The 41,365-nt window shown below is 74.1% G+C and carries 38 protein-coding genes and 2 pseudogenes; 22 read left to right on the forward strand and 18 right to left on the reverse strand.

The window, feature by feature from the left end; translation table 11 throughout:
* Positions 1-780: 780 nt before the first annotated feature.
* The 8 genes and pseudogenes from AB0I11_RS28590 to ccsA form a co-directional block, all read right to left on the reverse strand.
* A pseudogene (locus tag AB0I11_RS28590) lies at positions 781-1,074 on the reverse strand (IS701 family transposase); the annotation flags it as partial.
* A gap of 97 nt (positions 1,075-1,171) precedes the next feature.
* The gene (locus AB0I11_RS28595) at positions 1,172-1,504 is read right to left on the reverse strand and encodes a hypothetical protein (protein WP_357327366.1); all 333 of its coding nucleotides are present in this window, start codon (positions 1,502-1,504) and stop codon (positions 1,172-1,174) included.
* Positions 1,501-1,788, reverse strand: coding sequence for an STAS domain-containing protein (locus tag AB0I11_RS28600; protein WP_357327369.1), 288 nt, complete (start codon positions 1,786-1,788; stop codon positions 1,501-1,503). The genes AB0I11_RS28595 and AB0I11_RS28600 overlap by 4 nt, the downstream gene beginning before the upstream one ends.
* Before the next feature lie 507 nt (positions 1,789-2,295).
* A complete protein-coding gene (locus AB0I11_RS28605; RefSeq protein ID WP_357327372.1) occupies positions 2,296-3,174 on the reverse strand; it encodes a cytochrome c-type biogenesis protein CcmH in 879 nt (292 codons plus the stop codon).
* Positions 3,171-3,725: a TlpA disulfide reductase family protein gene (locus AB0I11_RS28610; protein ID WP_357327375.1), complete on the reverse strand. Its 555-nt coding sequence runs from the start codon at positions 3,723-3,725 to the stop codon at positions 3,171-3,173. Before AB0I11_RS28610 ends, AB0I11_RS28605 begins: the two co-directional genes overlap by 4 nt.
* Positions 3,722-5,641, reverse strand: a complete 1,920-nt coding sequence (locus tag AB0I11_RS28615) for a cytochrome c-type biogenesis CcmF C-terminal domain-containing protein (protein WP_357327378.1) — start codon at positions 5,639-5,641, stop codon at positions 3,722-3,724. The genes AB0I11_RS28610 and AB0I11_RS28615 overlap by 4 nt, the downstream gene beginning before the upstream one ends.
* Entirely contained in the window at positions 5,631-6,035 is a 405-nt protein-coding gene (locus tag AB0I11_RS28620; protein ID WP_357327381.1) for a cytochrome c maturation protein CcmE, read from the reverse strand. Before AB0I11_RS28620 ends, AB0I11_RS28615 begins: the two co-directional genes overlap by 11 nt.
* Positions 6,032-6,799: a cytochrome c biogenesis protein CcsA gene (ccsA, locus tag AB0I11_RS28625; RefSeq protein ID WP_357327384.1), complete on the reverse strand. Its 768-nt coding sequence runs from the start codon at positions 6,797-6,799 to the stop codon at positions 6,032-6,034. Before ccsA ends, AB0I11_RS28620 begins: the two co-directional genes overlap by 4 nt.
* A gap of 121 nt (positions 6,800-6,920) precedes the next feature.
* Here ccsA and AB0I11_RS28630 point away from each other — a divergent pair, with 121 nt between their 5' ends.
* The 11 genes and pseudogenes from AB0I11_RS28630 to AB0I11_RS28680 all read left to right on the forward strand — a co-directional run.
* The gene (locus tag AB0I11_RS28630; protein WP_357327387.1) at positions 6,921-7,937 is read left to right on the forward strand and encodes a c-type cytochrome; all 1,017 of its coding nucleotides are present in this window, start codon (positions 6,921-6,923) and stop codon (positions 7,935-7,937) included.
* A 17-nt stretch (positions 7,938-7,954) separates the two neighbouring features.
* Complete coding sequence (gene ctaD, locus AB0I11_RS28635) at positions 7,955-9,883, forward strand: cytochrome c oxidase subunit I (RefSeq protein ID WP_357327390.1); 1,929 nt, start codon at positions 7,955-7,957, stop codon at positions 9,881-9,883.
* A 58-nt stretch (positions 9,884-9,941) separates the two neighbouring features.
* Positions 9,942-10,559, forward strand: a complete 618-nt coding sequence (locus AB0I11_RS28640; protein WP_357327393.1) for a heme-copper oxidase subunit III — start codon at positions 9,942-9,944, stop codon at positions 10,557-10,559.
* On the forward strand, positions 10,559-10,957 hold the full coding sequence (locus AB0I11_RS28645; RefSeq protein ID WP_357327396.1) for a hypothetical protein: 399 nt from the start codon (positions 10,559-10,561) through the stop codon (positions 10,955-10,957). Before AB0I11_RS28640 ends, AB0I11_RS28645 begins: the two co-directional genes overlap by 1 nt.
* Complete coding sequence (locus AB0I11_RS28650; protein ID WP_357327399.1) at positions 10,945-11,829, forward strand: cytochrome c oxidase assembly protein; 885 nt, start codon at positions 10,945-10,947, stop codon at positions 11,827-11,829. The genes AB0I11_RS28645 and AB0I11_RS28650 overlap by 13 nt, the downstream gene beginning before the upstream one ends.
* A complete protein-coding gene (locus AB0I11_RS28655) occupies positions 11,826-12,215 on the forward strand; it encodes a c-type cytochrome (protein ID WP_357327402.1) in 390 nt (129 codons plus the stop codon). The genes AB0I11_RS28650 and AB0I11_RS28655 overlap by 4 nt, the downstream gene beginning before the upstream one ends.
* A 3-nt stretch (positions 12,216-12,218) precedes the next feature.
* Positions 12,219-13,049 (forward strand): c-type cytochrome, encoded by an 831-nt coding sequence (locus tag AB0I11_RS28660; RefSeq protein WP_357327404.1) that lies wholly within the window; start codon positions 12,219-12,221, stop codon positions 13,047-13,049.
* On the forward strand, positions 13,046-13,912 hold the full coding sequence (locus AB0I11_RS28665; RefSeq protein WP_357327407.1) for a Rieske (2Fe-2S) protein: 867 nt from the start codon (positions 13,046-13,048) through the stop codon (positions 13,910-13,912). The genes AB0I11_RS28660 and AB0I11_RS28665 overlap by 4 nt, the downstream gene beginning before the upstream one ends.
* Entirely contained in the window at positions 13,909-15,636 is a 1,728-nt protein-coding gene (locus tag AB0I11_RS28670) for a cytochrome bc complex cytochrome b subunit (RefSeq protein WP_357327410.1), read from the forward strand. The genes AB0I11_RS28665 and AB0I11_RS28670 overlap by 4 nt, the downstream gene beginning before the upstream one ends.
* Entirely contained in the window at positions 15,633-16,124 is a 492-nt protein-coding gene (locus tag AB0I11_RS28675) for a YetF domain-containing protein (protein ID WP_357327413.1), read from the forward strand. The genes AB0I11_RS28670 and AB0I11_RS28675 overlap by 4 nt, the downstream gene beginning before the upstream one ends.
* A 275-nt stretch (positions 16,125-16,399) precedes the next feature.
* A pseudogene (locus AB0I11_RS28680) lies at positions 16,400-16,492 on the forward strand (DUF296 domain-containing protein); the annotation flags it as partial.
* Positions 16,493-16,577: 85 nt separating this feature from the next.
* On the opposite strand, the gene AB0I11_RS28685 reads toward AB0I11_RS28680, so the two are convergent.
* Positions 16,578-17,027, reverse strand: coding sequence for a hypothetical protein (locus tag AB0I11_RS28685; protein WP_357327416.1), 450 nt, complete (start codon positions 17,025-17,027; stop codon positions 16,578-16,580).
* Between the two features lie 170 nt (positions 17,028-17,197).
* Entirely contained in the window at positions 17,198-18,505 is a 1,308-nt protein-coding gene (locus tag AB0I11_RS28690; protein WP_357327419.1) for a DUF1343 domain-containing protein, read from the reverse strand.
* A 450-nt stretch (positions 18,506-18,955) separates the two neighbouring features.
* Here AB0I11_RS28690 and rph point away from each other — a divergent pair, with 450 nt between their 5' ends.
* Positions 18,956-21,553, forward strand: a complete 2,598-nt coding sequence (gene rph / locus AB0I11_RS28695) for a rifamycin-inactivating phosphotransferase (protein WP_357327422.1) — start codon at positions 18,956-18,958, stop codon at positions 21,551-21,553.
* Between the two features lie 140 nt (positions 21,554-21,693).
* On the opposite strand, the gene AB0I11_RS28700 is transcribed toward rph, so the two are convergent.
* Positions 21,694-22,725 (reverse strand): nitronate monooxygenase, encoded by a 1,032-nt coding sequence (locus AB0I11_RS28700; protein ID WP_357327425.1) that lies wholly within the window; start codon positions 22,723-22,725, stop codon positions 21,694-21,696.
* A 291-nt stretch (positions 22,726-23,016) separates the two neighbouring features.
* Here AB0I11_RS28700 and AB0I11_RS28705 point away from each other — a divergent pair, with 291 nt between their 5' ends.
* The 6 genes from AB0I11_RS28705 (at position 23,017) to AB0I11_RS28730 (ending at position 27,632) form a co-directional block, all read left to right on the forward strand.
* The gene (locus AB0I11_RS28705; RefSeq protein WP_357327427.1) at positions 23,017-23,622 is read left to right on the forward strand and encodes a GNAT family N-acetyltransferase; all 606 of its coding nucleotides are present in this window, start codon (positions 23,017-23,019) and stop codon (positions 23,620-23,622) included.
* Positions 23,623-23,783: 161 nt separating this feature from the next.
* Positions 23,784-24,986 carry a D-arabinono-1,4-lactone oxidase gene (locus AB0I11_RS28710; RefSeq protein WP_357327430.1) on the forward strand — a complete coding sequence of 401 codons (1,203 nt, stop codon included), beginning with the start codon at positions 23,784-23,786 and terminating at the stop codon, positions 24,984-24,986.
* Positions 24,983-25,360, forward strand: coding sequence for a sensory rhodopsin transducer (locus AB0I11_RS28715; protein WP_357327433.1), 378 nt, complete (start codon positions 24,983-24,985; stop codon positions 25,358-25,360). Before AB0I11_RS28710 ends, AB0I11_RS28715 begins: the two co-directional genes overlap by 4 nt.
* Before the next feature lie 35 nt (positions 25,361-25,395).
* On the forward strand, positions 25,396-26,505 hold the full coding sequence (locus AB0I11_RS28720; protein WP_357327436.1) for an FUSC family protein: 1,110 nt from the start codon (positions 25,396-25,398) through the stop codon (positions 26,503-26,505).
* 63 nt (positions 26,506-26,568) lie between these two features.
* On the forward strand, positions 26,569-27,195 hold the full coding sequence (locus AB0I11_RS28725; RefSeq protein WP_357327439.1) for an SGNH/GDSL hydrolase family protein: 627 nt from the start codon (positions 26,569-26,571) through the stop codon (positions 27,193-27,195).
* A 56-nt stretch (positions 27,196-27,251) separates the two neighbouring features.
* Positions 27,252-27,632, forward strand: coding sequence for a VOC family protein (locus tag AB0I11_RS28730; protein WP_357327442.1), 381 nt, complete (start codon positions 27,252-27,254; stop codon positions 27,630-27,632).
* An 82-nt stretch (positions 27,633-27,714) separates the two neighbouring features.
* Here AB0I11_RS28730 and AB0I11_RS28735 read toward each other — a convergent pair whose 3' ends face one another.
* Complete coding sequence (locus AB0I11_RS28735) at positions 27,715-30,708, reverse strand: glycosyl hydrolase (protein WP_357327445.1); 2,994 nt, start codon at positions 30,706-30,708, stop codon at positions 27,715-27,717.
* Between the two features lie 306 nt (positions 30,709-31,014).
* Between AB0I11_RS28735 and AB0I11_RS28740 the strand changes: the two genes are divergently transcribed.
* Together AB0I11_RS28740 and AB0I11_RS28745 are read left to right on the forward strand one after the other, a co-directional pair.
* The gene (locus AB0I11_RS28740) at positions 31,015-32,799 is read left to right on the forward strand and encodes an N-acetylglutaminylglutamine amidotransferase (protein WP_357327448.1); all 1,785 of its coding nucleotides are present in this window, start codon (positions 31,015-31,017) and stop codon (positions 32,797-32,799) included.
* Positions 32,800-32,843: 44 nt separating this feature from the next.
* Positions 32,844-33,116 carry a hypothetical protein gene (locus AB0I11_RS28745; protein ID WP_357327451.1) on the forward strand — a complete coding sequence of 91 codons (273 nt, stop codon included), beginning with the start codon at positions 32,844-32,846 and terminating at the stop codon, positions 33,114-33,116.
* A 104-nt stretch (positions 33,117-33,220) separates the two neighbouring features.
* Here AB0I11_RS28745 and AB0I11_RS28750 read toward each other — a convergent pair whose 3' ends face one another.
* The gene (locus AB0I11_RS28750) at positions 33,221-34,357 is read right to left on the reverse strand and encodes a glutamate--cysteine ligase (protein ID WP_357327455.1); all 1,137 of its coding nucleotides are present in this window, start codon (positions 34,355-34,357) and stop codon (positions 33,221-33,223) included.
* A 104-nt stretch (positions 34,358-34,461) separates the two neighbouring features.
* Positions 34,462-34,785 (reverse strand): hypothetical protein, encoded by a 324-nt coding sequence (locus AB0I11_RS28755; RefSeq protein WP_357327458.1) that lies wholly within the window; start codon positions 34,783-34,785, stop codon positions 34,462-34,464.
* A gap of 109 nt (positions 34,786-34,894) precedes the next feature.
* Between AB0I11_RS28755 and AB0I11_RS28760 the strand changes: the two genes are divergently transcribed.
* Together AB0I11_RS28760 and AB0I11_RS28765 are read left to right on the forward strand one after the other, a co-directional pair.
* Positions 34,895-35,515, forward strand: a complete 621-nt coding sequence (locus AB0I11_RS28760) for an L-threonylcarbamoyladenylate synthase (protein WP_357327461.1) — start codon at positions 34,895-34,897, stop codon at positions 35,513-35,515.
* A 77-nt stretch (positions 35,516-35,592) separates the two neighbouring features.
* The gene (locus AB0I11_RS28765; protein ID WP_357327464.1) at positions 35,593-37,167 is read left to right on the forward strand and encodes a Na+/H+ antiporter; all 1,575 of its coding nucleotides are present in this window, start codon (positions 35,593-35,595) and stop codon (positions 37,165-37,167) included.
* A gap of 26 nt (positions 37,168-37,193) precedes the next feature.
* On the opposite strand, the gene AB0I11_RS28770 is transcribed toward AB0I11_RS28765, so the two are convergent.
* From AB0I11_RS28770 to AB0I11_RS28785, 4 genes are all read right to left on the reverse strand, one after another.
* On the reverse strand, positions 37,194-37,964 hold the full coding sequence (locus tag AB0I11_RS28770; RefSeq protein WP_357327475.1) for an alpha/beta fold hydrolase: 771 nt from the start codon (positions 37,962-37,964) through the stop codon (positions 37,194-37,196).
* A 176-nt stretch (positions 37,965-38,140) separates the two neighbouring features.
* Positions 38,141-38,905 (reverse strand): DUF427 domain-containing protein, encoded by a 765-nt coding sequence (locus AB0I11_RS28775; protein ID WP_357327466.1) that lies wholly within the window; start codon positions 38,903-38,905, stop codon positions 38,141-38,143.
* 86 nt (positions 38,906-38,991) lie between these two features.
* Positions 38,992-39,990 (reverse strand): helix-turn-helix transcriptional regulator, encoded by a 999-nt coding sequence (locus AB0I11_RS28780; protein WP_357327469.1) that lies wholly within the window; start codon positions 39,988-39,990, stop codon positions 38,992-38,994.
* Positions 39,991-40,207: 217 nt separating this feature from the next.
* On the reverse strand, positions 40,208-41,365 hold a 1,158-nt coding region (locus AB0I11_RS28785), incomplete at its 5' end, for an IS110 family transposase (RefSeq protein WP_357327472.1).

The raw sequence follows: 41,365 nt of genomic DNA on the forward strand, positions 1-41,365 counted from the left end.
CCAAGCGACTACCCCCTTCACGCCAGCCAACGAGCCGTCCAACACACGGGTTGATCGGACCACCGATCAACCCGCCTTTAACACCAGCTACCTAGCGCTGGTTGCCCTGCGGCCCAGGACTGTTGTGTAGCCATCGGTACAGCCCTGCCCGCAACGGACACGGCCCGGGCTCGAGGGCAGGACTGCTTCCGTGGACGCGGAATGAGACGACAAGCTAGCTAGCTAGGCTCGGATCAGAGCGCTCGCCGGGCCACCCACGGGCCGCGAGGTGGTGTCACCCAGGGCCAAATCAGGCGGCGCGAGAGCGCGTCGAATAGGCGTAGAGGCGCACTTGCAGCCGATCTTGCGCGATTCCCAAGCTGCGAGTTCCTGGGCCCAGCCGTCAGCCGGACGGGAGGCCGGTGCTTGCCAGCGTCAGCGATGATCGCTGCGTGGTCGAGAAGGAGTTCAGGACTCGCGGTGGTGTTGCCTACGTGGATCCACAAGTTGGGACGTGGGGACGCCCACAGCTTCATCGGAGGGCAACATGGCCCTTTGCCCGGCTCCGCGTCGGAGCGCAGGACATCGTGATCTCCTCAGTCTTCGGAGAGTTCCGAGTTAGGCGGACGAGCCTGGTCTCGATCTCGCGCGTCCGTCTCGTCCCCGTGCTGGCCGATGGCTTCAAGTTTGTGGCGCACGGCCACGACGAAGCAGTGATCTTTTGGGCTATTGGCGTCCGCAAAGTGTCGGACGAGTTGCGGCGCCACAGATGGACGTTGGAAGACGCCTAGTACTCCAACGTCACTTCGCCTGTCTGCGCTGGTAGTGGGCTCGTCGGGCTCGGGCTTGGGATGTTCGTCGCCAGGTCGACCAGTGCAGGGCGCGCGCTGGTGGTAGCGGTGTGGCGAGGACGAAGGCGTTGAGGAGTCGGCGGATTTCGGCGATGGTCAGCGCGATGATGTCCGGATCGGGGTTGGGCTGCTGAGCGGCGAGGACGGCCAGGGCGAGCATGAACAGGGTGATGAAGCGGTGCCAGCCGGTCCAGCTGCGGACGTGGTAGTGGTCCAGGCCGACCTGGCCTTTCCCTGTCTGGAACAACAGTGCTCACGAATACCGGACGGTGCCGAGGGCTCTGACCTGCGGTGATTTGGCCGAACGGTGCGGCGTGACCTCCCAGAGAACACCGAAGTGCCTAAGGCTCCCTGCTCGCGGTCCGGCTAGTGCCGCCTGTCGCCCGGTTGGCCTTTCTCGCCGCGCCCTCCTGCGGAAGTACGCGCCCGGCAGCGACGACGGTGAGGACCACCACGGGGACAGCGAGGCAGACCTGCGCCACCGATCGCGCTACCCACGCGTCCGGCTCGACGCCGATCAGACCCAGGCCGATGGTCCCCAGGTGCGCGGCGGCCACGCCGAGCGCAATCGTCAGCCACACGGAAGCGGCCTTCGGACCGGGCAGGACGAGCCGTCCTACGAGGCCGATCGTGGTGCCGATCGCAACGGCGCCGAGCAGACTGCTGCCACTCACCGGCGTCGCCCTCTTCTATCCGTGGTCGGGCTGGCGGGCGCATTGCCGCGCGCAGGTCCTACCGCGAGCCCCGGGTTGTCGTGCGAGGGCTGCGCGGCCGGCGCGGGTGACGCGACGGTCTCTGCGGGCCGGCCCAGGTCGGCGGTGTCGCGGATCCGCCGGATCCGCAGCTGCGGCGCCCGCACGGTGAGTACTCGGCCGCGACGAGTCAAGCGGCGTTGGACTTCCAGGAGCAGGCCGATCGCTGCCGCGTCCACATGCCGGCACTCGGACAAGTCGATCACCCTTCCGTTGGCTTCGGGGACATCACCCCATCCCTGGCCGCGCTGGCCCCGGACAGCAGGCGCAGGTCGAGTTCCTCGATGATCTCGATCTCGACCAGGGGCACCCGACGCTCCGGCCGGAGCGGAGGGCGTGTTCACGAATCTCTCCTACGCGCTTCTCGTGTTGGTTGCGGCATCCCTGGTCACTCTGGGTGCGGATCGTGGAGGTCGTTCCGCAGGCTCATGACAGTTGCGTGACAAAGGTGAACTGGTTCTCGCGCTACTGCTCGCCGTGCTGGAGGGCGGCCCCCGCCGGGCGGTGGACCTCGGTCTACGGCGTGGCGACCTTGGCCCGCGGCTCTGGCTTCCCGGCGATGTTCCTCACTGGCATCGTGGTCGGCGACGCCCGCGCGCCGTGCCGGCGAGCAGGTCCGGCTGGGTCGGTGCTGCGCGCCGGTGGCCACCCTGGCCACCGGTCTGCTCCTCGGCTACCTCGTGGCCCGGTCCCGGCACCGCGTCTGACGCCGGTCAGCCCCCGATCAGCCGGCGGATCTCCGCGGCGGCGGGATGCGCCGGTGCGACCGCGAGGAACCGGCGCAGCGTCGTCGGGGCGTCCGCGGGGCTCGTGCCGCGCTGGGCGAGCCCCAGGACGAGCAGGCCGTCGGGCGACTCGGGCGCGTGGTCGAGGACCTCCCGGGCCTGCCGCCCGGCTCCGGCCGCGTCCCCCGAGCGCAGCAGGGCGAAGGCGAGACGCAGCCGGATGGCGTCGTCCGGACGATCCCGCAGGACCTCCTGGTACATCTGCGCGGCGGCGGCGTAGCGCTGCTGGCCTTCCAGGTCCCGGGCCAGCCCCAGCGCGACCGCCGTCGGATCGGTGCGGGGGGCCGCGGCCGGTGGGGTCAGCCGGTCCGCGGCCACGGCCACCGCCGCCACCAGGCAGACCAGGGCAGCGGCCGTCAGGCGCCAGACGGGCCGCGGTGACCAGCGTCGGGCCGGCGGGCCCGGCTCGTCGCCGTCGGCAGGACGCCGGGCCCGCAGCGTACGTGCCGCGGCGATGCCCGCCCCGAGCAGCGCCAGCGCGGGTACCGCCCACAGCAGCAGGCCCGGTCCCCGCACCGGCGGCTGCGCCAGCACCTCCTCGCCGTAACGCGCGACGAACCAGCGGCGGATCTCGTCCGGACTGCGCCCCTGCGCCGCCTGGTCGGCGATCACCTGCCGCATCGAGGCGGCGATCGGCGAGCGGGAGTCGGCCACCGATTCGCCCTGGCAGGCGGGGCAGACGAGGTCGGCGGCGATCGCGGCCACCGGGTCCGTCCGGCCGTCCGGCCCGGTCGAGCGGAGCAGTCCCGCGCCCGCCGCGGCGAGCAGCGCGGCCAGCGCGAGCGTGACACCCAGGCGCCGGATCACGGCGCGGCCAGCAGGGGCGACAGTCGGTCGTCGAGCCACTGCCGGGTGACCACGCCGGGCTGGTGCGCGACGATCCGACCGTCCCGGTCCACCAGGTAGGTCTCGGGCACGCCGCGTACGCCCCACTCGATCGCCCGGGCACCGTCCGGGTCGGGCAGCACGGTCAGCGCGTCGCCGGCCCGCGCCTCCTGCAGCAGGGCGCGGACCGCGTCGGGCCCGTCGCGGAGGTTGAGTCCGACCACCCGTAGCCCGTTCGGTGACCACCGTCGTGCGGTCTCGGCCAGCAGCGGCAGTTCGTCGCGGCAGGGGCCGCACCAGGAGGCGAAGACGTTGACCAGCACCACCTGCCCGTGCAGCGCCGCCAGGTCGAATCGGGCGCCGTCGAGGGTGGTGCCGGTCAGCGCGGGCGCGGCAACCACCGGCGGGGGCCGGTTGTCGACCGGGCCGGTGCGGTACCCGGTGACGACGCCGCCGAGGCCGAGGGTCAGGAGCAGGATCGCCGCCGGAACCGGCCGGATCCGCCGCCACCACGCCCGGGCCGGCCGGCTCATCTCGATGCCCCCGCCGTGGCCGGGACGGACCGTCCGGCGGGTTGCGGTCGCCGCCGTGGCCGGACCGTGCCGGAGAGCGCGAGCAGTCCGGCGGCCACGGCGATCGCGCCGCCGGCCCAGACGAGACCGACGAGCGGGTTCACCGCCAGGCGTACGGTCGCGCTGCTCCCGTCGGCGGCCACCGCGAGCAGGGTGAGGTAGACGTCGCGGCGGGGACCGGCGTCGATCGCCGGTACGGTGACGGCCATGTCCCGCGCCGGGTCGTAGCGCAGCGCCGGGGCGGCGGCGCGGCGGTGGCCGTCAGCGGAGACGGCCAGGCGGGCCCGGACGGTCATCCGGCCGGCGGGTGTGGCGCGCTGCACCGACTCCAGCCGCGCGGACACGTCGCCCACCCGGATCGTCTCGCCCACCCGCAGGGTCCGCTCGTCGACCTGCTCGTACGTCGCGGACGCCGCGACACCCACCGCGAGCACGGCGAGGCCGGCGTGCCCGAGCGTGGCCGCCCGGCGCCGGCTTCGCCGGATGCCGCCGTCGCGCGGACCGCCGAGGGCGGTGAGCAGGCCGGTGAGCACGAAGGCAGCCGCCCCGAACGCGGTGAGTGCCGCGGCGCCGGGTCGGCTGAGCAGGCCGACAGCGGCCACGGTGGCCGCCGCCGCCGCGGCGGGCAGGGCGAGCCGGCGGAGCGCGCCGGCCCGTTCCCGGGCCCGCAGCGCGGGCGGCAGCCCGGCCAGCACCAGCACCACCACGGCCAGCGGGACCGCGGTGCGGTGGTAGTAGCCGGCTCCGACGCTGGCCCGGCCGCCGGTGATCGGCTCGGCGAGCAGCGGCAGCACCGTGCCGATCAGCACCACGGCGGTGAGACCGACCAGGAGCACGGCGTTGACCAGCAGGGCGGCGGGTCGGGACCAGAGCGCGGTGCCCGCCCGGGCGGGCGCGGGTTCGCGGCGGCCGGTGAGGACCGTGGCGGCCAGCACGGCGAGCAGCACGAAACCGAGCAGCAGGGGCCCCAGCGGCGACTCGGTGAAGGCGTGCACGCTGGCCACGGAGCCGGAGCGGGTCAGGAACGTGCCGAGCAGCACCAGCAGGAATCCCGCGCAGGCCAGGACACTGTTCCACCGTTCCCGGCCACGGCCACCACCCAGGCTGGTGTGCAGGAAGGCGGTGGTGGTCAGCCACGGCAGCAGGGAGGCGTTCTCGACCGGGTCCCACGCCCAGTAGCCGCCCCAGCCGAGGACCGCGTACGACCACCAGGCGCCCAGGACGATGCCGGCGGTGAGCGCGGTCCAGGCCACCAGCGCCCACGGCCGGGCCAGCCGCAGCCAGTTCCGGCCGGCGGGCCCGGCCAGCGGAGCGGCCAGCGCCAGCGCGAACGGCACGACCAAGCCGAGGTATCCGGCGTACAGCAGGGGCGGATGCACCGCCATGGCCACGTGCTCCTGCAGCAGCGGATTCGGACCCGGCCCGTCCGGCGGGGCCGGGTCCACGACCCGGAACGGGTTGGCGGCGAAGGTGGAGAGCGCGAAGAAGCACGTGGTGACCACGCTGACCACGACCATCGCGTGGGCGCGCAGCCGGTCCGACCGACCCCGCGCGAGCAGCGCGCCGTACCCGCCGAGGACGAGGAGCCAGAGCAGCAACGACCCGTCCATGGCCGACCACATGCTGGTCATCGCGTAGGGGAGGGGCACGTGCCGGCCCCCGTTCTCGGCGACGAACCGCACGCCGAAGTCGTGGACCAGCAACGCCGCCTCCAGCGTCGCACCCGCCGCGAGCGCGGCGAGCAGCGCGCCGACCGAGGCCAGGCGCGCCGGCCGGGCCGGCGCCCCGAGCAGGGCGACCCGGAGCCAGAGCAGCGCGGCCAGCGGCGCGATGAGCAGGCCGGCGACCAGACCGGCGGTGCCGAGGTCACCGAGCACCGGGTGACTCCGGGGCGGGGGAGGGCCGGTACTCGTTGCCGTGCCGTACCACCAGGTGGTCGGCGTCGAACACCCCGTCGGTGCCGAGCCGGCCCTCGACGACGGCGTCCTGGCCCTCGCGGAACGTCTCCGGTGGCACCCCGTGCTGCCGCACCGGCACCTCCTGACCGGACCCGCCGAGCCGGAACACCACGAGGTCGCCGTCCTGGTGCACGGTGCCAGGCACGACCTCGCCGCCCAGGCGGACCCGCTCGCCGATGGCCGCCGGGTCGCCGAGCACCTCTGCCGGCGTCCGGTAGTAGGTGAGGGTGTCCCGCAGGGCGCCGGTGACGAGCAGGGCGCCGCCCGCGAGCAGGACCGCGACCAGGGCCAGTCGCCCGGGACGTCGGATCACCGGACCAGGTCCGGCCGGCGGGCTGGTGGCCACGGGCGGGCGGCGTGGCGGGCGTCGAACTGCCGCTGCAGCCGCAGCACCCGGTGGGCCAGCACCCAGGTCGCGGCGACGGTCGCCGCCGCGACGGCCAGGAGCAGCGCCAGCGCCATCCGGGGGTCGATCGGTGGCCGTTCCGGCGCCAGCATGGTGGCCTGCTGGTGCAGCGAGCGCCACCAGAGCACGGAGAAGTGCACCACGGGGACCAGCAGGAAGCCGGCGACGCCGAGTACGGCCACGGGCCGGGTCACCCGCGGGTCGCCGTGCGGCGGCAGGCCGGCCCGCTCGGCGAGCGACCGGCGCAGGGCCAGCGCGGCGGCGTACGCCAGGAACAGCAGCGCGGTCGCGACCAGCCGTGGGTCCCAGGCCCACCAGGTGCCCCAGACGAGGTGTCCCCACAGCGAGCCGGTGGCGAGCGTGAGCGCCGTGAGTACGACGCCGATCTCGGTCGCGGCCAGGGCGACCCGGTCCCACCGGGCGTCGTTGCGCAGCAGATGGGCGCCGCTGGCCACCAGGACGACGGCGAACGCCAGGTAGGCCACCCAGGCGGCCGGCACGTGCAGGTACATGAGCCGCTGTGCCGGGCCCTGCCCGGCGTCGGTCGGGGCCAGCAAACCACCGGCGAGGCCGGCTCCGGCAGCGAGGCCGGCGGCGGTCCACGCGGTCGTACGCCGTGCCGCGGCACCGTGTGGGGAATCCGCGGTCAGTTCCACGGTGGAGCTTCGCATGATCGTCCCGTTCCGCGCCGTTGCTCGCCTGCTGCCTACGAGACCCCAACGTATCGGCTGCTTCTCGCCTATTTACTCCAAAAAGCATATTTCGTCCTACGCCTGATTAGAGTCGGCTCCGGTGGACACCCGAGCTGAATCCAGGACATCGACCCGGCGCCTCGCCCGGGCGGCGGTGCTGGGTGTCCTGCCCGCCCTGGCCGGCTGCGCCGGCGGGGCGCCGTCGGCCCTCGATCCCGCCGGCACCGGCGCCGGACGGGTCGCCGACCTGTGGTGGGTACTGTTCTGGATCTCCATGGCGGTGTTCGCCGAGGTCATGCTGGTGCTGGCCTGGGCGCTGGTGTTCCGCCGCCGGCGGGACGCCCGGGTCCGGCACGGCCAGCCGCTGCGCTTCGTCACGATCGCCGGCGCCGGCATTCCGCTGGTCGTCCTGGTGACCGTCTACGCGCTCGGCCTGCGCGACCTCGCGGCGCTGGGCGACGGACCGGGACCACGGGCGACCACCATCGAGGTGACCGGCCACAAGTGGTGGTGGGAGGTGCGGGTGGCGGGCGTCGCCGGCGCGACCGCCAACGAACTGCACATCCCGGTGGGGGAGAAGGTCCGGATCCGGCTGCGGACCGCCGACGTGCTGCACAGCTTCTGGGTGCCGCAACTGATGCCGAAGACCGACCTCATCGCCGGCGAGGTCCGGGAGACCTGGCTGCGGGCCGAGCGGGCCGGCACCTACCGGGGCCAGTGTGCCGAGTACTGCGGCACCCAGCACGCGCACATGGCCCTGCTCGTGGTGGCCGAGGCCCGCAGCGACTTCGACGCCTGGCGGGCACGCCTCGGTGCGCCCGCCGCCCAGCCACAGACCGACGCGCAGCGGCGCGGTCAGCAGACGTTCGCGCAGGGCACCTGCGCCGGCTGCCACGCGATCCGGGGCACGGAAGCCGCCGGGCGCGTCGGTCCGGACCTGTCCGACGTCGGCTCCCGCTGGAGCATCGGCGCCGGCGCGGTGCCGAACGACGGCGGCCACCTGGGCGGCTGGATCGCGAACTCCCAGACGGTCAAGCCCGGCAACTACATGCCGCCGCAGCCGGTCGCCGCGGAGCGGCTACCGGACCTCATCGCGTACCTGCAGTCGCTGAAGTGAGCGGAGGGGAGGCAGGCATGTCCACGACCGCGGCACCGGCCCCGGGCGCGAGCCGCGAGGAGCTGGCCCGGCTGCAGGAGCACTGGAGCGAGCGCCCCTCGCTGCGATCCTGGTTCACCACCGTGGATCACAAGAGGATCGGCCGCCGCTATCTGGTGACGGCCGGACTGTTCTTCGCGCTCGCCGGACTGAGTGCGCTGGCGATGCGCACCCAGCTGGCCCGGCCGGAGTCGGGGCTGCTGTCCCCTCAGGAGTACAACCAGCTCTTCACCATGCACGGCACGGCGATGATCTTCCTGTTCGCCACCCCGATGCTGTTCGGCTTCGGCAACTTCCTGGTGCCGCTGCTGATCGGATCGCGGGACATGGCGTTTCCCAAACTGAACGCGCTCGGCTACTGGGTGTTCCTCTTCTCCGGGCTGTTCATGTGGGCGAGCCTGCCCTTCGGCGCCGCGCCCAACGGCGGCTGGTTCGCCTACGTGCCGCTGACCGATGAGCAGAACACCCCCGGCCTGCACATGGACGTCTACAGCCTGGGACTGCTCTTCCTCGGCATCGCCACCACCGCCGGGTCGATCAACTTCATCGTCACGGCGCTGAAGTTGCGCGCACCGGGAATGTCGCTGAACCGGGTGCCGCTGTTCGTCTGGGCGATCGTCGCCACCGCCTTCATGGTGATCTTCGCACTGCCGGCGCTCAACCTCGACAACGCGATGCTCTTCCTGGACCGCCGCTTCGGCACCCACTTCTTCGACCCCGGCGCCGGCGGAAACGTGCTGCTCTGGCAACACCTGTTCTGGATCTTCGGGCATCCGGACGTCTACATCATCGTGATGCCGGCGCTGGGCATCGTCTCCGCCGTGCTGCCGGCCTTCACCCGGCGGGGAGTGGTGGGCTACCCGCTGATCGTGCTGGCCATCGTGTCCATCGCGATCATCTCGTTCGGGGTCTGGGTGCACCACATGTTCGCCACCGGGCTGCCGCAGCTCTCGTACAGCTTCTTCAGCGCGGCCAGCACGATCATCACGATTCCGTCCGGCATCCAGATCTTCGCCTGGCTCGCCACCATGGTGCTCGGCCGCCTGGTCCTCCGGGTGCCGCTGCTGTTCGTCATCGGCTTCATCGTGACCTTCGTGCTCGGCGGCCTCACCGGCACCATGTTCGCGCTGACCGCGTTCGACCAGCAGGTCACCGACTCCTACTTCGTCGTCGCCCACTTCCACTACGTGCTCATCGGCGGATCGGTCTTCCCGATGCTGGCCGGCATCTACTACTGGCTACCGAAGATCACCGGGCGGATGTACCACGAAGGGCTCGGCCGGTGGGCGTTCTGGCTGGTGTTCGCCGGTATGCACCTCACGTTCTTTCCCATGCACCTCTACGGCCTGTTCGGCATGCCCCGCCGGGTCTACACCTACCGCAGCGAGGACGGCTGGGACGGCTGGAACCTGGTCGCCACCATCGGCTCGTACGTGCTGGCGCTCGGGTTCCTGCTGGTCCTGGCCGGCGTGGTGCACACCATCCGGCGCGGCCGCCCGGCACCGCCGGACCCATGGGGTGGCGACAGCCTGGAATGGTCCACCGACTCGCCGCCGAAACCGTACAACTTCCCGGTCCTGCCGCGCGTACACAGCCTGCACCCGACCTGGGACGAACCCAGCCGGGAGTCGATGGGCGCAGGCGCGGAACCGGACCGGATCCTCGCCGACGGCCGACGGACGCTGTTGACCAGCGAGCTCGACGGGCGGCGCGAACGTGTCGTGGAGATGCCCGAGGCCTCGTTCCAACCGCTGGTGTTGGCCCTGGCGATGCTGGTCTTCTTCACCGCCATGCTGCTCGCCTGGTACCCGGTGGCCGCCCTGGCCGCCGTGGCGGTGGCCGTCACCCTGGCGGTCTGGCTGTGGCCGCCGCGCCGACCCGACCGGGAAGTCGGGGTGAGCCCGTGAACGCGAGGAGCGCGCCGGGTTCGCGAGCCCCGCGGTCGCGGACCGAGGGAGGCCGGGCATGACCGGAAGCACGTCGGCCACCGGCACCGAGGCCCTCACCACCGAGCTGCCGGTCGGCCGATCCACCGGCTGGTGGGGCATGGTGATGTTCGTCGTCACCGAGGGAACCCTCTTCGCCTGCCTGCTCGGCAGCTACTTCTACCTGCGCTTCCAGTACGGAGCCCAGTGGCCGCCGCCGGGGATCGAGGAGCCGAAACTGCTGCGCCCGCTGGTGATGACCGCCGTGCTGCTGCCCAGCAGCCTGCCGGTGATCTGGGCCGAGCACGGCATCCGCAAGGGCGAGCGGTGGCGGCTACGCTCCGGCCTGGCCGCCACCATCGTGCTCGGGGTGACGTTCCTGGCCCTGCAGGCCAGCGAGTACGCCGAGAAGCTTCGCGAGTTCACCATGACCACCGACGTCTACGGCTCGCTGTTCTACCTGATCACCGGCTTCCACGGCCTGCACGTGCTGGTCGGGCTGACCATGCTCGCCTGGCTGCTCGCCGCGTCCCTGCGCGGCGGCAGCTTCGGCGCCCACCGGCACGACCGGGTCCGCAACGCCGCCATCTACTGGCACTTCGTGGACGCGGTCTGGGCCGCCATCCTGTTCACCATCTACCTCTCGCCGAGGCTGTGATGAGCGCCCATCCCGGCCCGCGCGCCCGCCTCGCCGGCGGGCTGCTGTTCTGGTACGCCGTGCTCGGGGGCGCGTTCGCCTGGGCGGTGCACCTGCTGGCCGGTTGGGGCGTGGACGAGCTGACCTGCGCCGCGGGGTCCGAGCAGGTCGGGCCCCTGCCGCTGCGTGCCGTCGTCGCCGCCGCGGTGGTGCTGCCCGCCCTGGCGACCGTGGGCGCGCTGCTCGCCGCCGCCCTGCTGTGGCGGCGCACCGCCCCCTCGCCAGGAGAGGGCGAGGACCGTTCGGTGGGCCGCAGCCGGATGCTCGCCGTCGTGGGCATCTGGTCCAACCTGCTGTTCCTGACCATCATCGTGCTGGGCGGTGTCGCCCTGCTGGTGCTGCCGCCATGTCAGCGGTGACCGCCGCCGTCGGGGACACCGGCGAGGTGACCGGCGGGCTGCTCGCCATGCTGCTGACCGCCGCCCTGGCGCTGCTCGCCGCCGCGTACGGCCGGGGCGTGCACGAGCTGTGGGCGCGGCGCGGCATCGGCGACGTCCTGCCCGGCTGGCGGGTGGCCGCCTTCGGGGTCGGACTGTTCACCGTCCTGGGCGCCCAGAGCGGCCCGGTCACCGCGCTGGCCGAACGGGGCCTCGCCGGGCACATGACCCAGCACATGCTGCTGCTCGTCGCCGGTCCGCTGTTGGCCGCCGGCGCCGCCGGCCTGCCATTCACCCTGGCCTGTCCGGCGACCGCCCGCCGACGCATCGCCCGCCTGCGCGTCGCCGCGGGCGTCCGGTGGCTGCGCCGCCCCGTGGCGGTCGCGCTCGTCGCCGGCGGCGGCCAGACGGTGGTGCTCTGGTTCTGGCACCTGCCCGTGCCGTTCCTCGCCGCCGAGCGGCATCCGGCCCTGCACGTGCTGGAGCACGCCTGCTTCGTCGGGTCGGCCTGGCTGCTCTGGGCGCCGCTGCTCGGCACCGCCCGGCACCGGCTGCCCGCGCCCACCGGGATGCTGCTGCTGATCGCCACCATGCTGCCGGCGTCCGCGCTGGGCGCCGTGCTCACCTTCGCGCCCCGGCCGGTGTATCCGCCCGAGGTTCTCGGTGCCGACCCGCTGGCCGACCAGCAGCTCGCCGGGCTGCTGATGTGGGCCCCGATGGACGTGGCGGCGCTGGTCGTCACGCTCGCACTGTTCCTGCGCTGGCTGCTGGCGCAGCAGCGGCGGCGCCCGGAGCGGGTGACCTCGCCCGAGGGGGACGGCCGGCTGACCACTACCGAGGGAATGGTGACGTGAAACGCAGCGTCCGCACGCCGCTGACCATGCTTCTCGCGCTGCCACCGCTGCTGGCCGCGCCCGGCTGCGCGAGCACCGATCCGCCCCCACCACCCGAGGTGCGCGCCGGCCAGCCGGACCGTGGCGCGGCGCTGATCGCCCAGTACGGCTGCGGCTCCTGCCACACCATCCCCGGCATCAACCGGGCGGACGGACTGGTGGGGCCCCCGCTGACCCGCTTCGGGTCCCGCTCCTACATCGCCGGCAAGCTGGTGAACAACGCGGACAACCTGCAGCACTGGATCGCCGACCCGCAGGCGGTCGAACCGGGCACCGCCATGCCGGACCTGGGCGTCAGCCCGCTGGACGCCCAGGACATCGCCGCCTACCTGTACACGCTGGACTGAGCGATGGCCGTCTGGACGTACCGGTGGTGGCACCCGGCCCGGGCCGCGGCGGCCGGGGCGGTGATCGCGCTGGCCGCCGGGCCGGCGGCCCTCGCCGCGCCCGCCGCAGTCGCGCCCGCGCCGGCGAACGCCGCGCCCGCGCCGGCGCCTGGAAACGCCGCGCCCTCGCCGGCGCCCGGAAGCGCCGCGCCGGCCCCTGCCGCGGGCGAGGAACTGTATCGGCAGAACTGCGCCAGTTGCCACGGCGACCAGGGCCAGGGTGCGCAACGGGGACCGTCCCTGATCGGGGTGGGCGCGGCGGCGGTCGACTTCCAGGTCGGCACCGGACGGATGCCGATCGCGCGGGAGATGCAGCAGCCGCGCCGTGGCGAGCCGGTGTTCTCGGCGGACGAGATCGCCGCCCTGGTCGGGCACGTGACCAGCTTCGGCGGTGGAGGCCCGCAGATCCCCCGGGTGGGTGGGGGCAGCCTCACCAGCGGCCGCGAGCTGTTCGCCGCCAACTGCGCCCCGTGCCACGGCGCCACCGGCGCGGGCGCGCCGCTGACCAACGGCTGGATCGCCCCGCCGCTGTACGAGGCCACCCCGGTGCAGGTGGCCGAGGCGATCCGGGTGGGCCCCGGGCTGATGCCGGTCTTCCCCAGCCAGGTCCTCACCGACCAGCAGGTGGACGACCTGGCCGCCTACGTGCAGCGGCTGCGCAGCGAGCGCCTGGACCGCGGCGGGAATCCGCTCGGGCGGCTCGGCCCGCTGGCCGAGGGCCTCGCCGCCTGGGTGGCCACGCTCGGCCTGCTCGTTGCCGCGGCCCGCTGGTTGGGCCGGAGGGCCGGCGAGTGAGCCGGCGGCCACGGGTGGCACCGGCCCCACCCGGTGTCAACCGGCGCATCATCCTGTCCTTCCTGGTCAGCGCCGCCGGCGCGACCGGCTTCGCGGTCACCTACGGCCTGGGCGGGCAGACCCAGTGGGAGGGAGTGTGCCTCGCGGTGGCCTTCGCCGGGCTGGCCATCGGCCTGGCGATCTGGGGCCGGCGGCTGGTGCCGGTCGGTGGCTACGTCGAGGAGCACGAGGGCTTCGCGCCGCCCCCGGACGAGCAGGCCCGCACGGCGGCAGCGCTGACCGCGCCGGACAGCCCGATCCGTCGCCGGGGTCTGCTCGCCACGCTCGGCCTGGCACTGACCGCGCTCGGTGTCGCGGCCCTGTTCCCGCTCCGGTCGCTGCTGCCCTGGGACCGTGCCCGGCCGGTGCGGGCGCGCACGGACACCCCGTGGGGTCCCGGGGTGCGGCTGGTCACCGCGGACGGCCGGCCGCTGCGCCCCGCCGACGTGCCGGCCGGCACGGTCGTCGGCGTGTTCCCCGAGGGCGCGACCGACGCCGGCGACGGTCCCGCCTTCGCGGTACGGCTGTGGCCGGAGCGGTTCACCCGGTCGCCGTCCGCCGGGCACCTGGACGGTCTGGTCGTCTACTCCGTGCTCTGCACTCACGCCGGCTGCCCGGTACGGCTCTATCTGAAGGGCACCGGCCGGCTGCTCTGCCCGTGCCACCAGTCCTCCTTCGACCTGTTTGCCGACGCCCGACCCGTTGCCGGTCCGGCCGCCCGGCCGCTGCCCGGCCTGCCTGTCGAGGTCGACGCGGACGGGCACCTGCGGGCCACCGGCGACTTCACCGCGCCGCCGGGAGCGGGATTCTGGAGCCGGCCATGATCATGGATCGGTTCGCCCGCGCCCTCGACGACCGGCTGCGGCTGTCCCCGGTGGCCCGCAAGGCGCTGGCGAAGGTCTTCCCGGACCACTGGTCGTTCATGCTCGGCGAGATCGCCCTCTACTCCTTCGTCGCGCTCATCCTCACCGGCGTCTACCTGACCCTGTTCTTCGACCCCAGCTCCGCCGACCGGGTCTACCACGGCTCCTACGAGCCGCTGGACGGCAGCACCACCTCCGCCGCGTACGCCTCGACGGTGCGGCTGAGCTGGGACGTCCGGGCCGGGCTGCTGATCCGGCAGACCCACCACTGGGCAGCGCTGATCTTCGTGGCCGCCATCCTGGTGCACCTGATCCGCATCTTCTTCACCGGCGCGTTCCGCAAGCCTCGGGAACTGAACTGGCTGGTCGGCGTCACCATGCTGACGTTGGCCCTGGCCAACGGCTTCACCGGCTACTCCATGCCCGACGATCTGCTCTCCGGTCTCGGCCTGCGGATCATCGTCTCGGTGGTCGAGTCGATACCGCTGGTCGGCTCGTGGTTGGTCGCTCTCGGCCTGGGGGGCGAGTTCCCGTCCGACGAGATGATCCCGCGGATGTTCGTCACCCACGTGCTGCTGGTGCCCGCGGTGCTGGTCGCCCTCGTCTCGGTGCACCTGGCGATGATCGTGCGGCAGAAGCACAGCCAGTTCCCGGCTCCGGGGCGCACCGAACACAACGTCGTCGGCTCCCGGCTCTATCCCAGTTACACCCTGCGCTCGCTGGCACTGTTCCTCTGGATCCTGGCGGTGCTGTTCGGCCTCGGCGGGCTCGTGCAAATCAACCCGGTCTGGCTCTACGGGCCGTTCGCGCCCGCCCAGTCCACGTCGCCCGCGCAACCCGACTGGTACGTCGCCTGGGGCGACGGCGCCCTGCGGCTGTTCCCACCCTGGGAGATCCACATCGGTGGGCATCTGGTGCCGGCCCCGTTCTTCCCCGGCGTGGTGCTCGGCGGCGTCACCTTCCTCGCCCTGTACGCCTGGCCGTTCCTGGAGCGGTGGTGCACTGGAGACCGCAGCCCGCACCAGCTGCTCGACCGGCCCCGCGACCACCCGGTCCGGATGGGCGTGGGCGTGACGGCCCTGACCTTCTTCGGGGTGCTGGTCGTGGCGGCCGGCGACGACATCCTCGCCCGGCTGCTCCGGGTACCGGTGTACGACCTGCTCAACCTGCTGCGCGTGCTGGTGCTCGTGCTGCCGTTGCTGGCCGGTGCGCTGGCCTTTCTGCTGGCCCGGGCGCTGCGTCGCGGCGACGCGGCGCGTCTCGGCGAGCTGACCCGGGCGGACCTGCGGGCCGCCCGCCGGCCGGCGGGCGGCGCCGACGCGCGGGCGGAGCAGGACGAGCCGGAGGTGCCGGCCCCCGACCGCGCCGGGGAACGGATCGAGCTGTGGTCCGAGGGTGACGTGTGGCGCTGGCGTTACCGGGACGAGGCCGCCAGCGTCGCCATCCTGAGCAACCGGGTGGTGCCGACCGAGCAGGAGGCGGTCGAGTCGGCCCGGCTCGCCTACCCCGGCGTCGACCACGTGACCGTGCCGGGTCCACCGCCGCCCGCACCACCCGGCCGGGTGCGCACCACGCTGCGCCGCTGGGGTAACGCCGCCCTCGGCGCGTCGCTGCTGCTGGCGGCCCTCCGCCAGCGCAGGAGCCGGCGCCGGGGCGGCGGTCGGGACGGGTCTGCGCCGCGATGAACGCCGTCACGGCCCTCATCGGTCACCCGGGCTGGCTGGTCTGGGTCGCACTGAAGGCGTTCCTGCTCTACGCGACCGCCGTGCTCGCCATGCGCGTCGGCGGCCGGCGGACCCTGGCCGAGCTGTCCGCGTACGACTTCGTGGCCGCCGTCGCGGTGGGCGCGATCGTCGGACGCCTGCCCAGTGCCCCGGACGCGAGCTACCTGTCCGGCGCGGTGACGCTGGTCGCCATCGTGGCGGCCCACGCGCTGATCACCTGGGTACGCCTGCGGCCCGCGGGCCGGCGGATGATCGAGAAAGGGCCGGTGGTGGTCGTGGCGCAGGGACAGGTGCTCAACGGCAACCTGCGGCGCGCCGGGCTGACGCGCGCCGATCTCGACGCCCTGCTGCGGGAGCACGGAGTGGGTGAGGTCGACGGCGTGCACCTGGCGGTCCTGGAGGGCCGCGGACGGCTGTCGGTACTGCCCCGGGAGGCGGAGCACCGGTGAGGACGGCGCGTGGAAATTGGCCCGCCGCCAGGGTGGCCGGGTAGCCGCCGCCCCACCGCATCCACGCGGTCACCGCACTCGCCCTCGCCGCCGCCGACTCGCGGCAGCGTCACGCCGCCCTGACCGTCTCTGCTGTCGCCACCTGCTGGGCGGCGCTGGGCGCGACCGCCGCCCATGGCAAGGGAGCGCCATGGGGACCGAGGAACTGCACCAACCGACCGGCCGGGTGCTGGTCGTCGTGTGCGACAAGGGCGAGGAACCGGTTCGAGCCGGCCCTGCACGTGCCCGCCGTGCTCGGCCGCTCCGACGGCAGCACGCTGGGCGGGCACCTGCTCTCGGCCCGGGTGTGGCCGACGCTCGAGGTGATCGTCACCGAGGTCGCCCCGAGCTGGCCAAGCGGGTCGACCCGCAGACCGGACTGGCGCTCATCTCCGGCCCCGGCCACTAACCCGGTCAGGCGACCGCGGCCCGCACCAGCTCGGCGACCCGCTTCTCCACCTCCGGGCTCCACTGCCGCAGCGCGTACGCCACCGGCCACAGGTCGCCGTCGTCGAGGTTGGCCGCGTCCTGGAAGCCCAGCGTCGAGTACCGGTAGTTGAACTTGCCCGAGTTCTGGAAGAAGAGGACGATCTTGCCGGCCGCGTTCGCGTACGCGGGCATCCCGTACCAGGTCTTCGGCGACAGCTGCGGGGCGTTGGCGGTCACCGTGACGTGCACCCGCTCGGCGAGCACCCGGTCCTCCGGCGCCATCTTCGCGATCCCGTCCAGCAGCGCCTGCAGCTCGTCGGCCTTCTTGTCGCCCTTCTTGCCCTCGGCGCGCAGCTCGGCGGCGCGCTCCTTCATCGCGGCCCGCTCCTCGGGGCTGAAGCCGTCGGACCCGTTCGTGGACTTCGCTGCGGACATGCTCGGTCTGCCTTTCGCCGTTGACGGTTCGGCGCTCCCGCCGATCACCTGGGGAAAGGCTAGGCGGCCGGCAACGCCGGCGGCTTCTCGATTCCTGATCACATCGCGGGACCGGCCGTTCGGGGAGCCGGCTCAACCGGCCGGGCGTCACGGCTGCCGACCGGCGGCGCTCAGTAGAGCAGGTAGGGCTTGCGCTGCGCGGTGAACGCGGCCAGCTCGTCGGCCCAGGCGCCGACCACGTCGTCCACGTCGGCCCCGGCGTCGATCTGGGTGCGCAGCCGCGGCGACCCGGTGAGCTTGTCGATCCAGTACGGGCGAACCGGGTCCCAGGAGTCGCTGCGCCAGGCGAACGCCGGATATCTGCGCGCCTCCACGAGCATCGCCACCGCGGTGCGGATCGGGTCGTAGGCCGCCCGGTCGACCACCTTGACCTCGACGCCGGCACAGAGCTTGTTCAACAGCTGCGGCTTCTGCCCGGCCGAGGTCGGCGAGAAGTACGCCTCGCGGAACTCGACGCCGGGCAGGTCGCGGGCGTTGAGGCGGTCGCCCCAGTGGTGGTCGAAGTCGGTGGCCAGCCCGCCGATCAGCTCGAACGGGCGGCAGGTGCCCCGGCCCTCGGTGATCGACGCGACGCCCTCGAAGAGGCCGGTGCCGGGGTAGACCAGGGCGGTGTCCGGGGTGGGCATGTTCGGGCTGGGCATCACCCACGGCACGTCGGTGTCGGCGGCGAGGCGGTCCCGCTTCCAGTGCTCGCAGCCCACCACCTGCAGGTCGACCGGTCGCCCGGCGTCGGCCGGCAGGAACGTGCCGTTGAAGAAGCGGGCCAGCTCCCCGACGGTCATGCCGTGCTGCTGCACGATCTCCTTGAGGCCCACCCCGGAGGTGTACGGGGCGGTCATCATCGGCCCGTACGCCCGGCCGCCGATCGGGTTCGGGCGGTCCAGCACCACGTACCGGAGGCCGACCCGGGCCGCGGCGACCATCGAGGTGTACATGGTCCAGATGTAGGTGTAGAAGCGGACGCCGACGTCCTGGATGTCGAAGACGACGGTGTCCACGCCCGCCTCGGTGAACATGCTTTCCCAGCGGGCCTGGGAGGCGCCGTACGCGTCGTAGACCGGGATGCCGGTGCGCGCGTCGACGCCGGTGCCCTCGCTGCCGCCGGCCTGGGCCGAGCCGCGGAAGCCGTGCTCCGGGCCGAACGCCGCGGCCAGCCGGACCTGGCCCGAGCCGTGCATCAGGTCGACGAGGTGGCGGTAGGCCCCGTCGACGCCGGTCGGGTTCGACACGACGCCGACCCGCTGGCCGGCGAGCACCGCGAAGTCGGAGGCCACCAGCCGGTCCAGACCGGTCCGGACCCGGCGCACACCCGGGCTGGCCGCCGCGGGCGTCAGGGCCGCGCCGACCCCGAACGCGCCCGCGCCGGCGCCGAGCGCTCCGGTGCCCACCGCGCCGGCGAGGAAGTTCCTACGCTGCATGGGGTTGCCTCCTACCAGGTCAGGCCGTGGCCGTCGGGACGTGGCTGAAACTTAGCTACATATCAATGAGGCGTCAAGAAGCTTAGCTACAGCGCGGCCGGCGGCGGCCGAACGGGTCCGGGTCAGCGCGGGATCACCGTCGGAACAGGGGGCGCGGTCGACCGTGGTCCACCCGACGGAGGCGCGGCGACGGGCGCCGGCGGGCATCCGGGCGCTGGCCGGCAAGGCGGCCGCGAGCAGGACCGGAAACGACAACGACAGGGAGATCGCGCTCCCTGCCCACTTGAACATATATCGCACCGGTGGGCTTGCCGCAAGACCCCGGTCCTGCCGCAGAATCGTCGGTCTGGCCGCGGCGCGGACGAAAAGATGGGGTTCGACGGGACCGCTCTACCCCGGTGATCCCGCGGTCGCCGCGCCGCGCGGTACGCCCTACCCGGAGGAATCGCAGTGATCGAGCAGTACGTGTTGGACTTCCCCGAGATCGGCGCGGAGCACGTCGCCGTCGTGGGCGGCAAGGGCGCGAACCTGGGGGCGCTGTCGCGGATCGACGGCGTCGCGGTGCCGCCCGGCTTCTGCGTGACCACCGCGGCCTTCCGCCGGATGATGACCGAGGTGCTGGGGATCGACGACCGGCTCCGGGCGCTGTCCCGGCTGGAATCCGGCGACCGGGAGGGGATCGGCACGCTCAGCGCGGAGATCCGCCGCAGCATCGAGGAGACGCCCGTCCCGGGCGCGGTCGCGGCCTCGATCACCGGGGCCGTGGCCCGGCTCGGCGAGCGGGCCGGCTACGCCGTCCGCTCCAGCGCCACAGCGGAGGACCTGCCCGCGGCCTCCTTCGCCGGCCAGCACGACACCTACCTGAACGTCGTCGGGCCGCCGGCGATCCTGGCGCACGTCAGCCGGTGCTGGGCCGCCCTGTTCACCGAGCGGGCGGTGGCCTACCGCCAGCGCAACGGCATCGACCACCGGACCGTCGCGATGGCGGTGGTCATCCAGGAGATGCTCGCCCCCCAGGTGTCCGGGGTGCTGTTCACGGCCGACCCCACCACCTCCAACCGGCGGCTGGCCACCGTCGAGGCGGCCCCCGGCCTTGGCGAGGCGCTGGTCTCCGGGCGGGTCAACCCGGATGCCTACCGGGTGCGCGACGGGATGATCGTGGACCGGACGATCGCCGCCAAGCGGCTCGCCAGCCGGGCCCGGCCCGGCGGTGGGACGGCGGAGCACGCCATCGACCCGGCGCGGCAGGACCAGCCGGCGCTGACGGATGCGCAGGTCCTGCGCCTGGTGGAGCTGGGTCGGCGGATCGAGGCGCACTTCGGCCAGCCGCAGGACCTCGAATGGTGCCTGGTCGACGGCGACGTCCACGTCGTCCAGAGCCGGCCCATCACGACACTGTTCCCGGTCCCCGAGCGCGCCGACCGGGAGAACCACGTCTACCTCTCCGTCGGCCATCAGCAGATGATGACCGACGCCATGAAGCCGTTGGGGCTGTCCATGTGGCAGCTGACCGCGCTCGCCCCGATGCACGCCGCCGGCGGGCGGTTGTTCGTCGACGCCACCCCGCACCTGAGCACACCGTCGCGGCGGGAGAGCCTGCTCGCGCTGGTCGACAGGTCCGAGCCGTTGACCAGGGACGCGCTGGAGACCGTCCTCGGCCGCGGCGACTTCCTCCCGCCGCTGCCGGACCAGGCGCCGGCCGGGCCGCCGGTCGGCGGCCCGCCCGCGACCATCGAGACCGATCCGGCCATCGTCACCGAGCTGATCGCCCGCGGCGAGGCGGCCGTCGCCACCCTGGCACGCGACCTGCGGGCCACCGCCGGACCGGCCCGGTTCGACTTCCTCCTGGCGGCCTTCGAGCAACACAAGCGGGACCTGCGCGATCCCCTGAGCATGCAGGCGATCGGGGCGGGAATGGAGGCCACCTGGTGGCTCAACGACCAGCTGTGGGAGTGGCTGGGTGAGAAGAACGCCGCCGACACGCTCACGCTCTCCGCGCCCCACAACATCACCTCGGAGATGGGGCTCGCGCTGCTCGACGTTGCCGACGTCGTCCGTCCGTATCCCGAGGTGGTGGCCTTCCTGCGGGACGTCGAGGACGACGACTTCCTCGACGAGCTGGCCAAGCTTCCCGGCGGGCAGGAGGCGCGGGACGCCATCCGGGCCTACCTCGACCGGTACGGCATGCGGTGCGCCGGCGAGATCGACATCACCCGGCCGCGCTGGAGCGAACGCCCGAGCACGCTGCTGCCGGCGATCCTGGACAACGTCCGCAACTTCGCGCCCGGCGCCAGCCGGCGACGCTTCGCGCAGGGGCGCGAGGCGGCCGCGGAGAAGGAACGGGAGATCCTGGCCCGGCTGCGCGCCCTGCCCGACGGGGAGGCCAAGGCCGAGGAGACCAGGCGGATGATCGACCGGGTGCGGACCTTCGTCGGCTACCGGGAGTACCCCAAGTACGCCATCGTCAGCCGCTACTTCCTCTACAAGCAGGCCCTGCTGGAGGAGGCCGAGCAGCTCGTGCGCGCCGGTGTGCTCCGCGACCGGGAGGACTGCTTCTACCTCACCTTCCAGGAGCTCCACGAGGCCGTGCGGACGCACCGGGTCGACGATCAACTCATCCGGCGGCGCAAGGACGAGTTCCGGTCGTACCAGTCGCTCACCCCGCCCCGGGTGCTCACCTCCGACGGTGAGGGCCTCGACGGGGCGTACCGGCGCGACGACGTGCCGCCGGGTGCGCTGGTCGGCATCCCGGTCTCCGCCGGCACCGTCGAGGGGCGGGCCCGGGTTGTGCGGGGCATGGCCGACGCCGACCTGGAACCCGGGGACATCCTGGTGACCGCCTACACCGACCCGAGCTGGTCACCGCTGTTCGTCGCGGTCGCGGGGCTGGTGACGGAGGTGGGCGGGCTCATGACGCACGGCGCGGTCATCGCCCGGGAGTACGGCCTGCCGGCCGTCGTCGCGGTCCCGCACGCCACCGCCCGGATCCGGGACGGGCAGCGGATCCGGGTGCACGGCACCGACGGTTGGGTCGAGCTGCTGTCCTGACGGATCCTCCCGTCGGCCCGCGGGTGTCCCGGTGCTGCGCGGCACCCGGGCCGGCGGAGCCACAGCTCACCGGTGCGGGACCTCGACCGTGCGGTCGCGGCACCCGGGCGTGCGGAATCCCCAGCCGGTCCGGCCGCCGGTCAGCGGCTCCGGGTCAGCTCCGCGATGATCTCGGCTGCCGGGGCCGCCCGGGCGGACCGCCAGCCGGTGCCGGCCCAGAGGTGCAGGCGGTCGGCGTCGCCGGCCCGGGCGGCCGCCGCGCGCAGCGGCCGGGTCAGGTGGTGCACCGCCGGGTAGCCCAGCGGGGCGTCCGCCTCGTACCGCTCGATGAAGCCGTTGCGCAGGGCGCGGGCCGGCCGCCCGGTGAAGGCCCGGGTGACCACCGTCCGGTCCCGGCCGGGGTCGGCCAGCGCGTCGCGGTGGGTGCGGGTGGTGCCGCTCTCGGCGGCGCGTAGCAGCAGCGTGCCGACCAGGACGCCGGTCGCGCCGGCGGCGAGCGCGGCCCGCACGTCCGCCGCGCCGCCGACCCCGCCGGCGCCCAGCACGGGCAGCCCGGTCCGGGCCGCGACCAGGCCGACCAGCTCGGGCAGCGGGCGCAGCGGGGGCGGCTCCGCCGGGGTGAAGGTGCCGAGGTGACCGCCGGCCAGCCCGCTCTGCGCGACCAGCCCGTCCACGCCCAGCTCCGCGGCGGCGGCGGCCTCCGCCGGGTCGGTGACCGTGACCAGCACCCGGCTGCCGGCCCGGCGCAGCTGCCTCAGGACGGCCGGGGAGGGCAGGCCGAAGGTGAAGCTGACCACCGGCACCGGGTCGCGGACCAGCAGCTCCACCTTCGCGGCCCAGTGGTCGTCGTCCTCGGTGCGGGACGCGGCCGCGAGGTCCAGCCCGTAGGGCGCGCCCTCGGCGGCGATCCGGGCCGCGTACCGGCGGAACCGCGCCTCGGCGACCGGCACCGGCGTGGGCACGAAGACGTTCACGCCGAACGGGTGGCCGGTGGCCCGGGCCGCCGCGATCTCCGCCGCGACCGCCTCCGGCGCCCGGTAGCCGGCGGCCAGGAACCCGAACGCGCCGGCGGAGCCGACCGCGGCGACCAGCCCGGTGGTCGTCGGTCCGCCGGCCATCGGCGCCGCCACCACCGGCAGTTCCACCCCGAGCAGGTCGCGTGTCCCGTCCACCGCACCAGTCTGCCCGCCCGCCGTCCGCCGCGCCCCACCGACCGGTCCGGCCGGCCTGCCGGCCTGCCGGACCGTCGCGCCGACCGCCGACCGCCGATTGTCGGCGCCGGCCGCGCCGCGCGATCGACGGTGCGGATGGGGCCGGCCGGCACCGCGGCCGGCGGGGTCGCGCCGGGGCGAGCACGCGCCAGCAGTGGGGGGTGAGCAGCGAGGTCCGCGGCAGAGCCGATGGCGCGTCCGCTGCCCGGGCGGGCCTGGCGATCATCGTCGGCCGGAACTAGGTTGCCGGGCATGGCGTCCAGCTACCGGGTCCGCTCCCTCGACGAATCCACCTGGCCGGCCTTCGCCGCTCTGGTCGAGCGGAACAACGGGGTGTTCGGCGGCTGCTGGTGCATGGGATTCCACCCGGAGGGCGTCGGCAAGGGGACCACGGCGGAGCTGAACCGCGACCGCAAGCTGGCCCGGGTGCGGGCCGGCACCACGCACGCGGCCCTGGTCTTCGACGGCGACACCTGCCTGGGCTGGTGCCAGTTCGGCAGCCCGGCGGAGCTGCCGCGGATCAAGAGCCGCGCCGCCTACGAGAAGGGCCTGACCACCCCGCCCGACTGGCGGATCGCCTGCTGTTACGTCGGCAAGGGGCATCGACGTCAAGGGGTGGCCGGTGCCGCGCTCGCCGGCGCGCTGGACCTGATCGCCGAGCTGGGCGGGGGGACCGTGGAGGGATATCCCGAGGAAGCCGGGTCGGTGCCGGCCGGGTTCCTCTTCCACGGGGCGTTGTCGACCTACGAGCGGCTCGGCTTCACCCGGGACCGCAAGGTCGGCAAGCACCGTTGGGTGGTGACCCGCAGCGTGCCGGCGCGGACCGGCGGCCCGGGCGGTGGCACCGGCCCGGCGTGACCCGGCCGGCCCGGGCCTCCCGGGCCGCGGCCACTCTCCCGCACCGCACCGCACCCGCACCGCACACCCCACCAGAACGGCACCGGCCGGGACCCGGCGGTTACCCGCCGCGGCGGCGGGTAACCGGGCCGGACGGCGGCGCCGGAAGAGGGGGTGCGCGGGTGGCACGCTCGTTCGTGAACTGGTCCGGCAGTCTCTCCTTCACGCCCGCCGAGTACGCCGAGCCCGCCGACGAGGACGCGGTGCGGGCACTGGTGCGCCGGGCCCGGGAGAGCGGGATGACGATCCGGCCGGTCGGCTCGGGCCACTCGTCCAGCCCGCTGGTACGCACCGACGGCATCCTGGTCAGCCTCGACCGGCTCACCGGCGTGGTCTGCGAGGACGGGCGCGCCACCGCCTGGGCCGGCACCAAGCTCAAGGCGTTGGGCGAAGGGCTCTACGACGCCGGCCTGGCCATGGACAACCTCGGCGACGTCGACTACCAGTCGATCGCCGGGGCGACCGCCACCGGCACCCACGGCACCGGGATCGGCTTCGGCAGCCTGAGCACCCAGGTCACCGCCGTACGCCTGGTCACCGGGACCGGGGAGGTGGTGGAGATCGCCGCGGACCGCAACCCGGAGCTGTTGCCGGCCGCCCGGCTCTCCCTCGGCGCCCTCGGCGTGGTCACCCGGATGACCCTCGACGTGCAACCCCGCTACGACCTGCACCGGCGGTCGTGGTGCGCGGACCTCGACTGGACCCTCGACCACCTGGCCGAACTCCAGCACACCAACCGCAACATGGACTTCTACTGGTATCCGCGCAGCGACCAGACCCAGATCCGGGTGCTGAACCGGGTCGACGCCGTCGCGGACCGGCGGAACTGGCCGGCCGGCCGGGCGCCGGACGGCCGGCCCCGGGAGAACCGGGTGGGGCCGACCCACCGCACCATTCCCCGGCGGCGGGAACTGCGCTTCGAGGAGATCGAGTACATGCTGCCGTCGGAGGCGTTCCCGGCCTGCTTCGCCGAGGTCCGCCGCCGGGTGCGGGAGCGGCACCGCCGGATCGTCGGCTGGCGGGTGCTGGTGCGCACCATCGCCCCGGACGACATCTGGCTCAGCAACGCCTACGGCCGGTCCACCACCACCATCGCCTGCCTGCAGAACACCTCGCTGCCCTACGAGGAGTACTTCCGGGACATGGAGGCGGTCTTCCGGCAGTACGGGGGTCGGCCGCACTGGGGCAAGAAGCACTGGCTCACCGGCCGCGAGCTGCGCCCGCTCTATCCCCGCTGGGACGACTTCCAGGCCGTCCGGCGGCGCCTCGACCCGGACGGGGTGTTCCTCACCCCGGACCTGGCGCGGCTGCTGGAGGAGCGGTGAGCCAGGACCTCGGCGCGCACGTCTGGGTGCTGCCCGGCGGGCACGTGCCCTTCCCGGCGCACGGCCCGGAGCCCGCGTTCACCGGCTTCGACCAGCTCTGCGTGCTCAACGCCACCGACCGGGACGCCGAGCTGCGCCTCGACGTCTACTACGAGGACGACGAGCCGGTGGGCCCGTACCGGCTGCGGGTCGGCGCGCGGCGGGTCCGGCACGTGCGGATCAACGACCTCGTGGACCCCGAGGCGGTACGGCTGGACCGGCCGTACGGCTGCGTGCTGCGCTCCCCGGTGCCGGTGGTGGTGCAGTTCCTGCGCCAGGACACCCGGCTGCCGGGGATGGTGGCGTTGACCGGCGGCATGGCCTACCCGACCTGAGGTTCGACCGCGCGCGGGCGCGGGTACCCGCGCCCATGCGGGCAGGCACCGTGGGCGAGCGGGTACGCGGGGCCGGGCGGGACACCTACCGGCGGCTGCGGACGTACCTCATCGTGGCCGTTCAGGCTGGGTTGGCCGCCGCCCTGGCCTGGGTGGTCGCCGCCCACCTCTTCGGCAACCCCGAGCCGACGTTCGCGCCGGCCGCGGCGGTCGGTGTCATCGCCGCCTCGCTCGGCAGCCGGGCCCGGCGCACCGCCGAGCTCGTCGTCGGGGTGGTCCTCGGCATCACCGTGGGCGACCTGTTGATCGTCGCGGTCGGCACCGGGCCCTGGCAAACCGGCGTGATCGTCTTCCTGGCGGTCGCGGCCGCGGTGCTGGTCCGGGGCCCGGGCGCGCTGGTGACCCAGGCCGGCGGTACGGCCGTGCTGGTCGCCACGCTCACCCCCTCCGCGCCGGACCTGGAGCTGCCCCGGACGGTGAACGCGCTGGTCGGCGGGGTGGTCGGCCTGCTCGTGGTGCTCGTCCTGGCCCCGCTCAACCCGCTGCGCACGGTCCGCCGGGTGGCGGGCCCGGCCCTGGACCTGTTCGCCGGGGAGATGGGTGCCGCCGCGCGGGCCCTGGCGCGCGGCGACGCCCGGGCCGCCGAGGAGGTGCTGGACCGGATGCGCGCCGCTCAGCCGGAGTTGAACCGGCTCGGTGAGGCGCTCAGCGCCGCCGAGGAGGTGGTCCGGTTCTCCCCGGTCCGCTGGCGGCGCCGGCGCCGGCTGGCCGGATACCGGCGCGGCGTGGACCACATGAACCGGGCGTTCCGCAACTGCCGGGCGCTGGTCCGCCGGATCGGCACCACCCTGCGCGACGGGGAACGGGTGCCGGCCGACCTGCCGGCCGCGGTGGCGCAGTTCGGCGAGGCGGTCCGGTTGCTGCAGGAGGCGTTCCTCGACGCCCGCGAGCCGCTGGCGGCCCGGGACCGGGTGCTCGGCGCGGTTCGCGAGGCGGGTGCGGCGTGCCGGCAGGACCTGGGCTTCTCCGGCACCATCGTCGTGTCGCAGTTGCGTACCGCCGCCAACGACCTGCTCCGGGCCACCGGCGTGCCGCGTGCGGAGGCCCGGCGGCTGGTCCGGCGGGCCGCGACCGTGGGGGCGTGAACCGCCGCCCCGGCGGGTGCGGCATGATCACGTCAGCGGCGTCGAGGGGGAGGGGACGGGCCGATGACGGTGGCGGTGCCGCAGGGCGGCCGGGTGCTCTTCATCGGGGACAGCATCACCGACGCGGGGCGGGACCGGTCCTGTGGCGACGATCTCGGCACCGGGTACGCCATGATGGCCGCCGCCTGGTTCACCGCCCGCCACCCCGGGCACCGGGTCAGCTTCCGCAACCGGGGGGTCAGCGGCGACCGGGTCCGCGACCTGCGGGCCCGCTGGGAGACCGACTGCCTGGCCCTGGCCCCGCAGGTGGTGTCGGTGCTGATCGGCGTCAACGACACCTGGCGGCGGTACACCCACGACGACCCGACCAGCGCCGCCGACTTCGCCCGGGACTACCGGCACATCCTCGAGGCGACCCGGCGGACCGGCGCCCGGCTGGTCCTCGTCGAGCCGTTCCTGGTCCCGCGCGACGACGCGCAGCGCGGCTGGCGGGCGGACCTCGACCCGAAGGTCGAGGTGGTGCGCCGGCTCGCCGCCGAGTTCGACGCGACGCTGGTCGCCGTCGACGCGCTGTTCCAGGCGGCCGACGTGGACGATCGGGTGTGGACCCGCGACGGGGTGCACCCCACCCCGTTCGGCCATGCGCTGATCGCCCAGGCCTGGCTGGGCGCGGTCACCCCGACCGCCTGAGCTGCTCGTCCGGCCCGCCTCCGGCGGGATCCCCCGGCCGCGGCTAGGCTCGGCGGATGCACCGGTCCCGGCTGTACGCGCTGATCGTCGACGCGCCGCACGACGCCGCCGCCCCGGCCGCCGACTTCTGGTCCGCGGCGTTCGGCGCGCCCACCGAGGTCGACCCGGCCGAACCCCAGTTCACCGGCCTGCGTGACGTGGTGCCGGGGCTGGTCGTCGCGGTGCAGGCGGTGGATGACGCCCCCCGCTACCACCTGGACATCGAGACCGACGACGTCGCCGCCGAGGTGGCCCGGCTGCGCCGGCTCGGCGCCACCCCGGTCTCCCGCTGGCTGGACTGTCACGTGCTGCGGGCCCCGGGCGGGCACCTGCTCTGCGTCATCCCGGTGGCCAGCGACCCGGAGCTGTTCGCGGCCACCGCGCGTCGCTGGGACTGACCGCCGGCGGCCACCGCGCGTCGCTGGGACTGACCGCCGGCGGGCGCCCCGGCCGCGGTGACCGCGGCCGGGGACGCCCCGGTCAGCCGGTGTACGGCAGGATCAGCGTCGAGCGGTTGCCGACCCCGAGGCTGGTCCCGGTCGTGCCGATCGCGTTCCAGACCTCGACCCGGACCGTGCCGTTGACCAGGTTGCCGAGGGTGCCGGTGGCCGAGCGCAGGCCCTGGCTCTCGGTGTAGTGCTCCCAGCCGACGAGCGGGTCGGTGGCGAAGTAGCGGTACGTCTCCACCCGGTCGGTGGTGCCGTCCCCGGTCAGGTCGTAGGAGACCCGTAGCTGGGTGCCGTTGCCCACCGTCGTGCCGGCGTCCAGGAACAGGTCGAAGCGGCTGGCCCCGCCGGTGTACCGGCCGGTCAGCCCGGTGTCGGTGAACACCTGGGGGTTGCTGGGCGTGCCGTCGTGGTTGCCGTTGGCCGCGGCCACCGACACCGTTCCGGCGGCCCCGGCGGCGGCGCCGAGCGCCCCGCCGGAGAGCAGGTAGCGGGTCGGTGCCAGGGGCGTCGAAGGGCTCGGGCTCGGGCCGGTCGGCGACGGGCTGGGGCTGCTGGGCGACGGGCTCGGGCCGGTCGGGGTGGGCGACGGCGAGCTGGTGGGCGTGCTCGACGGGGTGGTGGGGACGACCTTCCCGCCGGTGGCGTTGCCGCCGCTCCAGGTCAGCGCCCCGGAGGTGGCGGTCCGGCCGGCCGGCACGGCGAGCCGGGTGCCGTCGGAGAAGGTCACCGTCAGCGGCTGGGCGGTGATGTTGGACGCCACGTACGTGCGGGCGCCGCTCTTGCGGAACACCTTCGCCAGCGGGTGGTCGGCGGTCACCGAGGTGTCCACGGTGCCCAGCGCGGCCAGGTTGCGGATCCAGTGGAAGGTGTGCGCCCGGCTTTCGCCCTCCTCGCTGGTGAAACCGCCGCTGGCCCGGAGGTTCTGCAACGCCCGGTCGCCGTCGCCGAGGGCCAGGAACTCCCAGAGGATGTCCTGCCACACCGTCGGTGGGCCGCCCTTGTTGGTGACCAGCTCGGCGTAGTTGGTCAGCACGTAGGCGGGGTCGTCGCCCAGGTAGAGGTGACCGCCGGTGACCGGCAGCAGGTTGATGCCCTGGATCATCTCGGGGGCGGCGGAGAACCAGGTGGCGTACGCGGCCCCGTCGCCCCAGACCATGCCGACGGCGCGGTGGCCGAAGGCGGCCGGGAAGTTCTGGTCCCGCACGTCGAACCAGTACTCGGCGATCGCCGCGGACTGGGTGGTCCAGAGGTGGATGCCGGCGTCGCGGACGGCCCGGTTCCCGGTCGCCTGGCCCCACTGGATCAGGGCGTTGGCGAAGTTCATCCCCTCCGAGGAGGACTCCTGGTTGTTGCCGGCGCCGAACGGGGCCAGCCCGGAGGCCCAGTCGTGGCCGGCGTAGATGTCGAAGTCGCGCAGGTAGGGGAAGCGGCTGTCGGTGCGGTCGTAGTTGTTCGCGTCGCGGATCAGCAGGTCGACCATGCCGCCGTAGCGGGTGGCGTCGGCCCAGGTCGGGTCGAACTTGGCGACCGTCGCGGCGGCGGCGACGAAGTAGCCGTAGTGGAAGTGGTGGTCGTTGAGGTCGGTGTCGGAGGAGTACGAGGCGGGATAGCCGATCAGCGTGCCCCAGTTGCGGTCGTAGTAGAAGAGCTGGCCGCTCTCGCCGGTTCCGGCGGTGAGCCAGTTGGTCAGCCGGGCCTTCATGGCGTTGATGGCGGCGTCGCGCACCCCGGTGCGGCCGAGCTGGTCGGCGATCTCGGCGATCCGGGCGGCCCGGCCCAGTCCCTTGCCCGCCCAGTAGGTGTCGGTGCCGCCGACGCCCTCCGGGTTGGCCAGTTCGGCGTCGAGGTACCCGGTGACGGTGGCCAGGTCGGCGCCGCTGGCGTCGCCGACGGCCGGCACCTCCGGCAGCACCCCGGTGTAGCGCATGCTGGTGGTGAACGACGAGACACCGGTGAGCACCCGCATCGCGCCGCGCGGCGAGACGTACGTGGGGGTGATCGGGGTGGCGCCGGTCAGGTTGCGCCACTGGTGCGGATAGAGCGCCGTCACGGTCCGGGTCTCGGTGCCCTCGCGCGGGGTGGTGGTGAAGGCGTACGTGGTACGCACGGTGCCGGCGGCGGGGTCGTACGCGTAGCTCATCCGGGTGCCGGTGACGTGCGCGTGGGCGTAGCGGCCGTACTCGGCGGCCAGCGCGGCCCGGTCCGCCCCGCCGGGCAGCACCGCGACGGAGAAGTAACCCTTGCCGCCCAGGGTCGAGCTGATCACCGCCCCGGCGACGGTCCAGGTCGCGCCGCTCGGGGCGTAGCCGACGTAGTCGTGGCCGTTGACGGTGAAGCCGATCGTGGCGCCGCTGTTCGACCAGACGGTCGGGGCGGCCGCGGCGGTGAGCTGCGCGGCGCCGCCGCTGATCCGGTAGTAGCTGAACGGCAGGCCGTGGCCGATGGTGGCCCGCATGCCGCGGGTGCCGTCGCTCCAGTCGGCGGTGACCGTCCAGTCCGTCCAGTCGGCGGCCTTCACGACCGGGGCGGCGAGCCCGGCGACGCCGACCCGCAGGTCCTCCCGGTACGGGTAGTGGTACTCGCCGACTCCGGTCGCGGTGCCGCTGACCGCCGCCGTGGTGGTGTACGACAGCCCCAGCCCGTTGGTCTCCGCCCGGTACGCCAGCGGGTGGGCGTGCAGGTTCTCGCTGGTGGCGCAGTTGTTGCGCTTCCACAGCAGCGATGTCCACCAGTCGTTGGTGGGGATCGCGCCCGCGGGCGCGTCGGGGGTCACGAAGAGCCGGGGGTTGGTGCTGAGGGCGCCGCAGCCGGTGGGCAGGGCGGCGCCGGCCGGCAGCGTCTCGGTGTAGCTGCCCGCGCCGACGGTGCCGGCCGCGGCGGTGCCGCCGCGGGCCAGGACGGCGCCGAGCAGGCCGGCGGCCAGCACCGACGCGGTGGCCAGGGCCAGGGCGCGGCGGGTGCGGGGGATGCGACGTGGCGGGTGCGCCGGGGCGCCGGGGGAGCGGCCCCGGAGGGGGAGTGTCATGGGAGTCCCCTTACGTGGAGGAATCGGGGTGGCGGCCGTGAGAGCGCTCTCTTGCACAGCGACGTTAGATTCGGGTTTCGTCATCGTCAATGGTTTGTTGCCCCGGCGGCCCCTCCGCCGCCGCCCGGGGGGCCACCCCCGGTGGCCCGTCCCGCACCGACCCCACCCCCGCTGAGCAGCGGCTTCGAGCGTTTTCACCGGCAGTCACCGGGTAGTCCCGGGCGCCGGCGTGCCGACCGGCGGGTCGCCAGACAGGGGTGGTGGTGTGATGGTCCGCGCTCGTCGCACGTCCCGGCCCGGCTGACCGTGTGCGGGATCAGCGGGGAAGCCCGGTTCGACGGCGCCGAGCCGGACGCGGACGCCGTCACCCGGATGAGCGCGGCCCTGCGCCCGCGCGGCCCCGACGGCGAGGGCCTGCACCGCGCGGGCTGGGTGACGCTGGGTCACCGGCGGCTGACCGTCATCGACCTGTCCGACGCGGCGGCGCAGCCGATGACCCGCGAGGACCTCGGGCTGAGCCTGGTCTTCAACGGCTGCGTCTACAACTACCCGCAGCTGCGGGCCGAACTGGCCGCCGCCGGGCACCGGTTCCGCTCCACCGGCGACACCGAGGTCATCCTGGTCGCGTACGCCCAGTGGGGGGAGCGGTTCGTCGAGCACCTGGTCGGGATGTTCGCCATCGCCCTCGTGGACCACCGCCGGGGGCAGCTCGTGCTGGCCCGCGACCGGCTCGGCATCAAACCCCTCTACCTGGCGGAGCGACCCGGCCGGCTGCGCTTCGCCTCCACCCTGCCGGCGCTGCTGCGGGCCGGTGACGTGGACACCGACATCGACCCGGTGGCGCTGCACCACTACCTGTCCTGGCACTCGATCGTGCCCGCGCCCCGCACGATCCTGCGCGGGATCCGCAAGCTGCCGCCGGCCACCCTGCGCGTGGTGGACGCCGACGGGCGCAGCCGGGAGCGGGTCTACTGGCGTCCCGACTACGTCCGGGACCCGGCCCGGACCGACCTGGACGCGGGCGACTGGCAGGAGGCGATCGGCGACGCGTTGCGCACCGCCGTCCGGCGGCGTCTCGTCGCCGACGTACCCGTCGGGGTGCTCCTCTCCGGCGGCCTGGACTCCAGCATGATCGTGGCGCTGCTCGCCGAGGCCGGGCAGCACCACCTGCAGACCTTCAGCATCGGCTTCAGCGGCCGCGACGGCGAGGCCGGCGACGAGTTCCACTACTCCGACCTGGTGGCCGCCACCTTCGACACCGACCACCACCGCATCCAGCTCGGCGACGAGGACCTGATCCCGGCGGTGCGCCGGGCCGTGGCGGCGATGACCGAGCCGATGGGCAGCCACGACGTCGTCGCCTTCCATCTGCTCTCCGAGCAGGTGGCCCGGCACGTCAAGGTCGCCCAGTCCGGGCAGGGCGCGGACGAGGTCTTCGCCGGCTACGGCTACCACCAGCCGCTGGCCGACGTGCCCCGCCACGAGGTGGCCGAGGCGTTCGCCGGCGCCTTCTTCGACCGGGAGCACGCCGAGATGGCCGAGGTCGTCGACCCGGCGTACGGCTGCCCGCGGGACGCCAGCCAGGAGTTGGTCGAGGCGCACCTGGCGGCGCCCGGCGCCGACACCGCGCTCGACGCCGTGCTGCGCCTGGACACCCACCTCATGCTCCCCGACGACCCGGTCAAGCGGGTCGACAGCATGAGCATGGCCTGGGGGCTGGAGGTGCGTACCCCCTTCCTCGACCAGGACCTGGTCGCGCTCGCGGCGGCCTGCCCGCCCGGGCACAAGACCGCCGAGGGCGGCAAGGGCGTGCTCAAGCGGGTGGCCCGCACGGTGCTGCCCGCCGAGGTGGTCGACCGGCCCAAGGGCTACTTCCCGGTGCCCGCCCTGCGCAACGTCGACGGGCCGGTGCGGGACCTGGTCACCGAGGCACTGGCCGCGCCGGCCGCGCGGGACCGGGGCCTGTTCCGCCGGGCGTACGTCGAGGCGCTGCTGGCCGACCCGGACCGGGCGCAGGCCGCCGCCGGGAGCAACAAGCTCTGGCAGTTGGGACTGCTGGAGCTGTGGTTGCAAACCCACCGGATCGGCTGACCGGCCGGTGGCGTGGCGGGCCCGCGCCGGGGTAAGGGCACCCGGTGAAGTTCGTCATCGACAGCCCGGCCGACGGCCGGTACGCGTTCGCCGTCCTGACCGACGACGGCCAACTCCTCGCCCAGGGCCGGCAGTTCGGCGACAAGTCCGCCGTGCTCGGGGTGGTCGCGGACATGATGCGTGAGCTGGGCGGGGCCGCCGTGGAGGACCTGACCGAGGCGACCCACCCGCCGCACGCGCCCGCCTCGGCCGAGGTGCCCCGGCGCGACGAGCCGGACATGGCCGACCTCGGCCGCTCCGGCATCCCGCCGGTCTGACCGGCGCAGCGGACGGACGGTGCCGGCAGCCGGTCCAGCGCGGCCCGCCCGGGTCAGCCGCGGACGGTGTCGGCGGCCACCCGGTCCAGCGCGGTCCGCCCGGGTCAGCCCCGGATGGTGTCCGCGGCCAGCCGGTCCAGCACCGCCCGCACGTCGCCGCCGCTGGCGGCCATGGTCCGCCGCTGGCGGGTCGCCCCGGTGCCCTCGCGGCGCAGCCGGTCGAGCTGGCCGCGCACGATCTCCAGGTCACCGTGCCGGACCAGCGCCGGGGTCACCGCCGCGTACAGCTCCTCGACCAGCTCCCAGGCGGGCCGGGTGCCCCCGCGGGTCAGGTCGATCAGCTCACCGTCCACCCCGTCGTGCGCGGCCCGCCAGTGCGCGGCGGCCAGCAGGCAGTTGCGGATCCGGGGGGCCGGTCGGCCGGCGTGGACCTCGTCGACGAGGGTGGCGACCAGGGCCCGGATCATCGCCGCCACCAGCACCGTGTCGTCCACGGTGGGGCAGACGTCGCCCACCCGCACCTCCACCGTCGGGTACGCGGTCGACGGACGGGCGTACCAGTAGACCATCGCGGCGTCGAGCATGACGCCCGCGGCGATCAGGTCCGCGACGGTGCGGTCGTAGTCGGCGGCGTCGGCGAAGTAGGGGCTCGGCCCGACGCTCGGCCACCGGTCGAACTGCATGGAGCGCCAGCTCGCGTGCCCGGTGTCGTGCCCGTCGTGCAGCGGGGAGTTGGTGCTGAGCGCCTGCACCACCGGCAGCCAGGGCCGTAGCCGGTTGCAGACCTGGACGGCCAGCTCGCGGTCGGGCACGCCGACGTGCACGTGGCAGCCGCAGACCGCCGGGTCGTGCGCCACCGGACCGTACCGGCGCGACATGGCCCGGTACCGGTCCTTGTCCGGCACGGTGCGGTGCGGCTCGCAGACCGGGGTGGCGGCGACCGCGACCAGCCGCGCCCCGGCCGCGTCGGCCGCCCCGGCCGCCGCGCGGCGCAACGCCAGCAGCTCCGCGCGCAGCCGCGCCAGGTCGGTGCAGACCGGCGTGACCATCTCCACCATGCTGTGCCGGAACTCCTGCCGGCTCTGCCGCCGGCTGTGCCCGGAGAGCGCGGCGAGCACCCGGTCGGCGACCGGAAGGCTCTCCCCGGTCACCGGGTCGAGCAGCAGGAACTCCTCCTCGACGCCCACGGTGAGGACCGCGGGGACGGATGTGACGGAAGGTCGGGATCCCCGCACGGCCATACCTCGACGGTACGGCCGGCACCTGCCAGCCGTGGGCCGTTTCCCCTGGCCGCGCCGGGTCGACGGCGGCGGACCACCGGCGTGGTCCGCCGCTCGGATCCGGCTCAGGCGGCGGTGGCGGTGGCGAGCTGCTGCTCCGACGCGGGCGCCGGCGCCGGCACGGTGGACCACCCGGTGAGCGGGTCGTCGCGGCGCGCGCCGGCGGTCGTCGCCGGGCCGGCGGCCCGGGGTGTCCGGGCGGCCCGCAGCCCTTCCTGGGCGCTGTTCCACGCGGCGCAGGGCCAGCTCGCCCCGACGCAGCTCGGGCTGACGCAGATCCGCTCCTCGTCGGGCTGGTGGGCGTCGGCCACCGCGGCGGCCAGGCTCCACAGCAGCGGGTCGGTCACCTCGGCCGGCCGGTCGGCGCGGTCTGTGCTGGCTTCGGACATCAGTGGTCCCCCCTCTTCGAGCGGCCCCCACCTTTTCCGGTCCGCGGGCGCGGCAAACCTGATCGCGGCGACTTTTTGCCGATCAGCCGGTCGGGCATAGGCTGACGACGTGGCGAGGTACTACGACCTGCACCCGGACAACCCGCAGCCCCGGGTGCTCCGGCAGGTCGTCGACCTGTTGCGCGACGACGGCCTGATCGCCTACCCGACGGACTCCTGCTACGCGTTCGGCTGCCGGCTCGGCAACCGGGCGGGCGTGGAGCGGATCCGCGACCTGCGCAAGCTCGACGACCGGCACCCGTTCACCCTGGTCTGCGCGGACTTCGCCCAGCTCGGCCAGTTCGTCAAGGTCAACAACTCGGTCTTCCGGCTGGTCAAGGCCTGCATCCCGGGCAGCTACACGTTCATCCTGCCGGCCACGGCCGAGGTGCCCCGCCGGTTGCAGGACCCGCGCCGGCGCGTCGTCGGGGTGCGGGTGCCCAAGCACACCGTCACCCAGGCGTTGCTCGCCGAGCTGGGCGAGCCGCTGCTCTCCAGCACCCTGCTGCTCCCCGGCGAGGAGGAGCCGATGACCCAGGGCTGGGAGATCAAGGAACGGCTCGACCACCAGCTCGACGCCGTGCTCGACGCCGGCGACTGCGGCCTGGAGCCGACCACGGTGGTCGACCTCTCCGGTCCCGAGCCGGAGATCCTGCGTCGCGGCGCCGGGGACACCAGCCGGTTCGAGTAGCGATTCGCGCGTTCCGCCTCGCCGGCCCGACCCGGTGCGGCACCGTGAAGCCGGGCGGCGGGCGACGGGGGTACGCGGTGGAAGCACTCGTGCTGATCACGGTGCTGGGCGCGACCGTGCTCGTCGGCACCACCCTCGGCGGCCGGTACAGCGTGGCCCCGCCCGTGCTGCTGATCGCCATGGGCGCCCTGCTCGGCCTGCTGCCGCCGTTCGACAACGTCACGCTCCCGCCCGAGCTGGTGCTGGTCCTGTTCCTCCCGGCCATCCTCTACCGGGAGAGCCTGGTCGTGAGCCTGCGCGAGATCCGGGCCAACCTCGCGGTCATCGCCATGCTCGCGGTCGCCCTGGTGATCATCACGACGGTCGCCGTCGCGTACGTCGCGCAGGCGCTCGGCGTCGCCTCCGCGCCGGCCTGGGTACTGGGCGCGGTCCTCGCGCCGACCGACGCCGCCGCCGTCGCCGGCCTGGCCAAGCGGATGCCCCGCGGCATCCTCACCACGCTGCGCGCGGAGAGCCTGATCAACGACGGTACGGCGCTGGTGCTCTTCTCGGTGACCGTCGGGGTGATCATCGGCGGGGCCGCCCCGGGGGCGCTGGCCCTGGGCGGGCAGTTCGTCGGCAAGGCGGCCGCCGGCATCGCGGCCGGGCTGCTCGTCGGCGGGGTGGTCGTGCAGATCCGCCGGCACGTCGACGACCCGCTGCGCGAGGGCGGGCTGAGCATCCTCACCCCGTTCGTCGCCTTCCTGCTGGCCGACGCGGTGCACGCCAGCGGCGTCCTCGCGGTGGTCGTCGCCGGCCTGCTGCTCTCCTACGCCGGGCCCCGGGTGATCCGGGCCCGCTCCCGGGTGACCGCCTACGCCTTCTGGGACCTCTCCACCTTCATGATCAACGGCAGTCTCTTCGTGCTGCTCGGCATGCAGGTGCCCCGCTCGTTGCGCAGCATCACCAGCCACTCGCCGACCGAGTCGCTCGGCATCGCGGTGCTGATCGTCCTGGTCGTGGTGGCGGTCCGGATGGCCTGGGTGCACCTGTCGGTCGCCGCGTTGCAGAGCATCGACCGGCGGGAGTCCCGGCAGGGCCGCCGCTTCAGCGGTCGGGTCCGTACGGCCACCGGCTGGGCCGGCTTCCGCGGCGCGGTCTCCCTGGCCGCCGCGTTCGCCGTCCCGGCGACCACGCACGACGGCGGGCCGGTGGACGAGCGGGACCTGATCATCTTCATCACGGTCGTGGTGATCGTCCTGATCATGCTGGTGCAGGGCACCACCCTGCCGGCGGTGGTCCGCTGGGCCCGGCTGATGGGGGACCGGGAACGCGACGACGAGGTGCGGCTGGCCCGGATCCGGGCCACCGAGGCCGCCCTGGAGGCGCTGCCGCAGGTCGCCGTCGACGTCGGCGCCTCGGCGGACGCGGTCGACCGGCTCCGCGCCGACTACCAGGACCACCTGGCGGACGTCCGCGCCACCCGCGGCGAGCAGGACGAGCAGGAGCGGGAGACCGCCCGGCAGCTGCGGCTGGCGGCGCTGGACCGCAAGCGGCGGGAGGTCACCCGGCTACGGGACAGCAACCAGATCGACGACGCGGTGCTCCGGCAGCTCCAGGCGGCCATCGACATCGAGGAGATCCGGCTGCTCGGCCCGGAGGTCGAGGACTGAGCGGTGCCGCACCGACCGGGTCGCGGTCAGTTCGACCGGTCGTCGAGGAAGTCGAGGACGACGGCGGCGAACAGCGGCGAGCTGAAGATGCTGTAGTGGGTCAGCCCGGGCAGGATCGCCAGCGCGTGCCCGCCCTTCGGCCGGCCCTCACCCATCCAGCCGCCGTCGCGCAGACCACCGTCCAGCAGCTTGAACACCTCGACGTAATGGCTCGGCGGCGCCATGTCCGCGTCACCGGCGACGATCATCGTGGGCACCTGGAGGCCGCGTACCTCGTCGGTGAGGTCGAAGTCCTTCGCCATCAGCTCGCCGATCTTGTCGAGCAGCCGGGGGAAGTCCTCCGGGCGGGGCGCCACCCGCTGGTAGAGCTGGTACATCGGGGTGTCCTTCATGAACTCCGCGGCGGCCCCGGTCACCTGGCCCTGCTGCGCCCGCATCTCCGCATAGATCGCGTCGGAGCGGATGTGCGTCGAGGCGGCGACCAGCCGCCCGATCCTGCCGGGGTGCCGCAGGGCCGTGCGCAGGGCGACGCCCCCGCCGAGCGAGTAACCGACCAGGTCCGGCCGGTCCAGGCCGAGGTGGTCGATGAGCGCCGCGATGTCGTCGGCCATGAACTCCAGGTCGAGCGGCCGGTCGATGTCCGCGGTCCGGCCGTGCCCCTGCAGGTCGACGGCGATCACCTGGTGACGGGCGGCGAGCGCCGGCAGCACCGGGCCGAACATCTCGCCGGAGCCGAGCCCGCCGTGCAGCAGGATCAACGGTCGCCCGGCGCCGTGCGCCTCGACGTAGAGGTTGATGCCGTTGACCTCGGCGTACTGGCCGGTGCCGGCGACGCCGGCGGTCCAATCGGTGGCGGTCACGCTGGTCCTCCGTCCTCGGATCCGCGACCTCGTCGGCCGGGCGGCCGCGGCCACGGGCGTGCGCCTCACCATAGGCGCGCCCGGGCCGGTGTGGGGGGCGCGCCGCGCCCGGGTCAGGAGAAGTGCGTCCGGGGCCGGTCCAGCTGCTCCCCGTCGACGATCAGGTCGACCTTCTCGTTGTAGAACGCGACCAGCCCGGCGATCGGCAGCAGCGCCGCCGTCGGGAACCCGTACGACCAGGCCAGGTCCGGGTGGACGGTGGCGCCGAGCCGGACCGACCACCAGTCGCTGGTGCGGCCCTTGTACGGGCAGGAGGTCCGGGTCTGCGACGCGACGAGGAGCCCGGCGCGCAGGTCGGTGCGGTTGAGGTAGTAGCGGGTGGGCAGCCCGGTCTCGAAGACCAGCACCGGTGAGGTCGACTCGGCCAGCACCGTCCCGTCCAGTTCCACCCGCACGTGCCGGGTCGAGCGCAGCGCGTCCACCCGCGCGTACGGGCTGCGCGGATGGACGAAGACCTCCTCGTCCTCCTCGAACCAGGCGTCCGCCGCGGCCCAGTCGAACCGGACGGTGTCCGCCAGGTCCGGTGCGGCGTCCGGCCCGTACCAGCGGGCGCAGCCCGCCCGGGTGGTGTCGGCGGCGCGTAACCCGTGCAGCCGGGCCGTGCCGCGCCGGGTGCCCTCCGTACGTCCCTCGTTCACCAGCAGGTCGCGGCGCACATCGGCGGCCGGCACGTAGTACTGCGGGTAGAACGGCCACTCCCAGACGTACCGGGCCCGCGTGGTGTCCAGCAGCGGCTCGCCGCCGACGAACGCGCGGACCCGGCGGGGCACCGGCTCGACGTGGTCGACCGGCACGATCGCCTTCGGGTGGTCGGGCACCGGTACCTCCCTCGTGGTGACCCGGCGGGACCGGGCACCGGTTCAACGATCCGCCCGCGCGCCGGTCGCCGGTCCCGGCCGGCGGGTCAGGCCTGCTCCCGCAGCCACCCCCGCTCGGCCGCGAGCAGCGCGATCTGGAACCGGGTCCGCGCGCCGAGCAGGGCGCCCGCGTCGCTGACGTGCTTCTGCACGGTACGGCGACTCACCTTGAGCGCGCGGGCGATCGTCTCGTCCTTCATCCCGGTCGCCATCATGTGCAGGATCTCCCGGGTCCGCCGGTCCGGCCCCGCGCCCCTCGGGGCGGGACCGTCGCGCCGGCTCACCAGTGACACCGGCTCGGCGCGCTCCCACACGCTCTCGAAGAGCGCCACCAGCGCCGCCACCAGCGCGGGCGAGTGCACCACCAGCGAGCCCGCCGCGGGCCGGTCGGCGCGGATCGGCAGCAGCGCCGCCGAGCCGTCGAACACCACCAGCTTCACCGGCAGCCGCGACGCCAGCCGCAGTTGCCCGCCCTGGCCGGTGCCGCGCAGCGCGGTCCGCAGGGACACCGCGTCGGTGAAGCCCTCGGTCTCGTACACCGATCGCATCCGCACCCCGGACGCCACGGCCAACTCGCCGGTGGCCGCCCGCGGCCCGGTCACGTACGGCGGCTTGGCCAGGTGCAGCACCTCGACCGAGGTCCCCTTGAGCAGTTGGCCGTAGCGGGCCGGCACCTGCTCGACGCGGTCCAGCACCTCCACCACGTGTGCGGTGCGCGGCCCGGACACCGCCTCGTACACCTCGTACAGCCGCTCCACGAGCCCTTCGACGCGGGCCAGTTCGGCCCGCCGCCGGGCCAGCAGGGCGCCGAGCGACGACCGGGGCGGGCCGGCGGCCCAGCGCGATGCCGGGCCGTCGACCTGCAACGCCAGCGCGGAGTCCGCGAGCTGCCGCAGCGCCCGCTCCGCCTCCTCCGGCGGCACCTCGACCGCCGCCGCCACCTCGGCGACGTCGGCCGACGGCACCGCCACCAGGTGCTCCAACACCCGCCCGGCGAGGGGATCGAGGCCGGTCACCGCCCACGGGCTGTCTGCGCTTGCGTCCATACCTTCCGACACTCCTGCGGTCTGGGCAGGTCTGCTCCGGCGTACCCCAGCTGGCTGCTGGTCGGGCCGGCGCGGCGGCCGCGTGGTCGACGGGACTGCGCTGGCCCAGGCCGCGGTGCGGCCGATGCAAGTTCTACCAGCCGTAGATCATCCGAAGATTTCGGTGCGGGTTCGTGGACGGTTCGCCCGCCGGTCAGACACCCCAGGAGCTGAGATGTCAAGCGGCGATGGGGGTGGTGGCTCGGTGTGACCAGGCGGTGGCCTGGTTGTAGCGGGTGTGGGTCTTGAGGCAGCCGTGGAGGATGCCGACGAGGCGGTTGCCGATCTGGCGTAGGGCAGCGTTGTGGCTGACGTCGCGGGCGCGGAGTTCGTCGTAATAGGCGCGCGTGGCGGTGTCGTGCAGGATCGCGGCGCCGGCTTGGACGTGCAGGGCGTCGACGAGCCGGTTGTTGTGGATGAATCGGGCGTGGACCGTCTTGGTCTTGCCGGACTGACGGGTGATGGGGGCGGTGCCGGCGTAGTTCTTGCGGGAGCGGGCGTCGGTGTAGCGGCCAGCAGCGTCACCGAACTCTGCGAGCACCCGGGCGCCGACGATCGCGCCGATGCCGGGCTGGCTGAGGTAGATCTCAGCGTCCGGGTGCTGGCCAAAATGGGCCTCGACCTGGCCTTCCATGGTTCGGATCTCGGCGTTGAGGGTGGTCAGGACCGCCACGGTGGCGCGGACGGTCGCCGCGTACGCGCCGGTGACGATCTCGGGCTGGCCCAGGTGCGCGGTGCGCAGTGCCTGCTGGATCGCGGTTGCTTTGGCCGCGATGTCACGTCGGCGGGCTCGCTTGAGCGCGGCGCTGATCTGCGTCACGGTCAGCTTCGCGGCGGCCGCCGGTGTCGGGGCCTTGGCCAGCAGTTCCAGGGTGTCCGAGCCGGTGAGCGTCAGCGGCTGGTAGGCGTGCAGCGCGGCGGGGAAGTACTCGCGTAGCGCGGCCCGTAGCCGCAGGGTGTGCCGGGTGCGTTCCCAGATCAGCGTCTGGTGCGTCCGGGCGACGACCTTGACCGCCTCGGCGATGTCGGAGTCGGCCGCGACCTGCCGCAGCTGGTGGCGGCGGGTGCGGACCATGTCGGCCAGGGCGTGCGCGTCGGCCTTGTCGCTCTTGGCGCCCGAGACCGACATCAGCTCCCGATGCCGGGCGGCTTGCTTCGGGTTGACCCCATAAACCTGGTAGCCGGCCGCGATCAGTGCCCGGACCCATGGCCCGCGGTCGGTCTCGATACACACCAGCACCTGCGCCGGCGTGGCGTCGTCGGGCAGGAGCCCGGCGACCAGTTCATGGAAGCGGGCCATGCCGTCCACGCCCTCCGGCAGCCGGGCGGTACGCAG

The organism is Micromonospora sp. NPDC050495, from assembly GCF_040655175.1.
GTDB lineage: Bacteria > Actinomycetota > Actinomycetes > Mycobacteriales > Micromonosporaceae > Micromonospora.

Bases quoted from the DNA above. Each gene is read 5' to 3' on its own strand.
- AB0I11_RS28610 (WP_357327375.1), bottom strand. From the start codon at position 3,725: ATGAGCCGGCCGGCCCGGGCGTGGTGGCGGCGGATCCGGCCGGTTCCG.
- ccsA (WP_357327384.1), bottom strand. From the start codon at position 6,799: ATGCGAAGCTCCACCGTGGAACTGACCGCGGATTCCCCACACGGTGCC.
- ctaD (WP_357327390.1), top strand. From the start codon at position 7,955: ATGTCCACGACCGCGGCACCGGCCCCGGGCGCGAGCCGCGAGGAGCTG.
- AB0I11_RS28640 (WP_357327393.1), top strand. From the start codon at position 9,942: ATGACCGGAAGCACGTCGGCCACCGGCACCGAGGCCCTCACCACCGAG.
- AB0I11_RS28645 (WP_357327396.1), top strand. From the start codon at position 10,559: ATGAGCGCCCATCCCGGCCCGCGCGCCCGCCTCGCCGGCGGGCTGCTG.
- AB0I11_RS28650 (WP_357327399.1), top strand. From the start codon at position 10,945: ATGTCAGCGGTGACCGCCGCCGTCGGGGACACCGGCGAGGTGACCGGC.
- AB0I11_RS28660 (WP_357327404.1), top strand. From the start codon at position 12,219: ATGGCCGTCTGGACGTACCGGTGGTGGCACCCGGCCCGGGCCGCGGCG.
- AB0I11_RS28670 (WP_357327410.1), top strand. From the start codon at position 13,909: ATGATCATGGATCGGTTCGCCCGCGCCCTCGACGACCGGCTGCGGCTG.
- AB0I11_RS28675 (WP_357327413.1), top strand. From the start codon at position 15,633: ATGAACGCCGTCACGGCCCTCATCGGTCACCCGGGCTGGCTGGTCTGG.
- AB0I11_RS28685 (WP_357327416.1), bottom strand. From the start codon at position 17,027: ATGTCCGCAGCGAAGTCCACGAACGGGTCCGACGGCTTCAGCCCCGAG.
- AB0I11_RS28690 (WP_357327419.1), bottom strand. From the start codon at position 18,505: ATGCAGCGTAGGAACTTCCTCGCCGGCGCGGTGGGCACCGGAGCGCTC.
- AB0I11_RS28705 (WP_357327427.1), top strand. From the start codon at position 23,017: ATGGCGTCCAGCTACCGGGTCCGCTCCCTCGACGAATCCACCTGGCCG.
- AB0I11_RS28720 (WP_357327436.1), top strand. From the start codon at position 25,396: ATGCGGGCAGGCACCGTGGGCGAGCGGGTACGCGGGGCCGGGCGGGAC.
- AB0I11_RS28725 (WP_357327439.1), top strand. From the start codon at position 26,569: ATGACGGTGGCGGTGCCGCAGGGCGGCCGGGTGCTCTTCATCGGGGAC.
- AB0I11_RS28730 (WP_357327442.1), top strand. From the start codon at position 27,252: ATGCACCGGTCCCGGCTGTACGCGCTGATCGTCGACGCGCCGCACGAC.
- AB0I11_RS28735 (WP_357327445.1), bottom strand. From the start codon at position 30,708: ATGACACTCCCCCTCCGGGGCCGCTCCCCCGGCGCCCCGGCGCACCCG.
- AB0I11_RS28750 (WP_357327455.1), bottom strand. From the start codon at position 34,357: ATGGCCGTGCGGGGATCCCGACCTTCCGTCACATCCGTCCCCGCGGTC.
- AB0I11_RS28755 (WP_357327458.1), bottom strand. From the start codon at position 34,785: ATGTCCGAAGCCAGCACAGACCGCGCCGACCGGCCGGCCGAGGTGACC.
- AB0I11_RS28780 (WP_357327469.1), bottom strand. From the start codon at position 39,990: ATGGACGCAAGCGCAGACAGCCCGTGGGCGGTGACCGGCCTCGATCCC.